49 protein-coding genes (1 of these 49 running past the window's edge) are annotated in these 57,671 nt (G+C 43.9%); 21 read left to right on the top strand and 28 right to left on the bottom strand.

Features of this window, described 5'->3' with window-relative positions; translation table 11 throughout:
- Positions 1 to 125 precede the first annotated feature (125 nt).
- Both CXF86_RS17780 and CXF86_RS17785 read right to left on the bottom strand, forming a co-directional pair.
- The gene (locus CXF86_RS17780) at positions 126 to 2,282 is read right to left on the bottom strand and encodes a prolyl oligopeptidase family serine peptidase (protein WP_102039664.1); all 2,157 of its coding nucleotides are present in this window, start codon (positions 2,280 to 2,282) and stop codon (positions 126 to 128) included.
- A gap of 619 nt (positions 2,283 to 2,901) precedes the next feature.
- Positions 2,902 to 3,771, bottom strand: coding sequence for a flagellar protein MotY (locus CXF86_RS17785; RefSeq protein ID WP_101089758.1), 870 nt, complete (start codon positions 3,769 to 3,771; stop codon positions 2,902 to 2,904).
- A gap of 140 nt (positions 3,772 to 3,911) precedes the next feature.
- Between CXF86_RS17785 and rnt the strand changes: the two genes are divergently transcribed.
- From rnt to yfcE, 3 genes are all read left to right on the top strand, one after another.
- Positions 3,912 to 4,628, top strand: coding sequence for a ribonuclease T (gene rnt / locus CXF86_RS17790; protein WP_102039665.1), 717 nt, complete (start codon positions 3,912 to 3,914; stop codon positions 4,626 to 4,628).
- A gap of 627 nt (positions 4,629 to 5,255) precedes the next feature.
- Positions 5,256 to 6,320, top strand: a complete 1,065-nt coding sequence (locus CXF86_RS17795; protein ID WP_101089691.1) for a Preprotein translocase subunit SecY — start codon at positions 5,256 to 5,258, stop codon at positions 6,318 to 6,320.
- Between the two features lie 372 nt (positions 6,321 to 6,692).
- Positions 6,693 to 7,244, top strand: a complete 552-nt coding sequence (yfcE, locus tag CXF86_RS17800) for a phosphodiesterase (protein WP_102039666.1) — start codon at positions 6,693 to 6,695, stop codon at positions 7,242 to 7,244.
- Between the two features lie 168 nt (positions 7,245 to 7,412).
- Here yfcE and CXF86_RS17805 read toward each other — a convergent pair whose 3' ends face one another.
- The 3 genes from CXF86_RS17805 to CXF86_RS17815 form a co-directional block, all read right to left on the bottom strand.
- Positions 7,413 to 8,714, bottom strand: a complete 1,302-nt coding sequence (locus CXF86_RS17805; RefSeq protein WP_102039667.1) for an anaerobic C4-dicarboxylate transporter — start codon at positions 8,712 to 8,714, stop codon at positions 7,413 to 7,415.
- Positions 8,715 to 8,911: 197 nt separating this feature from the next.
- The gene (locus tag CXF86_RS17810) at positions 8,912 to 9,118 is read right to left on the bottom strand and encodes a hypothetical protein (protein WP_102039668.1); all 207 of its coding nucleotides are present in this window, start codon (positions 9,116 to 9,118) and stop codon (positions 8,912 to 8,914) included.
- Positions 9,119 to 9,311: 193 nt separating this feature from the next.
- Complete coding sequence (locus CXF86_RS17815; RefSeq protein WP_102039669.1) at positions 9,312 to 9,917, bottom strand: peroxiredoxin; 606 nt, start codon at positions 9,915 to 9,917, stop codon at positions 9,312 to 9,314.
- Between the two features lie 317 nt (positions 9,918 to 10,234).
- Between CXF86_RS17815 and CXF86_RS17820 the strand changes: the two genes are divergently transcribed.
- Positions 10,235 to 11,554: a Na+/H+ antiporter family protein gene (locus tag CXF86_RS17820; protein WP_101089686.1), complete on the top strand. Its 1,320-nt coding sequence runs from the start codon at positions 10,235 to 10,237 to the stop codon at positions 11,552 to 11,554.
- 100 nt (positions 11,555 to 11,654) lie between these two features.
- Here the strand turns inward: CXF86_RS17820 and upp are convergent, their stop codons facing one another.
- Positions 11,655 to 12,281 carry a uracil phosphoribosyltransferase gene (gene upp / locus CXF86_RS17825; protein ID WP_101089685.1) on the bottom strand — a complete coding sequence of 209 codons (627 nt, stop codon included), beginning with the start codon at positions 12,279 to 12,281 and terminating at the stop codon, positions 11,655 to 11,657.
- A gap of 218 nt (positions 12,282 to 12,499) precedes the next feature.
- Between upp and purM the strand changes: the two genes are divergently transcribed.
- The 3 genes from purM (at position 12,500) to CXF86_RS17840 (ending at position 16,010) form a co-directional block, all read left to right on the top strand.
- On the top strand, positions 12,500 to 13,540 hold the full coding sequence (purM, locus tag CXF86_RS17830; RefSeq protein ID WP_101089684.1) for a phosphoribosylformylglycinamidine cyclo-ligase: 1,041 nt from the start codon (positions 12,500 to 12,502) through the stop codon (positions 13,538 to 13,540).
- Positions 13,540 to 14,184, top strand: a complete 645-nt coding sequence (gene purN, locus CXF86_RS17835; RefSeq protein ID WP_102039670.1) for a phosphoribosylglycinamide formyltransferase — start codon at positions 13,540 to 13,542, stop codon at positions 14,182 to 14,184. Before purM ends, purN begins: the two co-directional genes overlap by 1 nt.
- A gap of 755 nt (positions 14,185 to 14,939) precedes the next feature.
- Positions 14,940 to 16,010 carry a DcaP family trimeric outer membrane transporter gene (locus CXF86_RS17840; protein ID WP_101089682.1) on the top strand — a complete coding sequence of 357 codons (1,071 nt, stop codon included), beginning with the start codon at positions 14,940 to 14,942 and terminating at the stop codon, positions 16,008 to 16,010.
- A 633-nt stretch (positions 16,011 to 16,643) separates the two neighbouring features.
- Here CXF86_RS17840 and CXF86_RS17845 read toward each other — a convergent pair.
- Positions 16,644 to 17,264, bottom strand: coding sequence for a response regulator (locus CXF86_RS17845; RefSeq protein ID WP_101089681.1), 621 nt, complete (start codon positions 17,262 to 17,264; stop codon positions 16,644 to 16,646).
- Complete coding sequence (locus CXF86_RS17850; RefSeq protein WP_101089680.1) at positions 17,261 to 18,661, bottom strand: cache domain-containing protein; 1,401 nt, start codon at positions 18,659 to 18,661, stop codon at positions 17,261 to 17,263. The genes CXF86_RS17845 and CXF86_RS17850 overlap by 4 nt, the downstream gene beginning before the upstream one ends.
- 713 nt (positions 18,662 to 19,374) lie before the next feature.
- Here CXF86_RS17850 and CXF86_RS17855 point away from each other — a divergent pair.
- Both CXF86_RS17855 and CXF86_RS17860 read left to right on the top strand, forming a co-directional pair.
- The gene (locus CXF86_RS17855) at positions 19,375 to 21,018 is read left to right on the top strand and encodes an L-lactate permease (RefSeq protein ID WP_101089679.1); all 1,644 of its coding nucleotides are present in this window, start codon (positions 19,375 to 19,377) and stop codon (positions 21,016 to 21,018) included.
- A gap of 76 nt (positions 21,019 to 21,094) precedes the next feature.
- A complete protein-coding gene (locus CXF86_RS17860) occupies positions 21,095 to 23,914 on the top strand; it encodes an FAD-binding and (Fe-S)-binding domain-containing protein (RefSeq protein ID WP_102039671.1) in 2,820 nt (939 codons plus the stop codon).
- A gap of 262 nt (positions 23,915 to 24,176) precedes the next feature.
- On the opposite strand, the gene CXF86_RS17870 is transcribed toward CXF86_RS17860, so the two are convergent.
- The gene (locus tag CXF86_RS17870) at positions 24,177 to 26,318 is read right to left on the bottom strand and encodes a TonB-dependent receptor (protein WP_180961102.1); all 2,142 of its coding nucleotides are present in this window, start codon (positions 26,316 to 26,318) and stop codon (positions 24,177 to 24,179) included.
- A gap of 333 nt (positions 26,319 to 26,651) precedes the next feature.
- On the opposite strand from CXF86_RS17870, the gene CXF86_RS17875 reads away from it, so the two are divergent.
- The 3 genes from CXF86_RS17875 to asnB all read left to right on the top strand — a co-directional run bounded on the left by CXF86_RS17875 (position 26,652) and on the right by asnB (position 31,672).
- On the top strand, positions 26,652 to 27,398 hold the full coding sequence (locus CXF86_RS17875) for an HAD-IIA family hydrolase (RefSeq protein ID WP_101089676.1): 747 nt from the start codon (positions 26,652 to 26,654) through the stop codon (positions 27,396 to 27,398).
- Positions 27,399 to 27,648: 250 nt separating this feature from the next.
- Positions 27,649 to 29,289, top strand: a complete 1,641-nt coding sequence (locus tag CXF86_RS17880; protein WP_101089675.1) for a M28 family metallopeptidase — start codon at positions 27,649 to 27,651, stop codon at positions 29,287 to 29,289.
- 718 nt (positions 29,290 to 30,007) lie between these two features.
- A complete protein-coding gene (gene asnB, locus CXF86_RS17885; protein WP_101089674.1) occupies positions 30,008 to 31,672 on the top strand; it encodes an asparagine synthase B in 1,665 nt (554 codons plus the stop codon).
- Between the two features lie 78 nt (positions 31,673 to 31,750).
- Here the strand turns inward: asnB and CXF86_RS17890 are convergent, their stop codons facing one another.
- From CXF86_RS17890 to CXF86_RS17900, 3 genes are all read right to left on the bottom strand, one after another.
- Positions 31,751 to 32,095 (bottom strand): 5-carboxymethyl-2-hydroxymuconate Delta-isomerase, encoded by a 345-nt coding sequence (locus tag CXF86_RS17890; protein ID WP_101089673.1) that lies wholly within the window; start codon positions 32,093 to 32,095, stop codon positions 31,751 to 31,753.
- 31 nt (positions 32,096 to 32,126) lie between these two features.
- The gene (locus CXF86_RS17895) at positions 32,127 to 32,477 is read right to left on the bottom strand and encodes a VOC family protein (protein WP_101089672.1); all 351 of its coding nucleotides are present in this window, start codon (positions 32,475 to 32,477) and stop codon (positions 32,127 to 32,129) included.
- Positions 32,478 to 32,805: 328 nt separating this feature from the next.
- Positions 32,806 to 33,513: a DUF445 family protein gene (locus CXF86_RS17900; protein WP_101089671.1), complete on the bottom strand. Its 708-nt coding sequence runs from the start codon at positions 33,511 to 33,513 to the stop codon at positions 32,806 to 32,808.
- A 333-nt stretch (positions 33,514 to 33,846) separates the two neighbouring features.
- Between CXF86_RS17900 and CXF86_RS17905 the strand changes: the two genes are divergently transcribed.
- Positions 33,847 to 34,233: a VOC family protein gene (locus CXF86_RS17905; protein ID WP_102039673.1), complete on the top strand. Its 387-nt coding sequence runs from the start codon at positions 33,847 to 33,849 to the stop codon at positions 34,231 to 34,233.
- A 17-nt stretch (positions 34,234 to 34,250) separates the two neighbouring features.
- Here CXF86_RS17905 and CXF86_RS17910 read toward each other — a convergent pair whose 3' ends face one another.
- The gene (locus CXF86_RS17910) at positions 34,251 to 35,249 is read right to left on the bottom strand and encodes a 2Fe-2S iron-sulfur cluster-binding protein (protein WP_102039674.1); all 999 of its coding nucleotides are present in this window, start codon (positions 35,247 to 35,249) and stop codon (positions 34,251 to 34,253) included.
- 92 nt (positions 35,250 to 35,341) lie between these two features.
- Between CXF86_RS17910 and CXF86_RS17915 the strand changes: the two genes are divergently transcribed.
- The 3 genes from CXF86_RS17915 (at position 35,342) to CXF86_RS17925 (ending at position 39,849) form a co-directional block, all read left to right on the top strand.
- A complete protein-coding gene (locus CXF86_RS17915; protein ID WP_308303197.1) occupies positions 35,342 to 38,542 on the top strand; it encodes a DUF748 domain-containing protein in 3,201 nt (1,066 codons plus the stop codon).
- Between the two features lie 165 nt (positions 38,543 to 38,707).
- Positions 38,708 to 39,403, top strand: coding sequence for a Type 1 glutamine amidotransferase-like domain-containing protein (locus CXF86_RS17920; RefSeq protein WP_257985413.1), 696 nt, complete (start codon positions 38,708 to 38,710; stop codon positions 39,401 to 39,403).
- Between the two features lie 89 nt (positions 39,404 to 39,492).
- Positions 39,493 to 39,849 carry a glutathione S-transferase N-terminal domain-containing protein gene (locus CXF86_RS17925; RefSeq protein ID WP_101089668.1) on the top strand — a complete coding sequence of 119 codons (357 nt, stop codon included), beginning with the start codon at positions 39,493 to 39,495 and terminating at the stop codon, positions 39,847 to 39,849.
- A gap of 185 nt (positions 39,850 to 40,034) precedes the next feature.
- Here CXF86_RS17925 and CXF86_RS17930 read toward each other — a convergent pair whose 3' ends face one another.
- The 8 genes from CXF86_RS17930 to CXF86_RS17965 all read right to left on the bottom strand — a co-directional run bounded on the left by CXF86_RS17930 (position 40,035) and on the right by CXF86_RS17965 (position 45,888).
- Positions 40,035 to 40,550 (bottom strand): porin family protein, encoded by a 516-nt coding sequence (locus CXF86_RS17930; protein ID WP_157822884.1) that lies wholly within the window; start codon positions 40,548 to 40,550, stop codon positions 40,035 to 40,037.
- A gap of 425 nt (positions 40,551 to 40,975) precedes the next feature.
- Positions 40,976 to 41,362, bottom strand: coding sequence for a hypothetical protein (locus CXF86_RS17935; RefSeq protein WP_101089666.1), 387 nt, complete (start codon positions 41,360 to 41,362; stop codon positions 40,976 to 40,978).
- A gap of 116 nt (positions 41,363 to 41,478) precedes the next feature.
- On the bottom strand, positions 41,479 to 41,991 hold the full coding sequence (locus CXF86_RS17940; protein ID WP_101089665.1) for a thioredoxin family protein: 513 nt from the start codon (positions 41,989 to 41,991) through the stop codon (positions 41,479 to 41,481).
- Positions 41,992 to 42,083: 92 nt separating this feature from the next.
- Positions 42,084 to 43,097, bottom strand: a complete 1,014-nt coding sequence (locus CXF86_RS17945) for a DUF1214 domain-containing protein (RefSeq protein ID WP_102039675.1) — start codon at positions 43,095 to 43,097, stop codon at positions 42,084 to 42,086.
- A 530-nt stretch (positions 43,098 to 43,627) separates the two neighbouring features.
- Positions 43,628 to 44,032, bottom strand: a complete 405-nt coding sequence (locus tag CXF86_RS17950; RefSeq protein WP_101089663.1) for a CBS domain-containing protein — start codon at positions 44,030 to 44,032, stop codon at positions 43,628 to 43,630.
- Positions 44,029 to 44,379, bottom strand: a complete 351-nt coding sequence (locus CXF86_RS17955; RefSeq protein ID WP_101089662.1) for a P-II family nitrogen regulator — start codon at positions 44,377 to 44,379, stop codon at positions 44,029 to 44,031. The genes CXF86_RS17950 and CXF86_RS17955 overlap by 4 nt, the downstream gene beginning before the upstream one ends.
- The gene (locus CXF86_RS17960; protein WP_101089661.1) at positions 44,369 to 45,154 is read right to left on the bottom strand and encodes a DUF1538 domain-containing protein; all 786 of its coding nucleotides are present in this window, start codon (positions 45,152 to 45,154) and stop codon (positions 44,369 to 44,371) included. Before CXF86_RS17960 ends, CXF86_RS17955 begins: the two co-directional genes overlap by 11 nt.
- Positions 45,154 to 45,888: a DUF1538 domain-containing protein gene (locus CXF86_RS17965; RefSeq protein ID WP_101089660.1), complete on the bottom strand. Its 735-nt coding sequence runs from the start codon at positions 45,886 to 45,888 to the stop codon at positions 45,154 to 45,156. The genes CXF86_RS17960 and CXF86_RS17965 overlap by 1 nt, the downstream gene beginning before the upstream one ends.
- A gap of 312 nt (positions 45,889 to 46,200) precedes the next feature.
- Between CXF86_RS17965 and CXF86_RS17970 the strand changes: the two genes are divergently transcribed.
- The gene (locus CXF86_RS17970; protein WP_101089659.1) at positions 46,201 to 46,608 is read left to right on the top strand and encodes a GFA family protein; all 408 of its coding nucleotides are present in this window, start codon (positions 46,201 to 46,203) and stop codon (positions 46,606 to 46,608) included.
- A 388-nt stretch (positions 46,609 to 46,996) separates the two neighbouring features.
- On the top strand, positions 46,997 to 47,422 hold the full coding sequence (locus tag CXF86_RS17975; RefSeq protein WP_101089658.1) for a hypothetical protein: 426 nt from the start codon (positions 46,997 to 46,999) through the stop codon (positions 47,420 to 47,422).
- A gap of 44 nt (positions 47,423 to 47,466) precedes the next feature.
- Here the strand turns inward: CXF86_RS17975 and CXF86_RS17980 are convergent, their stop codons facing one another.
- The 4 genes from CXF86_RS17980 to yqfB all read right to left on the bottom strand — a co-directional run bounded on the left by CXF86_RS17980 (position 47,467) and on the right by yqfB (position 52,987).
- The gene (locus CXF86_RS17980) at positions 47,467 to 50,577 is read right to left on the bottom strand and encodes an efflux RND transporter permease subunit (protein ID WP_101089657.1); all 3,111 of its coding nucleotides are present in this window, start codon (positions 50,575 to 50,577) and stop codon (positions 47,467 to 47,469) included.
- Positions 50,574 to 51,914 carry an efflux RND transporter periplasmic adaptor subunit gene (locus CXF86_RS17985; protein ID WP_102039676.1) on the bottom strand — a complete coding sequence of 447 codons (1,341 nt, stop codon included), beginning with the start codon at positions 51,912 to 51,914 and terminating at the stop codon, positions 50,574 to 50,576. The genes CXF86_RS17980 and CXF86_RS17985 overlap by 4 nt, the downstream gene beginning before the upstream one ends.
- A complete protein-coding gene (locus tag CXF86_RS17990; protein ID WP_101089655.1) occupies positions 51,914 to 52,525 on the bottom strand; it encodes a TetR/AcrR family transcriptional regulator in 612 nt (203 codons plus the stop codon). Before CXF86_RS17990 ends, CXF86_RS17985 begins: the two co-directional genes overlap by 1 nt.
- A gap of 156 nt (positions 52,526 to 52,681) precedes the next feature.
- Positions 52,682 to 52,987, bottom strand: coding sequence for a N(4)-acetylcytidine aminohydrolase (gene yqfB, locus CXF86_RS17995; protein ID WP_101089654.1), 306 nt, complete (start codon positions 52,985 to 52,987; stop codon positions 52,682 to 52,684).
- A gap of 519 nt (positions 52,988 to 53,506) precedes the next feature.
- On the opposite strand from yqfB, the gene CXF86_RS18000 reads away from it, so the two are divergent.
- The gene (locus CXF86_RS18000) at positions 53,507 to 53,722 is read left to right on the top strand and encodes a DUF2986 domain-containing protein (RefSeq protein WP_101089653.1); all 216 of its coding nucleotides are present in this window, start codon (positions 53,507 to 53,509) and stop codon (positions 53,720 to 53,722) included.
- Between the two features lie 20 nt (positions 53,723 to 53,742).
- Here CXF86_RS18000 and CXF86_RS18005 read toward each other — a convergent pair whose 3' ends face one another.
- A complete protein-coding gene (locus CXF86_RS18005; protein WP_102039677.1) occupies positions 53,743 to 55,272 on the bottom strand; it encodes an MATE family efflux transporter in 1,530 nt (509 codons plus the stop codon).
- 96 nt (positions 55,273 to 55,368) lie between these two features.
- On the bottom strand, positions 55,369 to 56,202 hold the full coding sequence (locus CXF86_RS18010) for an ion transporter (protein WP_102039678.1): 834 nt from the start codon (positions 56,200 to 56,202) through the stop codon (positions 55,369 to 55,371).
- Between the two features lie 230 nt (positions 56,203 to 56,432).
- On the opposite strand from CXF86_RS18010, the gene CXF86_RS18015 reads away from it, so the two are divergent.
- A complete protein-coding gene (locus CXF86_RS18015; RefSeq protein WP_232775184.1) occupies positions 56,433 to 56,915 on the top strand; it encodes a L,D-transpeptidase family protein in 483 nt (160 codons plus the stop codon).
- Positions 56,916 to 56,993: 78 nt separating this feature from the next.
- Positions 56,994 to 57,551: a VOC family protein gene (locus CXF86_RS18020; protein WP_102039679.1), complete on the top strand. Its 558-nt coding sequence runs from the start codon at positions 56,994 to 56,996 to the stop codon at positions 57,549 to 57,551.
- A gap of 48 nt (positions 57,552 to 57,599) precedes the next feature.
- On the opposite strand, the gene CXF86_RS18025 is transcribed toward CXF86_RS18020, so the two are convergent.
- A protein-coding gene (locus tag CXF86_RS18025) for a hypothetical protein (RefSeq protein ID WP_232775089.1) crosses the window boundary here: on the bottom strand, positions 57,600 to 57,671 show its final stretch. The gene runs 312 nt beyond the window's last position; 72 of the gene's 384 nt are visible here — the last part of the coding sequence; its start codon lies off the right edge, out of view; its stop codon occupies positions 57,600 to 57,602.

Below are 57,671 nucleotides of genomic sequence, written 5' to 3' on the forward strand. Positions count from 1 at the left end.
TTCACGGCACATTGCCCGTTATTCCCTAATTAAGCGAATGCGACAACGAAGTGGGCTTGGGTATCATTTTCAGGCAAAAGAAAGGGAAGCCTGAGCTTCCCTTTTTAATAAACCGAAATCAAAACTTATTGTGCGATTTTCGCTGGCACATTTAACCCAAAGTTATGCCATAAGAAACTATAAATATCAGCAAACTCATCAATCTTCATTGCCGTTGGTTTACCCGCACCGTGACCCGCTTTTGACTCTATGCGCATGATAACTGGCGCATCGCCTTGTTGTTTCTCTTGCATCATGGCACCGAACTTAAAGCTATGCAGTGGTACAACCCGATCATCATGATCTGCTGTCATCACCATAGTGGCAGGATAAGACTGTGCTGTTACATTGTGATATGGCGAATAAGCATAAAGTGCAGGGAATTGTTCTGCGTTATCTGCACTGCCATATTCACTGGTCCAAGCCCAGCCAATGGTGAACTTTTGAAAACGTAGCATATCCAACACACCTACCGCTGGCAGCACTGCCGCAAAAAGCTCAGGACGCTGAGTTAATGCCGCGCCCATCAATAAACCACCATTGCTACGACCATAAGCACCAAGCTTAGTACTATTGGTATACTTCTCACTGATCAGATACTCGGCCGCAGCGTAATAATCGTCAAATACATTCTGCTTTTTGTCGAACATGCCAGCTTGGTGCCAGCTTTCACCGTATTCAGCGCCACCACGAAGGTTAGGCACCGCATAAACACCGCCCATATCCATCCAAGCAATATTGGCAGGACTAAAGCGCGGGGTGAGTGAAATAGCAAACCCACCATAGGCATAAAGCAAGGTTGGATTGTTGCCGTCTTTCTTAATCCCCTTCTTGTATGAGATCATCATTGGCACTTTTGTACCGTCTTTACTGGTATAAAAAACTTGCTCTGATGTGTAATTTTCAGGGTCAAATGAGACAGTAGGCTTTGAATAAAGTGTCGACTTACCTGTTTTGAAATCAAACTTATAGGTGGTTTGCGGTTGAATGTAACTATTAAAGACATAGTAGAAGTAATCTTTACTACGTTTACCATAAGGCCCAGCTATCTTTCCTTTCCCCGGTAAAGCAACATCTTGGCGCTTGTCGCCATTCATGCTGTAAATCGTTAATTTACCCAGAACGTCATGCAGGTAGCTCACAACAATGTGATCATTAACGATAGCAATATTACTTATTGGATCTTTAAGCTCAGGAATAATCGTTTTCCAATTATCCTTGCTGCTTTTATTCACATCAATAGCAATCACTTTACCATTTGGCGCGTGATAATCGGTCTTAAAGTAGAACGTCGATTTATCATTACCAATAAAGCTGTATTCCGCTTCCAAGTCAGGGATAAGTTCAACCATCTCGGCTTGTGGCTCTTTTAATGACTTATAAAAAAATCGATTACGACTGTCTGTCCCCTGAGAGATATAAAGCAGCAGGTAATCGCCTTTATCTGTCACTTCAATCCCAAAACCCCAATCTTTATTTTGTGGTCTTTCATATACCAAGGTGTCTTCTGCCTGACTGCTGCCTATTTTATGAAAATACACTTTCTGGTTAAAGTTAACATCGGCGAGCGCATTTCCCCCTTTGGGAGCATCATAGCGAGCGTAATAGACGCCAGTGTTTTCACTATTCCATACCGCGCTGGAAAACTTTATCCAATCTAGCTGATCAGTTAACTTTTTTCCGCTCGCAATATCGACAAAGTGCCAGGTTTGCCAATCCGAACCTGATTTAGAAACACCGTATGCTAATGTATTACCATCATCACTTACCGACGTACCCGACAGTGCAATTGTACCGTCAGATGAAAACGTATTTGGGTCCAATAACACTTTCTCGTTACCCTTTGCATCTTTCACAAATAAAACAGACTGTGCTTGCAGGCCATTATTGCGATAGTAAAAGGTGTTAGTGCCCTTTTCATTTGGTGCTGAAATTTTTTCAAAGTTCCACAGTTCAGTAATACGATCAACAATCGCTTGTTTGTTTTCAATCGCCCCTAAGTAAGCTTTACCGTCTTGCTGTTGCTGCTTCACCCATTGATGGGTTTTATCTGACTCAACTTCTAAAAAGCGGTAAGGATCGGCAACCTGAACACCATGAATGGTTTCAATGACACTATCTTGGTCCGCTATAACAGCTTTTTCCTGTGACTCTTCAACAGATTGAGATTGGCATCCGACGATGGCAAACCCTAATCCGATAGCCAATAACTGTCTTTTGGCAAAAAAAGAATTAATTCGCATTATTTGTATCCCTGATTCACTTATCCGTAGCACAACAGAACAGCCTGACTAGGTAAGCTTTTTTATTAAGTTGGCATAAATAGCCATTTTCAAGATGCACTATACAAACTAATAAAAAACAGCGCAAAAGTTTGTTATCGCCTAAGCTGACCTTATGCCACTCATTATTCATTATCAATCTTGCAACATAGATTAATTATATATTATGTTAAGTTATGCATAAAACGTGATTAAGCACTCAAAAAACAGTGTTTAAGCCTATATAGTTACCATCTAAACAATTTTAATTCATTAGTAAAACTAATGTTTAAGTTCAATTATTCTAGTTTGTCAGTTTACTAATCTCGCTCTATAATTCACCTCGTTTTCAGGAAGTGTCTGCCTAGCAGATTTGAAAACAAAGAACTCTAAACTTTGGTGGTTATCCACGGAAGTTACATCCCTGGTTCTTAGCTTGACTTCCTTCCTTCAATTTGTTGATTGCAAATCAAATATTTTTGCAGCCCGCTTGCTAATGTAAGCGGGCTTTTTTTTATCTTATTTTTACCAAAGCCTAAATCACAAAAAAGCCCTGCAATATATACAGGGCCTATCATTGTAGCTTGGATGAGCGAAGCGCTTAGAGCGGCTTACTTATTCTAATCACTACTCTGCGGTTTCTTGCGCGCTCATTAATAGTCAGGTTTGATGCCACATGTCTGCGCTCACCATGACCTACTGTGTGAATACGACTTTGTGGTATACCACTAGCAACAAACAAATCTTTAACGGAGTCAGCACGCTGCACCGACACCTTTTCATTTACACTGCGTCCACCATAGCTGTCGGTGTAAGCATCGATTAAGACTAGATCAACATTTTGATCATAGGCTAAATACTCTTGTACCTTACTAATTTGTGATTTAGCGTAACGCGTTAACTCGGTGCCGCCTGACTCATAAGTTAATACCGTAAAAGCAATATCTTCAAAAGAGTATGGTAATAGTGTCGATAAGCACGATTTAAATTGCGCGTATTGCCGTCTAAAGTTTACCGCCGACAAACCCACTGCAATTTTATTGGTCTCGTTGTACCAATCAGCATAATAAAACGTGGGCTGCATACCGCTTTCAAGTTCAGCCAACATTGACCATGCAGCATTGCGCGGTACTTCGCCACTAAAGTACTTTTGATAGGTGAGCTCAGTGATCTCTTTTGATACAACTCCAGGTCGCCATGCCGGCGCCATACTCATTAATGTTGCCTGCGTAACTTGATCAGGTTTAACCCACATATCCAGCGTAAAGTTCAGATTATGATCTTTACCGGCAATGCTGGTAAATACCGCTTTACCGTAGGCAGGAATATCGTGCTCAAGACGGCACATTACCGGATTATTGCCGCTCACACGCCACTGCGACTCTTCTAATGAAGCTACATATTGCTTTAAATCAGCACTGGCAAAAAATGGTAAGCATATTAATGTTGCAAAAAGAACGCTAAGCCGCATAAAACTACCCTCTATAATTGAGTCACTACACTCTATCGGCACAATATTATCTTTCTTTAGCGTATAAAATGACCAAACGCACATGACAGTCATTATCAGTTGCCCCATAATAGGCACCTGCTAACTTTTTGGAAAATTTAATGACTGACACTTTCGACCCCAACAAATTGAAAAACCGCTTTAGAGGATATTTCCCAGTGGTTATCGATGTTGAAACAGCCGGGTTCAATTCAAAGACCGACGCGCTATTAGAAATTGCAGTCACTATGTTAAAGATGGATGACGACGGCGTAATCGGATTAGATAAGACGCTGCATTATCACATTGAGCCGTTTGAAGGGTCTAACCTAGAACCCGAAGCGTTAGCATTCAACGGTATTGACCCCACTAACCCGCTTCGCGGCGCCGTGAGTGAGAAAGAAGCTTTTTTAGAAATTTTCAAAGAAGTCAAAAAAGCACAGAAAGCATCTGGATGTCATCGCAGTATTATTGTTGCCCATAATGCCGCTTTCGATCATGGTTTTGTCAGCCAAGCCATCGAGCGTAATGGTCTAAAACGTACGCCTTTCCATCCTTTTGCCACGTTTGACACAGCCGCACTCGCAGGCCTTGCCATCGGCCAAACTGTGCTGGCAAAAGCCTGCGCCATGGCGGGTATTCCGTTTGATAATAGAGAAGCACACTCAGCGTTATATGACACAGAACGCACAGCAGAACTATTCTGTTTAATCGTCAACCGTTGGAAGTCTCTAGGCGGCTGGCCATATATTGCCGATGAAACAGCCTCAGATTCAGAAGCTGAAGTTGAAGTTGAAGTGGAATCAGAAGCTGAGTCCAACTCTAAGCCAGAGTCATAGAGTCTGCTTTCATTGCTACATTAAAAGGCCGCAAATAATGCGGCTTTTTTTATGACTTGGATTTGATGGTGTCGGGGACGCTGTTCACTCATAGCAGCCGATAACCTAGCCTATAGTCACAATATAGTTTGGTCATAAGTGCGGCATAGCCAAATGCTTGTCAAAGAAACAAATTGTAGTTCCCCAGTGCAATTGAGGGCTGAGGATGACACAGTAGGTTTGAAAGCTAAACCTCCCTATTCACATTACGATAAATAGGGTAAAGCTAGAAAATGCTATAGAGACTGTTGAGTCAGTCTCTCTAATTAGGTCAAATTAACAATGCCACTGCAAATAGTTATTTTGCCCATTCAATATAAATGGGCAGTTTAATCAATCGACCTGTTTAACCTGCAAATCATCAATGTAAGACCTCAGGTTTACTTATGAGTGAATGCTTAATAAGCAGCGGCTGAACACCTTTTGAACACTTACACAATTGGCGTGTGAAATTTCAGCAGGAACACTTGGTAGGCTATGTTTTATAAGGGCATAACCGTTTTTATGATATATCCTTACGCACCATTTTTGCCTGACGATCCCGTTGACAGGTTTTGAGCTCACCGCTCACCGATAAAGAAGTCCGTTATGTTTTACACCGAAAATCCAGCCGTTAGATACCCGAAAGGGAATTTTGCCATGTGGAGCGTTTATAGCTTTACAGGGGCATCCATCATCGCCTCAATCGTGTTCTCTATGTTGTTATTTTTATCCATCGATGATGATCCATTTATGCAGGTTATGTTTGGCTCGCTTGCAGTGATTTTTGAGTTGGGTAAATTCTTTGCTTGGTATGAAGTGGGCGAACGTCAAGCTCGACGAAACTATAGTGGGATGATATTGGCCTTGGTCTTCTATGCTGTACTGGCCGTCATCTCGATCGGTGGTTCAGTGGGGGGAATAAACAGTGCCACTAACAAGGCTCAGGAGCATGCTAATGTTCATCAAAGTAAAGTAAACGCTTACAACATGCAGATTGACTCAATAGAGAAGCAGATCGAGCTTAATAACGTAGCGGCTAAAAAATACATTCAGATGGAACTTATTGCAACTGGGGTTATGCGTATTCAAAAAGAGAACGATAAACTTCGGAGCGAGCAGCAGCACTTAGCGATGGAGCGAGACAGCCTGCCGCTGATAAGCCAAGGCTCGGTCATTGGCTTGATCGATAGTCTGGCCAACGCCTTGAATGTATCGACTCAGACAGCTCAATTAAGCTTAGTAATTTTTCTCTCAGTACTCCTCGATTTTTTTGCTGCATTCTTTGTCGGATTAATAGGGGAAGAAAATCGATTCAAATACCAGTTCCGCCACACCAAGCCTATCACCATCGATGCATTCTCTATTCAGGAACTGAAGGCTCCGGACCTTCTCAGTAATTTCGAACCACATCAAGTCAGTTCGATACACTATTCCAGTGAGGTTGAAGATGTCAGTACTTCGCCCATGATGTCAAAAAGCGCTTATGAAATGGCTATTGATGCCTTAACGGCAAATCAGGTCAATTGCAGTAAGCGCGCGGTCAGTAAATACCTCAATATCTCTACAGATGAAGTGGATCAGATATTTAGCCGGTTGTTTAATGAGGGTATTGTGAGTAAAAAACCCAATAACCACTTTCAATGGCATGGTGTGCAGCAGCTAGGTATATAGGCCCTGACGGCTATCAGCACTTCATAGGCGTCGTGAGCGAGTGACCATTACATTTGTTATGACTTGTTCAGTCAAGGGCAATAGAGGTCCCTAATACACCCTATATAGGCTATTAGTGTTCGGATGTCGTTAAGCATTCTTTGCCTCTGGACATGTCTAGCTGAAAAATCGATTAAATTAAGCGAGAACAAATACTCTGAGGCCTTAACCTGTCTAACAGTAATAAGGCGAAGCAACCAAGGGATTAGGGATAAGTGGTTTTACAGGAGAGGCTTATATTCTCGAGGTTGAGGATTGTAGCGGGTTAGCTCATAGCAAAAGGGGAGGAATAGGCGTAATATTTCATTCCTGTTTTTTTATGGTGCATCTCTTATGGAACTCTTTTTTGCCTCCGATCTTCATGGCTGCTTCGATAGCACTCAGAAAATGATCGCCGCATTCGAACAAAGCGACGCCAAACACCTGATATTATTAGGGGATATATTGAACCCCGGCCCCAGAAATACGCTGCCTGCTGGCTATGCGCCGATCGAGGTGGCAAATTTACTGAATGGTTACGGTGATAGAATCATCGCCGTAAGAGGAAACTGCGACAGTGAAGTCGATCAGGTTCTGCTCGATTTCCCCATAATGTCTGACTATAATCTGGTGCTGCTTCCTAATGGGCGTCGTCTGTTTTTGACTCATGGTCATCTTTATAACATTGCTCACCATCCACGCTTGTGTCGTGGTGATATCATCGCTTCTGGTCATACTCATGTTCCCGTTGCTGCACAACATGATGACCTTATCGAGTTTAACCCCGGTTCTGTCACCATGCCTCGCGGCGGTCACGCTGCCAGTTATGGCGTACTGCACAACAACACCCTGTCGGTAATGAGCTTTGACGGTTCGCAGCTTTGTTCTTTAACTTATGATGAATAACGTCTTCAATAGATTGGAAACTGACTGTAAGCCAGATTATCGCTTGGGGCATTCGCATTGATTAATTTTATATGATGAGTAAGTGTATCCATAAAGAATGATTTTTCCAACATCAGCGGCCAGTTTTGAACTGACCCCTTAGCCATACTTTCTCACGCTATTCCCTCATTAAAGAATCATCCCGCCGATGATAAACCCCAAGCCCACAGAGGTTGATATGGTGACTAATCCTGGAATAAGGAATGGATGGTTAAAAACCATATTTCCGATACGCGTTGAACCGGTATCATCCATCTGCACCGCGGCTAACAGTGTCGGATACGTAGGTAATACAAACAAGGCACTCACGGCAGCAAATGAGGCGATAGCCGTTATGGGAGCCACGCCAATGGCTAAGGCTGCTGGCATCAGTGCCATTGTCGTCGCCCCTTGTGAATAGAGCAGCATCGAGGCAAAAAACAGGGTAACAGCAAGCATCCACGGATACTGATTAAGCACATCTGCTGAGAGTGCTTTAATGTCGTCAATATGACTAGACACGAAGGTGTCTCCCAGCCAAGCAACACCTAACACACAGATACAGGCGCTCATCCCCGATTTAAAGGTCGCAGCATTAGCAATCTCAGAGGCGTCTATTTTGGTGAATGTCACAATCGCGGTTGCCGCCGAAAGCATAAACACCATGATCGCTTCATTGCGACCCAGAGATGGGTTTGGAATAAGATTGACCGTGTCTGAGATAATGGTGGCATAAACAATGACACCGACAATGGCCGTGATAAAGATATAGGTGGCGGGTTTGGCCGTCGGGAGAATATCCCTTTGAGTTTGACCCTTTAGTTTAACTAACCCTTTTTGAAGACGTGCCTGATAAACCGGATCATCTTTCAACTCACAGCCTAAAAAATTTGAGACGAAAGCCCCGGCCATACAGGCCATAAAAGTCGTGGGGATACAGATTGCTAGCAGAGTCAGATAACCCACGCCAAGAGGTTCTAAAATCCCGGAAAAAAAGACCACCGCAGCCGATATCGGCGAAGCGGTAATAGCTATCTGTGAGGCAACAACCGAGATCCCAAGTGGCCTCGATGGTCTTATACCTTGCTCTTTAGCCACCTCGGCGATAACTGGTAGTGTTGAAAATGCCGTATGGCCGGTGCCTGCCAACAGAGTCATAAAATAAGTTACGATAGGCGCGTAGAAAGTGATACGTTTAGGGTTCTTGCGCAGGAAGGTCTCTGATAGATCAACTAGCCACTCTAGGCCGCCGGCGACTTGCATCGCGGCAATGGCCGCAATTACCGACATAATGATGAGAATCACATCTACCGGAATGTGTCCCGTGTCGACACCCAAAAATAACGACAGAACCAAGACACCTGCTCCGCCTGCCAAACCAATACCGATGCCACCAATCCGAGCACCAAGATAGATAAACGCGAGGACCACGAACAATTCAACAAAAACCATAAATAACCTTTATATGAAGCGATGGAGCAAACCATCCCAAACTGGATAAGGATGCTTTGAGACGTTCAGGTGAAGCTTATTAGGAGTTTTGGTACTGCTTTTCCCTGCGGAAGAAGATTTTACTATCGTTATTGCTTATGTAGTGATGTTTAATTCACTAATTGTTGAAGCTGTGAGTCCGCTCACGTGAGCGCTGTCTATGGTCGGGGGAAACGCACACTTATGGCACTCATGACGATAGGTATTAAGAAAAGTGATTGCTTATCAGCGTCGAGGAAGCAGTAAGACAGATAATTAGCTATAAACACCAAAAAGCTCGCAGCGCATGCTCTTCCCGCAATCGGAATCATTGATGTAGGGAACATCATTAACCATGCCATCGCGGCATTCGTGAATCCATTCATATCAGAAAAGCAGTCCTTTTTACCCGACTCTTTACTACAGAATGAGCAAAGCGCCACGACCTTTCTTTTGATCAAAGTAAAAGCACTGCTTGATAGGTTAACGTGCCTAATGCACGAATGTATTAGCAACAAACCGCAGACACAAAAAAGCCGCGTTTAAACGCGGCTTTCATTCAACAACTAAACGCAAATATTATAGCTTATCTGCGTTGTCACTTAGGTAAGAAGCAACACCTTCTGTCGTTGCGTCCATGCCTTTATCGCCTTTTTCCCAACCAGCTGGACAAACATCACCATGCTCTTCGTGGAATTGAAGTGCATCGATCATACGCAGCATTTCATCAACGTTACGACCTAATGGAAGATCGTTAACCACTTGGTGACGAACTTGACCTTCTTTGTCGATTAGGAAAGAACCACGGAATGCAACACCGGCTTCTGGATGCTCAACATCGTATGCTTTACAGATTTCGTGCTTAACATCTGCAACCAAAGTGTACTGAACTTGGCCAATACCACCTTTGTCGATAGGAGTGTTGCGCCATGCGTTATGAGTAAACTGAGAATCGATAGAGACACCGATAACTTCAACGCCACGTTTTTTGAACTCGTCCATACGGTGATCGAAAGCGATCAACTCTGAAGGACATACAAATGTAAAGTCTAGTGGGTAGAAGAATAAGACGGTTGGCTTACCCTTGATTGCTTCAGACAAGTTAAAGGTATCTACAATTTCACCATTACCAAGTACCGCAGCTGCAGTAAAATCAGGAGCCGGACGGCCTACTAATACACTCATTTTATTTCTCCATCTATGGATTGCTAAAAACGCTGGTTCGTTTTAAATCTAAAGGCATTATAGGCAGTGTTTTACGACACACAAGCTATTTGAGATCAATATCACCTTTTTAAATCATTATCGTGTTAACTGCGCAATATGCCGTCAGCATACCCTTATTCACGGTGATGATATTTACACTTTGTGCGCAATTAAGGCTACAGTGATCTAACAACTCACATTGAAATCAATATATAGCACGCTGGTACTGGACATCAGCGCTGTTAACAGGCAAAAATAGCCACAACTTTAAATATAAGAAAAAGATTAACCATATTATGAACGCTGTCGTCATTGCCGTTTGCTTAATGCTGGGCTTAAGCCTTGCACGAGTAAATGTAGTTATCGCTCTTACCATTAGCGCACTCGTTGCAGGCTTAGTGGGCGGGATGGGGTTACAACAAACCGTTGATGCCTTTAATACCGGTCTAGGCGGAGGCGCTCAAATTGCTCTGAGTTATGCACTGCTTGGCGCTTTCGCGGTAGCCTTATCTCATTCTGGGTTAACCACGCTTATCTCTCGAAAAATGATTGGCGCTCTAGGTAAGGAACAATCTAGCCAGAACATCAAAAAAGTCCGTTGGGCGCTGCTATTCGCCATTTTGACGATGGCAATATCATCACAGAATATTTTGCCTATTCATATTGCCTTCATTCCTATTTTGATCCCGCCTTTATTACACTTAATGTCAAAGCTGTCGCTCGATAGACGTTTGGTTGCTTGTGTGCTGACATTTGGCCTAGTAACCACCTATATGATATTACCTGTGGGTTTTGGTGGCATTTTCCTCAACGATATATTACTAGCCAACCTTAACAATAATGGATTAGAAGCGGTTCGTTCTCAGATCCCACAGGCAATGTTACTCCCGGCGTTAGGCATGATTACCGGTCTATTGATTGCTGTATTTATCACTTACAGAAAACCAAGAGAATATAAAGAGGAGCTCATCCTCATTGCAGAGCCGGAGGAAGGGGTTAATAAGCGTAATATCGCCATCGCGATGATTGCTATTGTCGCCACGCTTGTCACTCAGCTCTATACCGGTTCAATGATTTTTGGTGCACTCATCGGCTTTATTATCTTTAGCTTCTCAGGGGCACTTAAACATGTTGCCGACCAAGATGTATTTAACCAAGGCGTGCGCATGATGGCCAATATCGGCTTTATCATGATCTCTGCCGCAGGTTTTGCTGCAGTGGTTAAAGAAACGGGTGATGTCAGTACTTTAGTAACCTCTCTTAGTGACATTATCGGTGATAATAAAGCACTGGCCGCCTTCTTAATGTTACTGGTGGGACTGTTTATTACCATGGGGATCGGCTCATCTTTCTCAACTATTCCGATTATTGCTACTATCTACGTGCCGTTAGCAATGACTTTTGGTTTCTCTGTTGCCGCAACGATTGCCCTCGTCGGCACAGCGGCAGCGCTTGGTGATGCCGGTTCACCCGCGTCTGATTCAACCTTAGGCCCGACAGCAGGTCTCAATGCTGATGGACAGCACGACCATATTAGAGACAGTGTTATTCCAACATTCATTCACTACAATATTCCGCTGTTAGTGTTTGGTTGGATTGCAGCTATGGTGCTTTAGTCAAAAAACGCCCAACAAAAAGGGAGCCTATTGGCTCCCTTTCTTATTGCTAGTGACTTTTTATCAACAGCCTAATCAATGCGTTCTTTAAATATAGAGTTTACTTAGTACCAAAAATCTTATCACCCGCATCACCAAGACCAGGCAAAATATAGCCCTGCTCGTTTAAGCAGTCATCAATAGAGGCTGTATACAGTTCAATATCTGGATGGGCTTTTTCAAGTGCTGCAACGCCTTCAGGCGCTGCCACAAGCACAAGGGCTTTGATAGCAGTGCAACCACGGGCTTTAAGCAGATCAATGGTTGAGATCATTGAACCGCCAGTGGCTAGCATTGGGTCAACGACCAACGCGATACGTGAAGGCATATCACTGGCTAGCTTTTCAAAATAAGGCACTGGCTCAAGTGTTGTCTCATCGCGGTACATACCAACAACTGAAATACGTGCACTAGGTACATGCTCTAGTACACCGTCCATCATGCCAAGGCCGGCACGCAAGATTGGCACGACAGTGACCTTCTTGCCTTTTATCTGTTCAACTTCAACAGGACCATTCCAACCTTCGATAGTGACTTTCTCAGTTTCGAAGTCAGCCGTTGCCTCATACGTCAGTAGGCTCCCGACTTCCGCCGCTAGCTCACGAAAGCGCTTAGTGCTCACGTCACCTTTACGCATTAATCCAATTTTATGACGAACCAAAGGATGCTTAACTTCAACGACTTTCATCTTGTTCTCCTAATTTTCTAACGTATTTTTTACGGTAAATTTCAACGATTCTAGTAGATTTGTTCGCATAGGAAAACTTAAAGTTTTAAAAAGACGTTAAATCGTGACCTCTGTCGCGAACTTTATTGAAAAACTAAGCTTTCGAGGCTACTCACAAACTGTTAGAATAGCGCCGCATAAAATCCTATAATGATCTACCCGTACCCGAGAGGATCACCGTGAGCACTCCTACTACCCCACTAAGCTATAAAGATGCAGGCGTTGATATTGATGCCGGAAATGCACTAGTTAACAACATCAAGTCAGCCGTTAAACGTACTCGTCGTCCAGAAGTTATGGGCAACCTAGGTGGTTTTGGTGCACTTTGTGAGTTACCAACTAAGTATAAGCATCCAGTACTGGTTTCTGGTACTGATGGTGTTGGCACTAAGCTGCGCCTTGCTATTGACTATAAAAAGCATGATAACGTCGGCATTGACCTCGTTGCCATGTGCTCAAACGACTTAATCGTTTCAGGTGCTGAGCCGTTATTCTTCCTCGATTATTACGCCACAGGCAAACTCGATGTTGAAGTTGCTACCGCAGTAGTGAAAGGTATTGCTGAAGGCTGCGTACAATCTGGTTGTGCACTCATTGGCGGTGAAACTGCTGAAATGCCAGGTATGTATGAAGGCGACGATTACGACCTAGCTGGTTTCTGCGTCGGTGTTGTTGAAAAAGCTGACATCATTGACGGCACTAAGGTGCAAGATGGTGATGCACTTATCGCTCTCGCTTCAAGCGGTCCTCACTCAAATGGTTTCTCTCTAATCCGCAAGGTATTAGAAGTCAGCAAAGCAGATCCAGAGCAAGAACTTGCTGGAAAGCCGCTAATTGACCATTTGCTAGAACCAACAAAAATTTATGTAAAATCACTGCTAAAGTTGATTGAACAGTCAGACGTTCATGCAATGTCGCACATCACTGGCGGCGGATTCTGGGAAAATATCCCACGCGTTTTACCAGAAGATTGCAAAGCTGTGGTTAAAAGTGACTCTTGGCAGTGGCCTGCTATTTTTGACTGGTTGATGGAAAAAGGCAACATTGCAGAATTTGAAATGTACCGTACATTCAACTGTGGCGTAGGCATGGTTATCGCACTTCCAGCCGATAAAGTAGACTCAGCACTTGAGCTACTGAATGCCGAAGGCGAAAACGCATGGCTGCTCGGTAACATTGCTAAGCGTAACGGTGACGAAGAGCAAGTGGAGATCTTGTAATGTCTGAGAGCTGTCGCGTTTTAGTATTAATTTCTGGGAATGGCAGTAATCTACAGGCCATTATTGATGGTTGTGATGATAACGTACAAGCAGAAGTTGTTGGCGTCATTAGTAATAAACCTGACGCTTTTGGATTGATACGTGCTCACCAGAATGAAATTGATACCAGCTGCGTCATCGCTCATGAAGGCGAAACCAGACCTGAATATGACGAAAGACTTTTTAGTGCGATAGCAAAGTATCAACCAGACTTAGTTGTCTTGGCTGGCTTTATGCGCATATTGAGTGATGATTTTGTCATGCGCTTTGAAGGGAAGATGATTAATATCCACCCTTCTCTCTTGCCCAAATATACCGGCTTGAATACGCATCAACGCGCCATTGACGCAAAAGATACTGAACATGGCGCGAGTGTGCATTTTGTGACACCAGAGCTAGATTCAGGTCCGGTTATTTTGCAAGCCAATGTCCCTGTTTATGAAGATGATTCTGTTGAGGTCCTGGCAGGTCGTGTCCACGAACAAGAACATGCTATCTATCCACTCGTTGTAAAATGGTTTAGCCAGAACCGATTGCAGATGGTTAATGGTATAGCACAGCTTGATGGTCAAGCACTTGCTGCAAACGGTTACGCTGTTGACTAAGCGGCATTAAAACCAGTATTGCATTACAAAGGGCACCTTTCTGTGCCCTTTTTTATTTTCAGCCCTAACGCAGCCTCATGCGCTTACTCTATGTAGAGACCTCTTCAAGAGTTTCCCCTAGTATCCTTTGCCATCAAGTAAATTAGACCGAATACAAACACAGATATTTTCACCTAAACCATTTGCTAAATAGCGATATTAGAAAAACAATGTCGATGATGACACCGCTGTACAGCTACAGAGATTTTCGTGACACACCCCAAGCACAATTCCAGTAGGCTCAGTCATGGTGCCCTTTTCATTGATAGTCACGGCCGCATCTACAATAATATTTGACCTTATTCGCTTCGCTCTCTTAATCCGATCTTGTGACCTCTCCTTCACCCACAGGTAACACATCTCACGACTAATCGTTACAAAGTTGATCTACATCATATCCCCAGCTGCCTAGAATTACCCCTGAAGATCAGTTAACTCACACACGAGAAACAAGCCTGTAACTGACTGTATTTATTTGTTAAAAATATTAACCATCCGTTACCCACCTCAAAAAAAGGCAAGCTTGAACATAGGAAAACCGGCATTTCTACGGGTAAACCCTTAGTCGTCTTAGGTGCAAACACGGATAAAAAAAGCCTCTATAAAGCCATATGGTAGCCCCAGATAAACCATAAGTTTGCCGGGCATCTGATCCTAGATCACCGCTCAAGACAAACAACAACCAACTGATCAACAAATCCAAATAAGGCACCTTGATGAATAGAATAACTAAAACGGCGTTAGTGGTAGCTGCATTTTTCTCAGCATCTTCTTTCGCTGGCTATGAAATTCAAATCGACGATAGCTCGAAGTTAACCTTCGGCGGCTACTTCAAAGCAGACTTGCGTAATGTCAGTGGCGACCAGGCTTATCGTGACTACTGGATTGGTACCAGTACCAGCGCGCCAGATACCAATCAAACCAGCCTCCAGGCCAAAGAATCGCGTTTCAACGTAAAGTTCACTCATGGCGAAGTGACTGGATTCCTCGAGTATGATTTCTACGGTGGTGGCGGTAACGCACTCGTTTCTAACTCATACACACCACGTATGCGTCATGCCTTTATTGCTTACAAGAACTGGAAAGTCGGCCAGACATGGTCAACCTTTATGCCACTGGCTTCTATCGCTGATGCACTGGACTTTGGTGGAGCGCACGTTGGTCAGGTATTCATTCGTCAAACCCAGATCCGTTATACCAACGGTGGTCTAGAACTGGCATTAGAAAACCCAGCCAATGCTACCGATTCCAACCAAAGTATCCCCGATGCCGTGGCGCGTTATACGTACAAAGGTGATTTTGGCCAAGTAGCGGTTGCAGCGCTGGCTCGCACCTTCGATGACAATGGTGTAGCTGGTAATGCCGACGGCACTCAGTTTGCTTACAGCATAAGCGGTAAAATTAATACCTTCGGTAAAGATGACTTCCGCTTCGCCTACAACGCGGGCGCTGCAGGTCGTTATATTTCACCTGGCCACAACCCTGGTGACAAGGTCAATGCTGATGGCAGTGGTGACTTACTAGCAACGCAAGCCTATACCGTCGCTTATCGCCACTTCTGGACTGACGACTTGCGCTCTAGTGTTTACTACGGTCACGCTGAAGTTGAAGATTTCAATGGTGTGAATGCTGATTCAGATCGCAATCACTATGGCGTCAACCTGATCCAGCAGCTTAACAAGCAGTTAAGCGTGGGCGTTGAATTCGGCAACTATGATGCGGATATCTCTGCCACTGACAGTGCCAACTCTGATTACATCCAACTTTCGGCTAAGTATGTACTCTAGGGGCTGTTGATTTTTCGAGCTTAGTTTTTGTTCGAATTCAATGATTTTAGTACAAGGCTTGAGCGATGCTGCTTAGCTGGCTAAGCGAAAAGCTCGTAACGCAGTAATAAAAGCATTGAAACGAACCCGAAGGGCCGCGCTTCTTGGTTATTTTGACTGTGTTGTAGGTTATTTGTGGAGAATGACTAAACGACATAGCCTCCGCCTTGTCAAAATAGCCTATAAACGGCGGCAAAAACAACCGTGAAAGATCAACCGCTCCTAATAACAGACGTTACGTATAAAATATTTATTCACTGTGCTTTCGACCAAGCACGTACTCTGAAACGACGCGGCATAAGCTGATTTATGTCGCCGGTTTTCTGAGTATTGTGAAAGTTCCCCTACTTACCCTAATATCAAGCAAGCATGGCGGCAAAGAAAGAACTCAAACTGGCAGTCATCTATCTGCCCCTAGAGAATAAGCTCCAAAAGGTCAACCAGTGGGATGGTTGACCTTGTCCCTCTGACCATAAACATGAGGGCAAAAAACCCCTAACTTAACGCCCACAACATGGCTAGTTTGCCATGGTTTTACCCGAAGCATAACACCGCTTCGGGTATTTTTTTCATGAAAATACGGCGTGAATAGTGTTACCGATCTAAGCCATGATCGATGGCATAACGCACTAGCCCCGCCGTACTGTCTATCGCCAGTTTCTGTTTGATATTACGTTTGTGAGTCTCGACTGTGCGTACGCTGACATTCATCTCCAGCGCAATGCGTTTATTGTTCATCCCCAGCGATATCAACCGTAATACCAACTGCTCACGTTGGGTGACCAGGACTTGCTTACCACTGGCGAGTTCTTGCGACAAGGTGTCTACGACTTCGGCACTGAAATAGCGCTTGCCAGCGGCCACTTTTTTGATGGCTTCAATCAGTTCTTTACCGGGTACATCCTTGAGAATATAGCCATCAGCACCGTAGCGCATTGCCGCCATAATATATTCTCTGTTGTCATGCATGCTCAGCATCACCACTTTGCATGACATCTCCTGCTCTTTAATCAGCTCAAGCAGATACATGCCGTCCATTTGTGGCATATTAATATCGGTCAACACCAGATCGATTGGCATTTCCTTGAGGATCTCTAGTGCCTTGACACCATTGTCGGCTTCAGCCTGCACCTCAATGTCATTGTCTAAGCTCAGACGATATCGTAATCCTTCACGAAACAGCGGATGATCGTCTACCAGAAGCACACGGATCATGACAGTCCCCCAGTGGCAGCATCGGCTCGATAACGCAACTCACTCTGGGGAATACGTGCCACCAGCGTCACTCCTTTACCAAGGGTTGACTCTACCTTGAGCTCACCATTATAAAAACTCACTCTTTCCTTCATATTTCTCAAGCCTATTCCTTCAAACGGGGTCGATTTTCTCTCAAAACATTCATAGTTAAATCCCTTACCATCATCATGAACCTCCAAGGTCAACCATCCCGGAGTCAGTCCCAGCGAAATCAGCACTTTTTTTGCTCCCGAGTGACGCTCAATATTAGTCAATGACTCCTGCACAATGCGGTAAAGCGCGCAACTAAGCTCGGTTGACAAGATCTTGCGCACTGATAATCGCTGCACCTTGACCTCGATACCTGTGCGCAACGAAAACTCCCTGCCCAACTCTTTTAACGCAGCGCCCAGCCCATAATCCTCAAGGATGGCAGGATGTAGCTGATGCGAGATATTACGGATATCGAGCATAATCTGTCGCGTCAGTGTAATCGACTTATCCAGTTCCGGACTGGAATCGCCACCATATTCCTGTTTCAATTGGGCGGTTTCCATAGCAAACAGGGCCGCGGCAATCGTTTGGCTAACCCCATCGTGCAACTCTCTGGAAACTCGCTTACATTCCTCTTCCTGAGTCTGATAAATTCGCTCATTGAGGGTTCTGAGCTTAGCATTTGCGAGTCGTTTTTCACCCACACGCATAAAGATCCCCCCTATAAACACGGCGCTGACCGCTAAGATACCTATCGTCAGAGTCATGAGGGAGGTGTTGCGGATATGACTACTAATAGCGGTGCTCAATAATGCCGCCTCCTCATCGATATCATCAATATAAACGCCAGTACCAAACATCCACTCCCACTGTCCCAACACCTCGGCATAGGCGAGTTTTTGTCCCAGTTGGCCATCATTAGAGGGCTGATTGAATAGGTAGGTCAGATAACCGCCGCCTTTCCTCGCCCCTGAGATTAACTCTTGGATAAAGTGGACTCCGTTGTCGTCTTCCAAGTCTAGCCAGTTTTTACCGACACGCCACTCCTGCTCGGGTAAGACCAGGCTATTGCCATTGAGATCGTAGGCGAAGAAATACCCGTTTTTACCGAAGCGCATATTGGCCAGCATAGACTTAACTTCTTGCTGGGTTTGTTGCTTGTCATCACTCTTATTTTGATAAAGATGCTTAATAGCCACGTTGGCGATCGCCAGATAATTTTTCAACTCTTCTTTGCGGTGATCGATAATACTCTGCCTATAAACGTCGACCACATGCTGGGAGAGGTCTCTATACTGCATTTGAGTCACAAACAGCACCAGCATCAGAGATATAATGAGTGGAAGTACGGTGATTAGCTGTAACTTATGATTAATATTCATCGCTGATTAATACTCCGCTATATCAGGGATAGCCCCTCAGAAAACGGGGTTATACTAACAGTTAATCAACCACAAAGTTGCAACAAATACCCATTTATATGGGGGTTAAATCAAAGGAAGGGCAAATAATTCATCTTAACTACAGCACCTAAACCAGACTCTCACAGTCATTAATATTAAAAATATGTAGCGGAGCCATCAAAAAACTATATATAAAATGCAGGTTTACAATCGGAATAAATGATCATGTTCGTTTTCCGTTCCTGCTTCAGTGCCATTGACCGATCTTACTACCGTATCTCGACACTCATCGATAACACATTTCACGGTTAATCGTTACAAAGTTGATCTACATCATATCACCAGCCGCCTACACTCCGCCCTGCAACACGTTAACTCATAACCAAACATAAACCTCATAACCACCTGTATTTAATAACAAAAATAACACACATTCAATTACCACCTCAAAAAAACGCAAACCTGAACACGGATAAACCGACCTATCTACGTGTAAACCCTTAGTGGCATTAGGTGCAAACACGGATAAAAAAAGCCCATATAAAGCCATATGATTAGCTGCAGATAATACATTTCCCGGGCATCTGACCTCAGGTCAGCGCTCAGGGCAAATGACAGTAACCAACGAGTCAACAAAACCGCTATTAACTAGAAATAACTCTAAATAAAAAATACGATAATAAGAGGCAAGCATGACCTTTATTCAACTACTCGCAAGTTTAACGCCGGTGATCAGCGTAATGCTATTTTTAGTATTACTGAAGATGCCCGCATCACGGGCAATGCCCATTTCTGCAATCTTAACCGGCCTAGCCGCTGTGTTTGTCTGGCAGATGGATACGACCTTTTTGGCAGCATCTGTCGTCGAAGGATTGCTTGCTGCATTGACACCATTGAGTATCATCTTTGGTGCCGTGTTCTTACTTAATACCCTGAAATATTCAGGCGCGATGGATACCATTCGCGCAGGTTTCACCAATATTAGTGCCGATGCCCGCGTCCAGGTCATCATTATCTGTTGGTTGTTTGGCTCATTCATCGAAGGCAGTGCGGGCTTTGGTACACCGGCGGCTATCGGCGCGCCTTTACTGGTGTTATTGGGTATTCCCCCTATTGCCGCTGCGGTTGTTGCCCTGATTGCTGACTCTGCGTCCGTATCCTTCGGCGCAATTGGTCTACCAGTACTGTTTGGTATGGAACAGGGTCTGACTTCTGGTGGCGTTAACATGGCGGCCGAACAGATTGCTCAGCATGGTGGCAGCTTTGCCGATTATGCTCAGTTTATTGCCATGCACATGATCACCATAGATCTAGTTACCGGTACCCTAATTCCTCTGGTCATGGTGTCTTTACTGACCGGCTTCTTCGGTCGTAACAAATCATTCGCCGAAGGCTTTGCCATCTGGAAGTTTGCGCTGTTTGCCGGACTGGCATTCACGGTTCCGGCTTGGATCATTAACTTCGTCGCCGGTCCCGAGTTCCCATCGGTTATCGGTGCCCTTGTGGGTATGGCTATTGTTATCCCAGTTGCTAAAAAAGGCATTATGCTGCCTAAAACTCCCTGGAATGATTTTGCCGAAAACGACGGCCAGAAAGAATCTAAAGTGGCTTCTACGGCTAAGTTCTCACAAATTGCTGCCTGGACTCCCTATATCATCATGGCGGCCTTGTTGGTGCTGTCTCGTGTTATTGGCCCGCTAAAATCATGGTTGCTGAGTTTTAACGTCAAGTGGACCGGCTTGCTAGGTACCGAACTGGGTGCTGGGTTCAAGACACTGTATGCACCAGGCGCCTTCTTCATCGCCGTGTGTATCCTAGGTTTCTTCCTGTTCAAAATGAACAAGAAAGCCATCAAAGAGTCTATTACGGTATCGTGCCGCTCTATGATTCCAACCATCATTTCGCTAGGCGCTTCTGTGCCTATGGTGAAGATTTTCCTTAACTCCGGTGAAAATGCTGCGGGTCTGACATCTATGCCTGTTGCCCTAGCTGATACTTTGGCTGGCAGCATGGGAGCGGTATGGTCTTGGGTTGCCCCTATCGTCGGTATTTTCGGTGCCTTCTTATCAGGTAGCGCCACCTTCTCCAACATGATGTTCTCCGGCCTACAGTACAGCGTCGCCGACAGCATTGGCATGAACCACGCGATGGTACTCGCACTGCAGGGCATTGGCGCCAACGCCGGTAACATGATGTGTGTGATGAACGTCGTTGCCGCCGCTACGGTAGTCGGTATGGCGGGTCGTGAATCAGAAATTATTCGTAAGACAATGCCGGTAGCGCTAGGTTACGCCATGATCGCAGGCAGCATAGCCTTCGTGTGGGGCGGATTCTAAACATAATACTCAAATAATCAGAGCGCAAATTCCGGCTCTGATTGCTCTTAATAATAGCAAGTAAAGAGATATGTCCATGTCGATAAATTATAAAGCTGTAATAAGTGATTTACGTAAGCAACTAGGTGAAAAACCTGTGACGGATGAGTATGTTCGTCGATTCGCTTGGTCAACCGATGCCAGCTACTTCAGAATTGTTCCAGAAGTCGTTGTTCACGCCGAAAACATGGAACAAGTTAAGCACACTCTAGCCGTTGCCCGTGAGCATAATGCGCCGGTAACTTTCCGTGCAGCGGGTACCAGCTTGGCTGGTCAAGCTCTTGGTGAAGGGATTTTGCTTATTCTGGGCCATGATGGCTTCAGAAAGATTGAAGTCAGCGATGATGCTAAACAGATCACCCTTGGCTCCGCTGTCATAGGTTCCGATGCCAACGCAGCGTTAGCCCCGCTTAACCGTAAAATAGGCCCAGATCCAGCGACAATTGCCTCGGCCATGGTGGGTGGCATTGTCGCTAACAATGCCTCAGGCATGTGCTGCGGCACTGCACAAAATAGTTACCAGACTATAGCGTCAGCCAAGTTGCTGTTCGCCGACGGTACCGAGCTCGACACGGGTTGTAAAAAATCTAAAGTCGCCTTTGCCAAGTCTCATGGGAAAATGCTTGAAGATGTGTTTGAACTGGCACATAAGACGCGCCATAACATTGTACTTGCAGACAAAATTCGTAAAAAATATTCTATCAAAAATACTACAGGTTATGGCATTAATGCCTTAGTCGATTTCAGCGACCCATTTGACATTATCAACCACCTAATGGTCGGCATGGAAGGCACATTGGCCTTCATCAACGAAGTCACCTACCACACGGTCAATGAAGCCAAATTTAAAGCATCGGCGCTAGCCGTTTTTCATAATATGGAAGATGCAGCTCGCTCAATCCCATTGATCAATGGCGAAAGTGTCGCAGCTGCCGAGCTACTCGACTGGCCATCCATCAAGGCCGTTACGGGCAAACCTGGCATGCCAGATTGGTTATCCGACTTGCCACCGCTGTCAGCTATCCTGCTGATCGAATCCCGAGCCGATGATGCCGATACCTTAGATACCCACACCAAGGATGTGATCGCCAAGCTCGAAGGATTTGAGTTTTTACGTCCGATCAGCTTTACCAGCGATGCTGCGATATATGGCGAGTACTGGGCTATGCGTAAAGGCCTATTCCCTATCGTTGCCGGTGAACGTCCCAAAGGCACGTCGGTTATTATCGAAGACGTGGCGTTCGAGCTTGAACACTTAGCCACGGCCGCAAGTGATATTACCGCACTAATGCACAAATTCGGCTATCCCGAAGGCTGCATCTATGGCCATGCATTGGCCGGTAACTTCCACTTCATCATTACGCCAACGTTCTCTACTCAGGATGATATTGACAATTTCCATGCCTTTATGGATGAAATTGCCGACATGGTGATCAACAAGTACGACGGTTCGATGAAAGCCGAACATGGCACCGGTCGCGCTGTCGCGCCTTATGTTGAGATGGAGTGGGGACAAGATGCCTATGCGCTGATGAAGAACATCAAGCAGCTATTCGATCCCCAAGGGATCCTGAACCCTGGAGTCATCTTAAACGATGATCCCAAAGTCCACGTCAAGAACATCAAGCCTTGCCCGGTAGTCGATGACTTTGTCGACAAATGTCTTGAGTGTGGTTTCTGTGAGAAAACCTGCCCAACATCGGCACTGAACCTTACTCCGCGTCAGCGTATTGCAACCTTACGCGAGATTGCTCGTCTGGAGCAAAGCGGTGATCAGCAGGCCGCCGATACCATGCGTGCAGCCGCTAAGTACGATGTTATCGATACTTGCGCCGCTTGTCAGATGTGTACTATCGCCTGCCCAGTAGATAATAAAATGGGGCAACTGGTACGTAAATTGAGAACCCCATCCATCAGCAGTGGCCAACAAAAGTTCCTCGATTTTCAAGCTAAGCACTTTGGCTTGGTAAACGGCGTGATCAGTACTGGTTTCGATATGTTGGGCGTTATCCACAAGATCACTGGCGACGGCATCACCGGCACTATGATGAAGGCCGGACGATTGCTCAGCAGTGAGGTTCCCTACTGGAATCCTTCTTTCGCTAAAGGCGGCAAACTCCCCAAGGTTTCTGCCCCTAAGCCTGGACAGGAAACGGTAGTTTACTTCCCTGCTTGTGGTGGTCGCACCTTCGGCCCTACACCCGTCGATACCGATAAGCGACCGCTGCCTGAAGTTGTGGTCACGTTACTGGAGCGAGCAGGTTATAACGTTATCACTCCAGAGAAGACGCGAGATCTGTGCTGTGGCCAGATGTGGGAATCTAAGGGAGACTTTAAAAATGCCGATGCAAAACGTCTCGAGTTGATCCAAGCTGTTTCAGCTATGACACAAGACGGAAAGCTGCCAGTGATCGTCGATGCGCTATCATGTACTAAGCGAACTTTAGGTGGCGATGCGGCTTTAATAGAGAAAGTAGAGATAGTTGATCTGGTTGAGTTTATGCATGACCAATTGTTGCCTAAACTGACCATTAAGAAGAAATCGCACGCTGCATTGCATCTTGGTTGTAGCGCTAAAACGATGAAGGTTGAACCTAAAATGACCGCAATAGCGGATGCCTGTTGTCATCAGGTTATTCGTCCAGCGGGGATCGAATGCTGTGGTTATTCAGGTGAAAAAGGCCTCTATAAGCCTGAGATAAATGCCAGTGCTCTGCGTAATATTAAGAAGCTGATCCCGGTTGATGTGAAAGAGGGGTATTACGCTAACCGTATGTGTGAAGTCGGTCTTACTCAGCACAGCGGCATCTCTTATCGTCATCTGGCCTATCTGCTAGAAGAGTGTACTCGTGGCTAAACGTCACTAAACTGCACTTATCAATAAGGGGCTGAAATCAGCCCCTTTTTTTATCTATTTTAGCTAGAGATATAACACATTGATGCGTTACTTTTTCAATAAGCTTGCACACCGTTTAACGAAGTCTGATGAGGTAACAATCCCTTCAACCTCACCTTGAGCCCCAACCACTAGACAAAAGGATTGGAGCCCATTAAGTATGGTTGAACAGCTCAAGATATTTTTTCTTATGCTCAAAAATTATCTTAGCTATAGTCACCCATTAATAGTTGATAGTGTACTCAAGCGCTAAACGGCGGCCGTAACCAGAGAACTGATTACGATATTGCTCCCAAACAACCTCTTTGTTCATTTGTGACACTAACGGCTGGTAATCTTCATTTAACAGATTATCAATACCCAAGGTTAAACGCCCGTAGTCAGTATCAAATGTAGTGACCAAATCGACCAAGGTGTAGCCATCATAAGGCGATTCGTAATAGCTGTAACCCGCATCACTCTCAGGGCTGTTCTTATCCCTATCGCCGACGTAATTAGCCTGTAAACGCAGAGACGCCATATCGTTAAAGCGATAGTCGCCATAAATAGATGCTTTAATCGGAGTGATTCTGGTGCCATTCATCCAATAATCAACGCCTGTTTCACTATTAGTACGTTTCCCTTCAGACATAGACACACTAGTGCCTAACTTAACGGCTTGGCTAATCTTATAGTCCAATGTCGCTTCAAATCCCCAAACCTTTTCATCAGCCACAATAACGGCTGCTACTTTCTTCAACAATTCAGCATTAACATTATAGTCGTATGCGTAACCATCTGTAACATCTGAGTAGAAGAAAGACAGGCTCGCTTGCAGTGAATCAGCACCGTAGCGCAAACCGGTTTCATAGTAATTGGTTTGAGTTGCCGGAATATCATCTGCAAACTCACTAACACTATCAACCGGCATATCTCTGAGCATACGCATATCAGCGTGAGAATAACCCTGCGAGAAACTCGCAAAGAGATCTGTGTTATCGGCGACCCGATATACTAAGCCTAGATTGACCAGTGGTTTATCATATTTTAACGTATCACCCTGTTTCTCTGACAATACCCCTTTTTTATAACGCTGGTAATCTGGTACCTCTATTTCAAAATTTTCATACCGCAAACCAATTTGTAAGGTGAGGTCATCAGTGAGTTGATTCCAGTATTGCGCAAATGGGCTTAACTTGGTTTCAGTTAAATCGCAAACAGAGCAGATATACTGCGACTGTTTTTCAAGATTATCACCTACATCTTGACCCACGATCACATCTCGCATTCTGCCTTGTTCTGTATTATCTCGCCCATATTCAACACCATAAGCCAAACGGCTAGTGTCATTGATGGTCCACTGCAGTGCGGCTTTAAATCCACTGCGCTTAGACACAATTTCAGAGTCCGACTCATAGCCAACATTCACTTTGCTGTAGTAAGTAGACAGACTTAATTGCTGGTTAAGGACATCGTCATTGTCATAGGTAAGCTGAATCGTGCTGAGCTTGGTTTTAGGATTAGAGCCGGTATATGGCGCGCTTTTGTCAATTTCAACTAAGCCATTTTCATCATTAACAGTGCGCTTATAGTGCAGTTTATTCTCAATATTGTAGTGATGTGCGAGCAGTGCAAAACGACCGTTATCCATCTCTTGCTCTAATTTGAATAGCACATCATATTCATCAGCATCGCCCATGCCACCTTGGCTATTAGGTGCTCCTGGCAGTTGGTTACCATTCGAATCATACAAATTGCCGCGGTCTTTACCAGACAAATTCAGCAAATAGCCTAAATCAAAGTCAGTGGTACCCGAAAAGCTCTGTGACACACTGTAGCCTGCATCAGACAATTCATCCGAAAAAGCTTCAACGCCAACTCGCGTCTGCATTTCAAAATTAACAGTAGGCTTCTTAGTAATCACATTGATAATGGCTCCGGCTTCACCGTTGCCATACATGGCGCTTGCCCCCTTGATCACCTCAATGCTCTGAATGACATCGACTGAGATTGACTGTAGATCACGCCCACCGGCGCGCAATGTCGTTGAAATCAACACACCATCAATCATCACTATCGCTTTACCGCCACGAAAGTTTTGGCCAAAGGTCGACATCGTTTCAGTACTCGGGGAAAAACCAGGAACCAGATTAGAGATCATTTCAGAAAGGTTACGCGCGACAACACGTTGAAGATCGAGATCCTCCTCTGAGACAATAAAAACTGAATTGGGAGTATCACTTAACTTTTGCGCAAATGGGGAAGCGGTTATCAGAATATGCTCTACGCCATCATCTTCCACTGTCGGCAGTGTATTTTCCTTTGCTTGAGTCGATGTCACTGCCAAAGCACTTAATACCGCCAATCCTAAAATACTTAATTTCACTTGTCTTTCCATATGCGAATGAGAGCGACTATTATTTACATTTAAATAGAAAAAGCAACTTACTTACACAACCTTTACACACCTACCCTGCACTTGCATCCCCCAGCCTTGGCTAAAATAAATACATTACAACGAACTTAATCCTTCAATTGGATTACGCTTCCTTAGTGTTAGTCGCTAAATTTAGTCGATTTGCTTCAAGTAACCATGAAGCACCGCATAACCCGCGTTACAAAATGCAGTCTCTAAGATAAAAATCATTGTTTTCTCAGCTGATTTGGCATTATATAAACAACACTCCAAATGCATGTCCTTAGACTCAAAGAGAGACCGATGAAGAATATTATTTGCGATATCGATGGTGTGTTACTGCATGACAATAAATTAATCCCCGGCAGTGATACCTTTATTCATCGAGTATTAGAACAAGGTAATCCTCTGGTTGTGTTGACAAACTACCCCGTCCAAACTGGCAAGGACTTACAAAACAGATTAGGGGCAGCAGGCATTAACATTCCCGAAGAGTGCTTTTACACCTCGGCGATGGCGACAGCTGATTTTCTCAAACATCAAACAGGCACTAAAGCCTTTGTGATTGGCGAAGGTGCGCTGACTCATGAACTATATAAAGCCGGCTTTACCATCACCGATATAAATCCTGATTTTGTCATCGTGGGCGAGACGCGCTCATATAATTGGGAGATGATCCATAAAGCAGCCAAATTTATCAGCGCTGGGGCGCGATTTATTGCCACCAATCCAGACACTCATGGCCCCGCTTTTAGCCCTGCATGTGGTGCTCTTTGCGCACCGATAGAGCGTATTACCGGCAAGATGCCCTTTTATGTAGGTAAGCCAAGCTCATGGATTATCCGCTCAGCACTCAACCATATTGATGGCCATTCTGAAGATACCATTATCATTGGCGATAACATGCGCACCGATATACTCGCGGGTTTTCAAGCTGGACTCGAAACCATATTAGTCACCAGTGGCGTGAGCTCTTTGGAAGATATAGAGAAAGAGCCCTTTAGGCCAAATCATGTCTTTAGCTGCGCTGGTGATATTGACGTGGTTTAAACTAAAACTCCGGATAACGTTAGCGGAAAAAACTGAGTTAACCCTATATCGCCAAGTTCAATGCTATCAAACATGACGATGGTTATTTACTTGGCGATATTAATAACCAAAATGCAATATTAAGTAACACTTTCAAGCCCTCGCCCTCTTGTCATCATGGGCTACTTTCCGCCATTATTGTCACCTAAAGTTCTCAACAAACAACCAAATACAACAAAAAAGTCTAAAACAACAATAATAGGACCTATTAATGCGCACTATACTCCCAGTCTGTGCACTCGCCTTACTCAGCGCGTGCAGCCAACATACGACAGACGTAGTCACCCCAGAAAAAGTCTCTTTTGATGAATCTCGTTTCCGCCAAGATATAAAAGTGCTCGCTTCAGATAAATTTGAAGGACGTGCGCCAACCACCAAGGGCGAACAGCTAACACTGGACTACCTTAGCAAGGCGTTTGCTGAAATGGGCTTAGCTAAACCCAATGGCAAAGATTACCTTCAAGCAGTGCCAATGGTGACCTATACCGCATCTGAGCAGCAGTCAATTCGTTTCGGGGATATGCAATTGCAGCATCGTCAAGATGTGGTTGTAGGCAGCCGTCATGATATCAGTAAGGTTGATATCGCCAATGCGCCGCTAGTCTTTGTTGGTTATGGGATCAACGCTCCGGAGTATCAATGGAACGATTACCAAGATCTTGACATGACGGGCAAAATTGCAGTGATTTTAGTCAATGATCCAGGATTTGCTCTACCAACATCTGGAAAGTTCAACGGTAAAGCAATGACCTACTACGGTCGCTGGACCTATAAGTACGAAGAAGCCAGCCGCCAAGGTGCTCTAGGTGCCATTATCATTCATGATACCGAGCCAGCCTCTTACCCTTGGTCAGTGGTTGAAAACAGTTGGACTGGTGCACAGCAAGATCTTGTTCGTACTCAAGAAGAGCAAGATAAGTGGATTGAAGTTGAAGGTTGGATGACGCTTGATGTCGCCACTCAGTTATTCGAAAAAGCCGGTCTTTCTCTTAGCACTGTGTCGGATCGCGCCGCGAGCAGTGCCATTAACATACCGCTTAACCAAACGGCCTCTATCGCGTTCGAGAATAAAGCAGAATACGCCAACAGCTATAATGTGGTTGCTACCCTTGCAGGAAAAAGCCGTCCAGATGAGCAGATCCTATTCACCGCTCACTGGGATCATCTCGGCCTTGACCCAACAAAAGACGGCGATCAGATCTACAACGGTGCACTCGACAATGCCTCTGGCACAGCCGGTATATTAGAAATTGCACGTCAATTTGCCAAGCAAGCTAAGAATGGTAACCCACTTGCCCGTTCAGTCACCTTTGTGGCAACAACAGGGGAAGAGCAAGGCTTACTCGGTTCTCGTTATTATGCATCAAATCCGGTATACCCATTGGATAAAACCGTTGCCGTGTTTAACTTAGACAGCACCAACATTTATGGTCGCACTGCAGATTACACCATCGTCGGTAAAGGTAAGTCGGAGTTAGAGAATTATCTGATTACGGCGGTTACAGCACAAAATCGTACTGCAACCAGTGAAAAGCACCCTGAATCGGGTGGATTCTTCCGTTCTGATCATTTCAGTTTTGCAAAGCAAGGCGTACCCGCCGTCTTCGCTGGTGGCGGCAGTGAACCCATTGATGAGGCCACAGCACAGTACAAAACAATGATGAAGCAAAAGATGAAAGGCTGTTATCACAATCTCTGTGACGAGTACCGCGAAGACTGGGACTTAAGTGGCGCGTTAGAAGATTTAGCCATCTACTACGATGCAGCAACAGTATTGGGTAATAATAGCGACTGGCCGGGCTATTTTAACGGCACAGAGTTTCATTCACTCAGACCGGCAAAAGCTGAATAGAATTAATCACAGCCTGAGTCACGACTAATTATGGTAATTAACGCTCGATAGCTATCCGCTTTCGAGCGTTTTTTATACATTTCCTTGTACTTATTGATCAGGGGCTGTTGATCTTTCGAGCTTGTTTTTTGTTCGTCTCTCTCCCGTAAAGAATGATGATTTTAGTACAAGGCTTGAGCGATGATGCTTAGCAGTCTAAGCGAAAAGCGCGTAACCCATTCTAGTCATAAAAGAATAAAAGCATTGAAACGAACCCTAAGGGCCACGCTTCTTGGCTATTTTTACGCTGTTGTAAGCTATTTGTGGAGAATGACTAAACGACATAGCCTCCGCCTTGTTAAAATAGCCAATAAACGGCGGCAAAAACAACCGTGAAAGATCTACAGCCCCTAGTTCGCGACGGTCATTAAACCAAGTTAGTCGAGATTTTGCGCCAGACGTCACTTAATTAACCGAAGCACGCTAATTATTGTCATTATCTGCTGTGCATTATCATATATTGAGTAGAAGCCAGACCACGCACAGCAAAATGAGCATTAGTCAACAAATAACGCTAATTTTTAAACTTTCTTCATTTTATTAATTAAAAAGCTACACATAATAATGCCTAATAGCGTGTTTTATAGATAAAACATCAAAAACTAATTTGTACTTATTCATTTTCAATGGCAGAGTAATACTCAATTGAGATTAAGACTGACATTTTTTGGAGTGACCTATGTGTTCAATTTTCGCTATTTTAGATATTCAATCTGACGCAGTGCCACTGCGTCAAGTTGCACTTGAAATGTCAAAACTGTTACGCCATCGTGGACCGGACTGGTCTGGAATTTACAGCAGTGATAAGGCTATTCTGGCCCATGAACGTTTAGCCATTGTCGATATTGAACATGGCGCGCAGCCATTACTAAGCCAAGATGAAAGTATTGTTCTGGCAGTAAATGGTGAGATCTATAACCACAAAGAGCTTAAAGCAGAACTTGGCGATAAGTATAGCTACCAAACAAACTCTGACTGTGAAGTCATTCTGGCTTTATACCAGGAATACGGCACTGAGTTTTTAGATAAACTCAACGGTATATTTGCCTTCGTTTTATACGACAAAGCTAAAGATACTTATTTAATCGGTCGCGACCATATGGGCATTATTCCGCTGTATACCGGTCGAGATAGCGAAGGCAACTTTTATGTGGCTTCAGAAATGAAAGCGCTGATGCCTGTATGTAAAACAGTTGAAACCTTTACACCGGGTCACTATCTATCAAGTGAAATAGGCGAGCAGACTCAATACTACCAGCGTGATTGGCGTGATTTTGCCGCGGTTCAAAGCAACCCAGCCAGCAGTGAAGAGGTGCGAGATGCACTCGAAGCTGCCGTTAAACGTCAATTGATGTCTGACGTGCCTTACGGCGTATTACTTTCTGGTGGCTTAGACTCATCAGTCATTTCAGCGATTACCCAGACATTTGCTAAACGACGCATTGAAGATGATGGCGAAACCAGCGCATGGTGGCCACAGTTGCACTCTTTTGCCGTAGGCCTTGCGGGCGCTCCCGATCTGATTGCTGCAAAAAAAGTAGCGGATGCCATTGGTACTATTCACCATGAAATCACCTTTACTTTCCAAGACGGCATCGATGCGATTAAAGATGTGATTTATCATCTTGAAACCTATGATGTGACCACGATTCGTTCCGCAACACCTATGTACCTAATGGCTCGTAAGATTAAAGCCATGGGCATTAAAATGGTGTTATCTGGAGAAGGGGCTGATGAGTTATTTGGTGGCTACCTGTACTTCCATAAAGCCCCCAATGCACAAGCCTTCCATGAAGAATTAGTGCGTAAGCTCGATAAGTTGCACCTGTTTGATTGCTTACGCGCAAACAAAGCCATGGCGGCATGGGGATTAGAAGCGCGCGTCCCTTTCTTAGACAAAGAGTTTATGGACGTAGCAATGCGTATTAACCCAGAAGCTAAAATGTCAAAAGATGGCAAGATTGAAAAGCACATTTTACGTAAGGCGTTTGAGCATAAGTTACCAAAAGAGGTGACTTGGCGCCAAAAGGAACAGTTCAGTGATGGTGTTGGTTACTCTTGGATAGACGGCCTAAAAGAGCATGCGGCAGTTAAAGTTGATGATCTGCAGCTGGCAAATGCAAAATTTAGGTTCCCATACAACACACCTGAAACGAAAGAAGCCTACTTCTATCGCACCTTCTTTGAAGAGTTGTTCCCGCTTGCCAGCGCAGCTGAAACAGTACCCGGTGGAAAGTCGGTAGCATGCTCGACCCCAGAAGCATTAGCTTGGGATGAAAGTCTACAAGGGATCATCGACCCATCAGGACGAGCTGTGCAATCTGTCCACGACAGTGCTTACTAAGCCAAACTGATAATGGTCTCAGTAAAAAGCCACTCGATTGAGTGGCTTTTCTTTGCTTAAGAAAAAGCTAAAAGTGATTTAGTTAATCACTTTTAAATAATGCTGTTTGTTAATGTCGACGATTTCCATAGTAACGCTGCTAACCACATTGGTGATCAGCGAAATAGACTCAAATACCCGTTCAAGCAATAACGCTTTTTGCTCGTCGGTGCGCCCAGGCATAATGGCCATATGAATATGAACAAAGGTATTGGCTTCATCTTCGCCTATTCGAAAATGCTCAACGCCATGAGCGCGGGTTTTAATCGCCTGCGGTTCAAATAAACCGGTATCAATCAAAGCTTGATGTGTGGCTTCAACTAATGCTTCTACCGATATGATGTGCTTTAACGGTTTAGCGTATTCAATGACACAATGTGGCATGTTCAGCCCTTCTTATTTTAAGTTTGCTTTACTATTCAGACCATACAGCAAATTCATTACCATTAGGATCAAGAAAGTGAAACCGACGCCCGCCTGGAAATGAAAAAATGTCCTTACTCACTTGTCCACCAGCCGCGGTCACATTTTGCATTGATAGGCCTAGATCATTTGAATAGAGCACCACTAATGGTGAGCCTTTGCTTAAAGTGAAATTTTGCTTCGAAAGGTAAAATCCACCGGTGATCCCTGCGTTCAAAAAACAGCTATATTCAGGTCCGTAATCAACAAACTCCCAAGCAAACACTTGGCTAAAAAAGTCTTTGGTTGCCTGAATATTACTCACGGGCATTTCCAAATAGTTAATCGTATTATGCTGGCTCATCAGTTGCTCCCTGTAACGAAAAAACTTATATGGCTAAAACCATATCACGTTCAGCCTTAAGGCTATATAGCCAAACGACCTCAAAATGCAGGATTCAGTATGCCGAAAAGTAACTGGGTTCTAGGTCGTTTATTGCCACCTACATTGACCACATTCTCTCCCGATGTGGTGGTCTTCATGTCATAGCAGTACTCGTTATTGCGATTCAATATCTATTCTTATCAATAAATAATGCAGAAAAATATGGCTTGGTATAGAACACAGGCCACAAAAAATGGAGCCTAAGCTCCCTTTCATAATCTATGACTTGCCATCAACCCAAGTTAAATTAACTTTGAAGCAACGCTGCAGCTAAGCCGATTAAACCACCGAAAATACCGCCCCAAACAACGAGCCAACCTAGGTGCTTCTTAATCATATCTTGCACTATCTCTTTTACGAGTTGAGGTGTTAACTCATTTAAACGCTGCGTGACAATCTCTTCGACTTTAACGCGCATGTCATCAATCATGTTGCTCTGCTCTAGCTCAGCTTTTAATAATTCATAAAACTGGTCTGATTGTGATATATCACTCAGCGACGCTTTCATTTTTTCAATAAATGGCTCACGCAGTGGTTGTATTGCCTCCGTCCCGCCAAACATCGCTAACATTCCCCCGAATGAAGACTGTGAAATAGTGCTAACCAGTGCGTCAAATGCAGGCGAAAGATCGAGTTTTTCAATGACGGGTGCCAAATTTATGTGCTTCTCAGCATCGCCTTGCTGTGACAAAAATCGTTCAATATTTTCTTCGGTAAAAAACTGCTTCATCATTAGATGAGAGATACCCTCTTTAAACTCTTCAAAACGCGAAGGCACCACGCCAGAACCATAAAGGCCAGGCACTTTCTCAAAAAGCATATAAACAGCAAGCCAGTTAGTCACCGCACCAGACAATGCAAACAGCCCTACCGTCAATAAAATAGGCGAAGCTAGAAGGTAGCCGGCGAGCACTGCTATCGCAGCGATTAAATTGGTAACAACACTTTTATTCAAGCTAATTCCCCATGAGCATGATTGAAAACGGGCTATGTTACCTCCCGTTAAAGACACTAAGCAACACAATAATGTGTTCGTTACTCCAATTCGCGGCAGACAACGCAGAGTAAGCCATTGTTGGATAGCATGGTCTTGGATTGACTTGCTTCATTCATCAGTCTCTTTAGAAGGTAAGATTACCGATATCGCTCAATGACAGTGAGCTGCCACCTTTTAGGAGGCTAATAGGGACTATAAACCGCAGTGAAATAGCCGCCACCTCGGTTTATTTCCCCCTTACGGCAATGTTGAGGCTACACTTATTTCAGCAATACCTATCAAGGAACACTGATGATCCCCACATCAAACAGTTCAGGCTCATTGAGTTGGCATGAATTAACCGCCAGCAGCAGTAAAGAAGCAATGGTATTTTATAGTCAAATCTTTGGTTGGCAATTTAAGACCATTGTTGTTGCCGATGCGCCTTACCATATCATTATCAATAATGGCGTCGATATCGGCGGCATAGCGCAAAGCCCTGCACCGGCAATGCCAAGTAATTGGACTGGTTATATCACAGTGAAAAATGTCGATGAGGTCGCTGACAAAGCCCATGAACTCGGCGCAAATATTTTATTTGGCCCAGAAGATATTATTGGTATTGGGCGTTTTTGTTGGTTAAAAGACCCACAAGGGGCCATTATCGCCGCTATTAGCTACATTGATGCCGATAAATGATCAACACCAGATTCAAATCAAGCTCGTTTAACCGTGCGTAAATCTTTATATTCAAATGGTAATACGTGAATTTTTGCGTATTCAAATCCATCTAAAAATGCTTGCTGCTGCGCTTTAACCACGGCTTCAGGTTCCCCGCAAAGAAACACTCTGTTATGACGATTAATGGGGTGCTCCTTGGCAGCAAGCTCAAAGGGTTGTATTTGCAGGCAACGTTTATCAACCAAATCAACCGGGGCCGTAGCGGTAATACATGCACGATAGTGGACATTCTTGTGCGCCAACATCAAAGATAAGCATTTTTTATGCAGGTAAAGTTCCTCTACTGTGCGAGCACCATGATAGAGATAGATATCAGCTTGATGCGACATGTCTAGTGCCTGCTCAACAATGCCCATCACGGCTCCGATACCTGCGCCATGGCCGATTAAGATAAGCTTATCCTGCTGATATGTTGCTTTATAGATACATTGACCTAAAGGCCCTTGAATAAGGAGTTGCTCACCGATACTGGCGGTACTAAATAGCCAGCCGCTAAATTGACCGTTATATTTTCGGGTAATATGCAGCTCGATAACATTGTCGTCAAACACCTTAGCAATGGCGTAACTGCGTGTCAGTCCATCAAATCGTCTGAGATTGATATATTGCCCAGCATAACAATCAAGGTTTTCAGACAATTTAATCACCACTTTCATCACACTTTCGGTCATGAAAATGCGCTCAACCAATTGCGCAGACACAAACAAATCTTGCTCAATCACAGTTTTGAGTTTGAGTCCTTCTGTGGGTTGGCACTGACAAGTACAAAGGTAATGATTGGCTTTGAGCCGAGCACTTAAGCCACGTTGCGAACCAGGGGACAGTTCTCCCCCCACATGCTGCACCAAGCACGTTTTACAAGCGCCTTTTTTACAGGAATAGTTTATTGAGTTACCACTACGTATTAGGGTCTCTAGTACTGATTCATCTTTCGCGGAATCAAAAGCTTGGCCATCTAAAAAGAAAGTTGTCATTGGCGAACGTTTATTCTCAATTAATAATGAAAAATATTATGATCTCTGGCGCACTTCCTTAATAATGTAGCTAAAATTATGGAAGCCCACTTTTGCTTTGTAACGGTCTTGTGGCTAATCAGCATAAACCGAGTACCAACCATCAGCAGCAGAAACCAGTGCTCATTCATCTAAACGAAGTTAAGGTCAGTATGTCTATTGCCTCAAAAACACTCATTGGATTTAGAGATAAATACCGCCAACGACCACGCTACCAGCGCCTGCTCGCGATCGCGGTTACCCTTTATCTTCTTTTTACCGCTATTTTAGGGTTATTAATACCCTATATTGCCGTTAAACAAGTGCCGAAGCAATTATCAAATATGCTACAGCGCACCGTTACATTAAGCGATGTCAGCATAAACCCTTTCACTTTGAAAGTGGCTATCGATCAATTTCAAATACAAGAGGCTAAGACTAACCTAAACAGCAATGAATTTGTTGGATTTGAACAGCTTACTTTTGAATTTCGTTTTTGGCATTCTATTTTCAATGCCGCTTTTAGCATTGCCGATGTCACACTATTAAAACCTTCTATTCGTGTTGAACGACTCAAAGCTGATAACGATCTAACATTCAACTTCAGTGATATTATCGATACTCTGGCACAAAATAGCGCATCAACCCCAGAGCCGACGTCAGCACCATCGACCGGCCTGCCACACTTTATGGTCAAGAACTTGGCTATCGTTAATGCTAACTTGCGCTTTATCGACAACATCACACAAGGGCAGCTACTCTACCCGCAAGTAAATCTAAATATTAAGTCCTTTGATTCTCAAAATGCCCTTTCCGCGGTAATGCAAAATAAAGAGGGTGAGAAGAGCAATCACTATGCAATCCATCTTGTAGGCAATAACGGCGGAGAAATTGCGACGCAGGGTATTGTTCAATTAGAACCGCTATCCATTGTCGGTGATATTCAATTAACGAATATCCAACTGCCGCAGTTTTGGTCATTTGTTGATAAACTATTTATAGCCAACCTAGCCACCGGTAAACTCAGTGTCGATAGCCAATATCGCCTTGAGGAAAAGAGTGACTACTTTCAAGTTACGGCTAACAATGGCGTGGTGAAGCTCGAAGATATTACCGTCAAAAATAGCAATGACATCGTTGCAAGCTTGCCCATTTTTGCAGTTGAAGGTATTAACTTTGATTTACATGAGCAAAAAGTAACCGTCGATAAGATACGCTCTCAAGGCTTGCTTGTTAACACCACGCTCGACAAAAAAGGCAGCAACCTACAAAGACTATTACAGCCAAAACTCGCAGAAATATCAACGGCGACGAAGCAGCAAATAACACCAACTAATATCGATAACACCACAGAGAGCTTGCCTTGGAAAGCTGTTTTAAATGGCGTTGAGCTAAAGAATTACCAGGTTAATCTTACCGAGAAAATAGTCACCCAAGGAACGCTTTGGCAGATCACTGACATCAAGTTACTCACCGAAAAGATTAATGCCGATCTATCAACGCCTATCGACTACCAACTCTCGCTTAATATTAATCAACAAGGTTCACTTTCATCAACGGGTAGTATTGATATTCGACAGCAAAAATCGATTAATCAATTAACACTGTCAAAGCTAAGCTTAAATCAGTTCCAGAACTATCTTAGCCCTTACCTCAATATTGATTTAAAACAGGGCAAACTCTCTACCCAAGGGACGCTAGCGTTAAACAATGAAGCAGAGCAACTTAGTTATAATGGTGCGATCAACATTAACGATCTGCTCGTTAAAGATACCGTGCAAAAAAAGACACTGCTAAAATGGAAAAGTGTCGATATAAATCAATTTGGCTTCGATAAAGCCGCCAATAGCATTGAAATTGATCATATAGCACTAAAGCAGCCCTATGGCCGTATCATTATCGCTGAAGATAAAAGCACCAACTTTGGCGAATTAATGGTGAGCAACAATAACCAAGTGGCTGCGAGTGATGAGTCAAAAGAGGCGCAAGCAGAACAAAAAACATCAGCACCGATAACGAGCACAAATAGCGATGAAACGCCCACTGCTATGGCGATTAGCATTAACAAAATTAGTATTGAAGACGGCTCTACTTTCTTCGCTGATAGCTCACTAACGCCTAATTTTGCCGCCAGCATCGAACAACTTAATGGGGAGATCACTAAGTTATCATCATCGAGTGAACAGGCTGCATCAGTTGACATAAAGGGTAAAATTGATCGCTATGCCCCCGTCACCTTAAAAGGCGATATCAACCCATTACTTGAACAACCTTTTTTAGATTTAGCACTCGGTTTCAAACATGTAGAGCTCACCTCCGTAAACCCATATTCGGGCACTTACGCAGGTTACTATATTGATAAAGGCCAATTATCGTTAGATCTTAATTACCGCCTCGAGAACAATCAATTAGTAGGTGACAACCACTTAGTGGTCGATCAACTTCAACTGGGTAAACCAAGTGACAGTAGTCTCGCGACAACGCTGCCTGTCACACTGGCAATTGCCCTATTGCAAGATAGGCATGGCGTTATTGATTTAGGCTTGCAAGTATCCGGTGATTTAGACGAGCCAAGTTTCAGTATCGGCAGTATTGTGATGACCGCATTTACTAACATCATCACTAAAGCCGTTACCGCGCCCTTTTCGCTTCTAGCTGGCTTATTAGGTGGCGAGGACGATGAACTCGATAAAGTGAACTTCGCTGCTGGTACCGCTGATCTCGACGAACAGGCCAAAAAGACCTTAGCCATGCTCGCCAAAGGCTTAGCCGATAGACCCATGCTAAAACTGAATGTTGAAGGCGCCGTTAATGTTGCTGAAGACAACCGTGCATTGGCCGAAGCACAATTGCGACAAAAACTAGCCCAGCTAGCTCAATTAGAAATCGAACAGATGCCAGCGGATTTAACCGCCAGTACCTACCCAACATCAGGCGCTTTATCTGATGCACTTAAATTACTTTATGAGACTGAAATTGCCAGTCCAGCCATTGATGTAAAAAAAGCTATAGAAGCCGATCATCAAGGCGATAATGCACTTACGGCTGAAGACTTGGCTATCCGTTGGCATATTGCGTTATACAATTTCAGCCTCGGTGACCAGCGGATCTCCAATGATGCATTAGGTGACTTGGCACAGCAACGAGCCAGCGCAGTGAAGAACTTCTTAGCAGACAATAAAACCGTGGCACCAGAAAGAGTCTTTTTGCTCGATAGCAAAGTCAATTTAAATACGGGCGCCAGCCAAGCGTTACTGACATTAACGGCGAACTAAAACGGCTGTAGATTTAAGCACATCCCACACGATATAAGGCACCTTAACTTAGGTGCCTTTTTATTACGTTTATTTAGTTAACACACCGCTAAACCTCGGCTTAATCGACTCACTCCCATAGATAACCCTTTCTTAATTTATTTCGCTAAGGTAATGTTTTAAGCTGTGTTTAATGCAGTGATTTTTAATAGCACTTTATTTGAATGTCGCTTTAATGGAATCGTTATCATCAATCTCGCCCTTATCAGCCAGCCCACAGCGGCCAATGCACAATTAGCCATCAGTAAGCTCCTCTCGATACTAAAGACTACTACGCCGAAAATTGGTTATATCGCTTCAGCGCCGGATCCACAACGGGAATATTTCAGACAAACCCAACAAATCTACTCAGCCCTTAACGCTGAGATGGATGTTTATTTGGAACTTGAATCCGAGTTTTCCCAGCAAGCGCTTGATGCACTATTAACTTGTGACCTGATCCATCTTTCAGGCGGCGATACCCAGCGATTTTTACTGGCGATAAAACAGCGGCAGCTCATTGCACCTCTCACAAAATTTGCAATGAATGGCGGCGCAATAGTGGGGGTAAGCGCAGGCGCTATGTTGTTAACGCCCTCAATCGACAGCGCAGTACTTTGTGGTGATCACATTACAGCGTCACCAGAAGCACTGAGTGCATTAAACCTCGTTCCTTTCCAATTCGTGCCGCATTTTGAAACCACTCAATTGAGTGATGACTCATTTAACCAACAGCTTAACTCACTCAACCAATCAGTTTACTTGTGTGGTGACAATGACGCACTATTACTGACTGGCAATAAATTAACACTCTATGGCTCACCTCAGCTGGTTAAAAAATAGTGTTATACCAACGATTTCTAATCAAGGCTGTTATCCCTGTATCGCATGGGGTAAAATCCCCGCGAATCAAAACACATTAAGGGCAGTAAATGTTTGTTATTCGTTGGGTGCTAGGCCGGATCATTTTGTTTTTTAACTTTATTTTTACTCCAAAAAAGCTCAAGCGTCCTATCGCTGAACAGCAAAAAGTGGATGATGCCACTAAAAGCATGACCATCTACGAGTACAAAGCTTGTCCTTTCTGTGTGAAAGTGCGTCGCTCATTGCGCCGTCAAGGTCTTAACATTGTGACCCTTGATGCGAAGCAAGAACCACATAAAAGCACTTTGCTTACCGAAGGTGGTAAGTTGCAGGTACCTTGCATGAAAGTTGAAGAAGCTGGCCAAGCCACTTGGATGTATGAGTCATCAGAGATCATCGGCTTTTTAGATAAGAAATTTGCTTAAGCAGCAAATTATTGAACACAGCAAAAGGCAGCATTAATATGCTGCCTTTTTTGTCTAAGTAATATGACTTTTTAGCTATAGCTGCTCATCTTTACTTCAAACTGTCTTTCTCATTTTCGCTTATGAAATAGGGCGGATAACCACACCCGGTGGGAGTAGTAGGCATGGCTACCCTAAATTAGTGATTAAAATTTATAATCAACACCCAGCATAACGGCATCAAGCTTATAGGCGTCATGTGATGAAATGCGTGTAGCTTCAAGGCTCACACCAAGGCTATCGGTAATAGAATATCTAACACCGGCACCAAAACTAGCGCTACTCTCAGAACTATTTTTATCATCCAATATCATTCCTGGTAAATTTGCAGAAGTCGCACCTGCTAAACCATATACTGTGAATGACTCACTTACAGGAAGTTGTGCTTTGGCATAAACAGACGTAAAGCTATTCAGTTCGATATCAGAAGAACTTGAATTGACACCACCGTAACGGACTTCAGCACCGAAATAATCATTAAAATCATAACCAGCCTTGATAGAACCTACGTTTGTAGTTGTTGCTTTATCCATGAGCTGGTTACTCTGTTGACCAGAACCTGCATTCGCCCCTAAATAAAAGCCTGTTGCATTCGCTGCCATTGGCGCTACAAGTGATACTGCTAAAGTCGTTGCTAAAGCGATAAGTTTCATGTTTTTCATCGTCATTTCCTAATTAGTAAAGTTATTTTCAATCCAAGGTTCTCCTTGGTTGAGGTAATAATCTCATCGTTTAGAAAATATCATGAGTTAGAATCTATAGAGTAATCGAATACGTTGTCGTTAATAGGAGCAGAGGCACCCACTAATACTATGGGTGATCTATTGAAGTTAAGCGTGGAGATTGGGCGGCTCTGCTCATTAGTCCCATAGGAAAGTGGGTCATTATGATGCTGGGAGCCTCATTGACCACGGCATTCCTGAACCCATTCACATGAGACGCACAGCTTTTTTGCTCGACTCTTTTTATTAGAAAATGGCCGAGGTGCCACGATGTTGGCCAAGCATAGCTTGATTAAAATGGCTGACTTAGGACAAACCGCTCCTAATGAGCCACCCATTTCAATAATCCGAACTTGTGCAACTTGTTATACACAGTCCCACTCCGCAAAGTCTCGACTTAATATTTGTGTCTCCGATAGCTTCGACTTATTACTAGGCATAAAGGTGTCTCTAGCCCCTGCACCTAAAGCAGCCTCACGAAATGCTCGAATTTCTACATTTGTATAGCCACCCTCTACAGACTCTAGGAGATGCACAACAGCAATAGGGGCTTGAAGCAAAAAGCGTCGCGGAGCTAGTTCTTTAGCAATACTTTTAAAGCAATCTTCAATTTCCATGAAGTTACCCATAAGGGTCCGAGGATGATTAAGGGCACTACAAGCCCTCGTTATGGATTTACCATCTTCAAGCGAAGTGACAGTAACTTCGCCTTTTTTGACTTGATAATACAAATGACGTTTAATCCAAAACACGAATAGTCCCTCTAAGTGTATAACGGCTGTTAACAGGCAGAATTTAGCGGGCAAAATAGCGACAAAGGAGCAAAACCCAACTGTATTTTGTCCTAATTAACAGCTTGCTAGTTATTTTATTTAATCAACCCTACTAGCTGACTCTTTGTTAATGAACCACTTTTTCTAATTGTCTCATCGCCATTTCTAAATACTATGACTGTTGGTAAGCCTCTTACTGCGTATAACTTGCTTAGGGTTGAGTTTAATGACACATCGACTTTAACAACGCACACTTTCCCTGCATATTCTTGTGCTAACTTACTAATAGTATTATCCATTAGTAGGCAAGGTCCGCACCACTCAGCCCAAAAATCTACTAACACCGTACCTTGTTGAGAGACTATTTTTTGAAGCTCATCGTCAGAAGTTATATTAATTGGATCTCCTAAAGCTAATTCTTTTTTATTGAGCTTTTTGGATATAGCAGAAATTGGCCATTTACCTATTGCTATAAAATTAGTAATAATCAAGGCTAAAAGAAGCACTATCCAGCCTAATACCTTAACCGGAAATAACAAGGTTGAAGAGTTCTCAATGAAATTCTCTATGCTATTTAGTTTACCTGTTATTTGATTGCCGAGACTCAACTGATATTCCTTATAGTGCTAACGCCGCGTTCACCGGCTAATCCGGTGCAACGCTTTGTAATGTGCTGCTTTGGCAGCCTTATATTTCAAGTCTATTTCACTGGTGTCGGATCAGGGAATTTCCAGCTGCCATCTATAACAGCTTCTTTGGGTTGATACATACGCACGATGTAGTTCCAGCCATCAGTCACTGGAATACAGTTAATGCGACCATCCTCACAACCGCCGAAGTGAACAGTGGCTCCACCATCTTTATTTAGTTTTGCAGTTAAGTTGTTAAGCGAGTTGATGCCCAGCTCGTTTTTTTCCATAAATCCCTTGGCATTGTAAACCGTGATGGAGGCAAACCCGTCAACGGGTACATCTTTAATAGTCAAAGCATAATTAGTTTTACCATCATTTTGTTCAGGAACCACATTGACATAAATGGCATCTTTTTTAGGGTTTCCCCCCCACCCCATTGCCGTTCCCATTAGATGGTGAATTGGGTTAAGTTTTGATTTATCGCCCAGCATTCCTGAAGTATCACTTAACGTAGCGGCTAATACATTAATAGCGTCTCTAACTTTAGTCAGAGACGCTTCATCCCATTCTGGAATATCAAGTGAACCAGCGTTTTCCTGCTTAACCGTTATCTGATCCTGAATCGCATTTGCCAGTTTGATGTCATTTTCATCATTGGCATTAACAAGGGTTCGAAATACGACCGTTAGATAACGTGTACCAATTTCTTTTTGTGTAAAAGTATACGAACCAGCTTTATAAATAGCAGCAGGGATAGAATGGTCCTGGTTAACTAGCATCAATGACTGCCAACGGTCAGTTTTTGGTTTAGTGATCGTGACCGGTGTTGTTAAATCAAAAATCCCAATAGAATAGAGGGTATCTTGATTCATCCGAATAACATCTTGTTTATCTAAGGGTGTCGGCTGACGTATATGGAACATTTTACCGAATCCGCCAGCAGCTTCGTAGCGCTTCATTGTCATGTCGGTCTCAGCTCGGACAAAATTATCGACAGTCACAGTTTCACTTGCACACACGTTTGTAACTGAGCTAAAAACACCCGCAGCTAATGTACCAAAAATCCAACTTTTAATTCTCATTGTAATACCTATATTAGTTGTTTTTTAATGTTAACAAACTAAATTACAATCCCCGTAAAAGCGCGGATAAATTCAGGATGTGGCACATAACATGTGCATAAACGCTTGCGCGTTTATCAGGTTCAGCCAGTCAAAACGTGTATCAATAACCATCTAATTTATAACTGTTTTTAACGTTCATTCCAAATACAGTTTCTGGTAAAACGAGAATAGAGGATTAACTTGCCTCGTATCTGCTGCAAAGCGCGCATGCACGCTTTTAGTGACTTGAATTTACGCTGCTTTTATTTGTACTCAATAGCAACTCGAGCACTGAACCCGCATAATTTTATGCGATATTCGAAAAAACCTAATAATACTGTATAGCACAACATGCCGGCGCCAGCTCGTTTTAGAGAGAAGTGAGTGACCTTTGGGCTTATGTGGTTCCAATGACCAGTGATCAGCGTATGTGCAGATACTCCTGAGGCTCGCTGTAAACTCACCGAAACGTCCCTTTTTCGACGGTTTCAGCCGCAACATAACCGTAACTACCCTCTGTTAATCATCCCTTTCAGCACGATATCGTGGTAACTCACGAGTCCGACAATTTTACCCTGTTCTACCACTGGTGCTTTAGTAATACCGAAGCGATCAAATAAGCGAGCGCAATAGCGAACGTCCATATTACCGTTAACAGCCAGTACCGGTTTTACCATGATTTCGTAGATATTAACCCGTTCAGGCGCCTTATCTTTCGCGAGTACCTTTTTGGCGATATCACTCATCAACACCATGCCATATTCGTCGTCATCGTAGCGCTTATTAACGAACAACACATTCACCTTATGTGATACGGCTTGCTCAATGGCCTCTGCAACGGTTTGTAACCCATCTACCATCGCATAATCTTGGCACATCACATCATGGTTTCTTACTGGGGTTGGTTTATTCATATCTGGTCCTCAATATCATGGCTCAATTGTTGTACTTGGTGCGCAACACCAACGGCATCTTCTACATCAATTTGAATAGCGATGCCTTTTCCGGAGTCGTTATCAAAACCTCCAACTTTATTGACTGTTTCTAGAATTGCTCGGCTAAGGTGCTCTTCCACCAGCAACAACACCACATCGCGCTGAATATCGAGTGACAAGCCCATAAAGGTTTTTTGCTTCTTGAGCCCTTCGCCACGAGCATGATTAATCACAGTAGCACCGGTGGCGCCTTTGCTTCTTGCTGCATCAAGTATGTCGTCGGTACAGGCATCGTCAATAAAGACAATAATGAGTTTAAAGCGCATTATTTCGCTCCTTTTGAGCTCTATTTTTGTATTCAACCAGTTGGGCATAAGCCATCACGCTGATTATCGGAAATAAGCTGGCAAAAGCAATTAAGCCAAAACCATCAATCAGCGGGTTACGACCATCGACGTTGGTCGCTAGCCCTAACCCCAGTGCAGCCACCAGAGGCACGGTAACGGTGGAGGTTGTTACGCCGCCAGAGTCATACGCCAGTGGCACAATCATTTTTGGAGCGTAAAAAGTCTGGATCACCACGATAATATAGCCTCCTAAGATATAGTAGTGAATGGGATCGCCAACCACAATTCGAAAGCAACCAAGGCTGATCCCAAAGGCGACACCAATGGCTACGGAGATCCGTAACCCCTGAATACTAATAGTGCCGCCAGAGACTTCATTGGCTTTAATGGCCACCGCAATGAGCGAGGGCTCAGCAATCGTGGTACTAAAACCAATGGCTGCAGCAAAGATATAAACCCAGTAGTAATCTTGCCATGCGTTGATGGTAATAGAGGGGTCGTCGGCATGGATGAACGCGGGTGAGGTCAGTTGTTCTGCCATTGCCTCGCCGATGGGAAATAGCGCCAGTTCTAAACCGACTAAGAAAAAGCTCAAGCCTAGAATAACGTAAACGAAACCCGCGGCGACTTTGCGCCAGTTGGCAATAGGACGTTTTAACACCCCCAGCTGGAAGCCAAATAGAATAATTGCGATGGGCACGACATCACGCGCGGTTAACATCAAGGTGTTAAGTACCTTTAACAGCATCTCCATTACAGCACCACCATTCCGTAAATAAGTACGAATATCATCGGCATTAAACTGGCGAAAGCGATTAAACCGAAGCCATCTAACATCGGGTTGCGCCCTTTAATGACACTGGCTAACCCAACGCCGAGCGCGGTAACTAAGGGCACAGTGATGGTTGAGGTGGTCACGCCGCCAGAATCATAGGCGATGCCAATAATGCTCTCTGGTGCAAATGAGGTCAGCAGCATCACCAAGATATAGCCAGCAATAATAATGTAATGAATTGGCCAGCCTTTTAAAATTCGCACCACGCCTAATAGGATTGCAAGCCCCACCGATAAAGCGACGGTGAGTCTAAGCCCCATAGCATAACTGTCCATTGAAGCTTCACTCTTAACAATGGCGCCTGCCTCTGCGGCAACCTCAGCTGCTTCATTAGCGACCGCGGTTAAGGCGGGTTCGGCCAGTGTGGTACCAAACCCTAGCGAAAATGAGAACACTACCAGCCAAAATACGCTGCCCTTTCTCGCCAATGCTTGCGCTAGAGACTCACCTATCGGAAACAGCCCCATTTCAAGGCCAAACACAAAAAAAGTTAATCCAACAACGATGAAAATAAGACCGATTAGAATAGAGAACAGATTATCTGGCGCTTGATGCAACACAAATATCTCAAAAAAACTGACCACCAAAATGATTGGGATAAGATCTTTAAAGCTATTTAGCATTGCTTTTAACAACTGAAGAATTGAAGCCATACTCACTCCTTTGGGGCTACAACTTCAGTCTGCCAAAACCGTCACAAAGCACAACAAATGATTAACATTATTGTCAGTATATGTGAGCCAAGTCATGGTGTTAACTACCACGGGGTGGGTTACATCACCACAAAAGTACGCTAGGGGGAGTTTAACGCCGCGCTAACAGATGAGAGTGACTATTATTAGCAATCTTTATTGCGTTCTAACGTACACTCTACTCGCTGAAGGCACCTGTATATGACAAAGATAATAAATCAGGATATGGTGAAATCACTCACACTTATAAAACTAATAGTCAGGGGGAGATTGATGACAATAGCAGGTTTACAACAAGGCGGTTGCCTTTGCGGCGCAATACGATATCAGTTAACGGCAACACCATTTTCCGCTGATTTTTGCCATTGTCGTCAATGCCAAAAGAGCACGGGTTCTGTATTAGGTGCGTGGATGGACTTTAATATCGATGAGGTGAGCTGGTTAGTGGGTTCGGTAACCGAATTTACATCATCAGAGTTTGTAAGGCGGGGTTTTTGTCATCATTGTGGTTCGCAATTAACCTTTAGAGATACTCGTCATCCCAGCTATCTAACATTGTCTATCGTATCACTGGATGAACCAAATGCTGTTCAGCCCAGCTACCATATTCACACTGACAGCCAGCTAAAGTGGTTAGCCTTAAATGACACTTGCGTTAGATACCCTCAATCGAGAAGCTAAACGAGCCCCCTCACTAAAGGCCGTTATTGCATGCCCAAATACATTTTTCCAGTCGTCAGTGATGATGCATCACACAGCCAATGGTGTTGGTATATAACAAATATAGTGTTGCCTATACACCAACCAAACATCTGTAGAAGTATCACCAACTCTATAAATTGTACCCAGATGTGGACACTGACGTTGATAAACCATCGCGTATTGATTGCAAACGTGACAATTAACACTGCTGACAAGTGTAGTAAGATACACCGTCATCAGTAAATACCGCCTCCAAGCCCTCTAATACAAAAGTAGCCTAATGTAAAAACAGCTAAAGCCCCTGCTAACTTGCTTAAATATACGTTATGCTGACCAATAGAAACCAATTATTAACATAAAAACAATAATGAAAAAATACCCTCTACTGTTAATTTTATTACTTTCAGCCTGCAGCTTTACTAGCGAAATAGTGCCGGAAGAGTTCGCAGGTCAACTCACTGATTCATTTAAAACAGATATCAAAAGTAATGGCTTAAAACTATTCACCTATCGCGCTAAGCTCGTTCAAGATAATAATGCTCAGCAAGCTCCTCTGCCTCATGAACAGCGAGCATCACAAAAGAAACGCGCTAAAAAACGTTATCAAGGACCGGATTTAACGGCCTGGACTCAGAAAATTGAACACGGTCTTGGCCAGACAATTGAGATGACCGGATATTGCAGAGAAGGTTATATCGAGATCAGCCGTTCCATTCAGTATGACCGTGGCAGTATTCGAGGCGAGTGCAAAGAAGGGGCCACAGAGAAGGATATCGCCAGATTTGATTCTTAACACAGCGATAACAAGGGCCTTAAAAGAGACCCTTGTTATCCGTACTATGCCCTTAGCTCATTATCTTTAGCGCTAAAACTCACTTTGCCAAAGTCCTCTAATATTGCGTAACAAGCAGGTACCATAAATAGCACCAGCGCGGTCGAGGCAAAAATACCAAACACCATTGAGATGACTAATGGCTGCAATACTTGCGCCTGAATACTCGTTTCAAGTAGCAGCGGTAACATACCCGCTGCAGTGGTCAGTGACGTAATAAACACGGCTCTAAAGCGCTCCTTACTGGCACTCACTACCGCCTCATGCACAGATTGCCCTTCATCCACATGAAAACGAATATATTGCACTAGTAATATCGAGTCATTAACCACCACTCCGGACAACGCAATAAATCCCATTATCGAAGGCATACTCATGGAAAACCCAAGCAGTAAATGTCCCCAGAAAACACCGATAAGGCCTAACGGTATAACCGCCATCACCACTAACGGCTCAAGGTAGCTCTTAAACTGTAAACTCAAGATAGCAAATACCCCCAATAGCCCCAGAATAAAGCCGGACACCATTGAGTTTCGAGTCGTGGAACTTTCTTTGACTTCACCTTCAAAACTGACCCGCACTCCTGGGTAACGCGTTAATAGCTTGGGTAATAGTTCCTCTTTAAATGCGGTGTTAATTTCTCCCCCATTGGCTAGATGAGTATCCACTTCACCAGTGATCGTCACAAAGCGCATACCGTCTAAACGTGAAATTTTGACGTAATTACGTTGCCAAGTGAAATCTGCCACGGCTGACAGCGGTACCTGTTCGCCAGACGTATTGAGAGTAATAGGAAAGTTAGCCAGGTTTTCAAGTTTTGCAGCGTCGCCTTTATCGAGTTGCACATCTATCTGAATACTCTCTGGACCCACTTGAATGTAATCTGCTGTTTGATGAAAATAAGCGCCCCTCAATTGGCTCGCTAACATCATGCCGTTGACACCAAATGCCTCTGCACCGGGCTTTAAGGTCATTAAAATTTCAGACTTACCAGGACGCATACTGTCCATGACACCCGATACACCGTTAAAACCACTAATGTATTGCTGCACATCAATTGACGCTGATTTAAGCTGCTGCAAATTATCACCTCGCAGACGTATGTCTATTGCGCGGCCCGCGGGTCCCATTTTCGGCTGTTTATACACAATGGCAATGGGATCAGCTAATTCGCCTACGCCTTGCTCCCATTCACGGATAAAGGTGTTTATCCGTGTTTGCCGCACCTCGGCGCTGAGCAGGTCGATCTTAACCGTCGCCACATGCGCGCCACTCTCGTTAGCATCACTATTGAAGTTAAACCGCTGCGTAATATGCTTAATTAACGGCTGACCATCTTCATTTTTGCTGTATTTCTCATTCAACACCTGTGCTGCGCTAACAATCTTGGCAACCACGAAGTCTGTTTGCGCTAATGTAGAACCCGGCGGCAAAATTATTCGCGCCTCCACCACATCACCATCAAGCTCAGGAAAGGCAATAAACTTAACCATTCCCCCCGCAGCTAACGATACTGATATCAGCAACAAACTAATAACTGCGCCCATAAAGGCATAGCGCCAAGCAATAACCCACTCCACAGCTGCAACTAAATTGACGGTTCTAAAATGCTCGAACCTGCGGTTAAACTCGGTTTTAAATCGACTGGTTTTACGCTCTTTCCCTTTCGCTGCATGGGCTAAGTGGTTCGGTAAAATCAAGAATGCTTCAACCAAACTCACCGTCAAAATAAGCAAAAGTGTTTGCGGGACCACTCTGAGCACTTTACCCATATCACCTTCCATAAAGGCGATGCTAGAAAAGATAAACACCGTGGTTAAAAATGATGAAACAACCCCCGGCAGTACTCGCTTAACGCCTTGGATCACCGCTTCCGTTTTATCTAACCCCCGTTCGATATGCGATGCCACCGATTCAGCAATAACAATGGCGTCATCCATCATAATGCCGATCGCCATTAAAAAAGCCACCAAGGTCATGATGTTAATCGTCAACCCCACTTGCGCCATAAAGAACAGACTCCCCATAAATGCCACAGGTAAGCCCATTGCGACCCAAAATGAATAGCGAAAGCTGAAAAACAACCACATACATAAAAAGACCAGTAACACCCCTTGCCAACCATTTTTGGTTAGCATGGTAAGACGGTCCCACAGTAAGGAGCTTAAGTCATTAGAGGTACTGATATTAACGCCACTGGGCGTGCGTAGTTTTTCGGCCTCTAAAAAGCCCATCACTTCCTCTTTCAAGCGCAGAGAGTCTTGTGATTTGTTCTTAAACACCGTAAGAATGGCCGCTGGTTCGCCATCAAAACGAACATGATCTTCATCTAACTCAAATCTGTCCGTCAGTTTGGCGACATCTCGTAAGCGCACCACGCCGCCCTCGGCATTAGAACGGATCACGATATTGGCCAGCTTATCCGCTTCAACTTCTCGTTGGTCGAACCTTATCAAGATGTTCTTACTTGCGGTCTCTAACGTCCCACTGGGTAGTTGCACATTTTGCTGTTCAATTTGAGCAGCGACATCGGCAACACTCATGCCTAAGCGCTTGAGTGCATCAAGCGAGATCTCGACTAATAGTTGATGTTGCGAAAAGCCAGCGATCTCAACTTGGCGAATGCTGGTATCAAGCTTTAAACGTCGCTTAAAATCCTCAGCATACGCTTTCAACTCTGGTTTGCTGGTTGATGCCGACAATGCAATATCGATGATCGGCTCATTAAAGTTAAGCTCTTCAACGATGGGGGGTTCTATCTCTGCGGGGAAGTCTTTGATTGATGCTATTTTTGTTTGAACATCAACCAGATTACGGCCTAAATCGGCATTATCATCGAGCTTGATGGTCATCTGCGCAACGCCTTCCAAAGCGTCACATTTAGTTTCAACAATGCTGCCTAGGCTGTCGATCGCATCTTCCATGCGTAAACAAAGGTTTTCTTCAACGTCTTGCGGTGATGCGCCTGGTAACACCACACGTGCACTGATGTAGTTCGGCGAAAATTCAGGGAACGTTTCACGCTTTAACTCAGGTAAGGCCTTTATACCCAAAATAATAAGCGCCAACATCAGTAGATGAGTTGCCGTAGGATGACGAACAAAAAAGGCAATCACAGCGCAGCTTCCTCGTTTGTGTTTGAAACCTCAGCATTGCTGTTATGACTGCGCAGCGCCATTCCGGTTACTGCGGGAATAATATCGGTCAATACCAGCTGCATATTGTCATTAAGATCGCCTTGCACCGCAGCATGTCCTTCTTGACGAAATAACACCTGCACGTCAATTATTTGCAAGCGGTTGTCGCTATCCATTAAATACAACTTGTCCCCATGCAAAGCCCGCTCAGACACCATCCAGTAGTCTTTTGCACTGCCTTTAATACGTGCGCTAACAAACATGCCGTGAACTAACGGCGGTGATTGGCCAATTTTGAGTTCGCGATATTGCTGCTTAACTTGTAAAACCACACTGACGGTGGCCAATGTTGGGTCAACAGTTTCGCCAATACGGCTTATTTTTGCTGGCCATTTAAAGACATAAGCAGCACTTTTAAGGGTGATTTCGGCGGTTAACCCGAGCGTTTCAGCATTGGGTAGCTGCTTATTCAAAGTTGTTGGCTTGTCGACGGTTTTCATTAATGTCATTAGATCGGCGAGCGATAACTGCGCCTCAACTTCCATGATCTCCGTTCCATTGATCCTTGCCAGTACTTGTTGTGGCGAAACAACTTGGTTGTTTTCCACATTAACCTCGGAAACTCGGCCTTCGAATGGCTGGCGAATTTCCGTTTTATCGAGCTGGCTTTGTGATTCATCTTCTCGCGCAACGGCTTGTAATAATTGTGCTTGTAGCACATCAGTTTCGTTTGGCATTAGATTAAGGTTGTTGTTTAAATCTTGGATTTTTTGCTTTTGAACCAGCACATTCTGGCGCTCACCATCGAGTTCAGATTGAGAGATCAAATTTTGCTTTCTTAAGGTCTCTTTACGTTGCAGATCGGATTTGACCAAATCATAGCGATTGGTTTCAATTTCGAGTGACAACTTAAGGTTCTCCAGCTGTAACCCTTTACCGATCAGTTGACCTTCTAATGCTTTTCTATCGGCTTGTGCTTGCGCTAAACGAATTTGATAATCGAGCGGATCTATCGATAATAGCAAAGTCCCTTCGGGGATCATTTTCCCGACGGCTAAATCTGGATGCTTGTAAATAATTTTACCGCCAACTTCAGGCAACAATTGCCATTGCACCTTTGGCGCTACACGGCCAAACGCATCGACTTGAGCGACAACAGAACTTTTGTGCAGGGCAATAACATCTACCAACTTACTTTGCTCTAACTGCTCCTCTAGAGGAGGATGGCCCTTAAACATAATCACTGAAAATAACGTTACAACACCTACGGCTACAGCTGGGAAAAAGTACCAACGTTTACCCTTAATTATATCCATCAGTCTTGATCTCCAAATAAACCTTTCTCGAGTAACTTAATATTGTGTTTTGCTAATCTTTGATAAAAATCGTCATCTAATTCAAATCCATGCAGCTCGGCCATTGATTGTGGGATCACAAAGGGGAAGATCATTAAGCTCATCATCGACATCTTCACCAACATGGGATCGGTATCACTGCACTTGTGTAACAGCGGCTTCGGCATTGGCGTTAGATTAGCTAATGGCGTGAACAGCTTAAAAATGACTCCTTTGGCTTCATGTGAATGTTCTGAACTCATTAGCCTGAACAGAAAACGGGGGAAATCGGGAGTCTCTGTCATCGTTTGATAAAAATTGTCTAAGATATCTGACATTTTTAGCGGATTATCACCCTGGTTAATCGTTTTGCTACGTTGTAACACTGGCGAGATAAATTCGGCAATCATAACTTCAAAGAGGCCAAGCTTATTACCGAAATAGTAGCGGATCATCGCCATATTAACCCCTGCTTCTTCAGCGATTTGGCGAATACTCACTTTGTCATAATCTGAAGCAATAAAGCAGATACGCGCAGCGCGGATAAGGCTGTCGCGTACTTGGGTAGCAGGTTCGCTTTTTTGATCTGTCATGAATGGTCTACTTAGTGTTATTCACTTGAATAATGCTAAGTCTACTTGCTCGATGTTGATATTGCATGATTTATCGTTATTCAAAAACCCTGCTTATGAATAGACATTGGACCCGCTGAGATGAGTCTAAGCAGATTGAAATGGTTTAAGTTATGGCTATAGCAATTTAAAGTTAATTTGATAAAGCGCTTGGATTTCTGGATAGATCTCTCTAATTAAGGTCTTTAACTCTACCAGAGTCATATTTTCCTGCTGGGCATGCAACAAGTTTAAGTCGTCAAACTTAACCCAAGCAACGCTTAGAATGTGTAGCTGACCGTAACAAGTTGCGGTTTCTAAATTGGCCACATTAACGGTTTGGCCAGCTTCAAAGTGAGACTCACTTTTATCTCTTAAAGTGATTGTCTTACGACCTGCCAGAATATCATTCTCAAAACGTTGGAAAAAAGTGATCGTTTGCATTTTATCTCTACTCAAATGTGTCAGTTAATTTAAGGCTAGTGATCTCGTCCCACTCTGGAGATTAAATGCGGAAGCAAGAGCGGAACCGTATGCCAAAGCCGAGAATAACAATTACTGCGACTTGATGCCTTGAACTCTGTCACTTCTAGGCATGCAAAATTGTGCATTTAAAGTTTGTTTGGCGATTACGCTAATAACACTAGGCCCGCAACTGCTGCATAGTGCCGAAATACGTCGTGATATCAAGGCAAAGCTCATATGTAATCGTCGCTAATAAAGAGTGAGTTCTAGACCAATATAACGGCCTTTTATCCGCTACAAAATGTCCCTAACTGTATTAGCGAGCCATTTTAAGCACATATTTGTCTGTTTGAATATCTACAAATTAACGACATACTTAAGGAATTGAGGTTGGTACTGTGGCGTAGCGGTCAGCTTTAGGGTAAAATCCGCTTCCGATTTCAAGCTTGGCGCACAATGCGCTAAAATTGTCTTAGATTGACGTATCGTAGAGAACACATGAACAAAAAACAGAAAATGATCAAAATGACGGCGAAGCGTGCCAAGGCTCGTTTAAATAAGCACACTCCTCCTACGATCAAAAAATACGTATCTAAGGCTGAACGTGCTGAGAATTTAGCTAAGCTTGAAGCTGAAGAATTAGCAGCACAGAGCGCTACCGCGACTGAAGTATCTATCGATACTAGTGAAACGGATGCCACACCAACCAGCTAATTAGGTTTGTGTTATTGAGCTTACTTGGTTGATGGGCCCTTGCCTTTCACACCAATAAGCTCAGCGATTTCATTACTTGCTTCACAATCCTGCTCTTCTGTCACCATTGCCATATTTGCACATGAAGAAGACAACGGACTTTGGCTACTTAAACTTAATTCCTCATCAAACTCACTTATCACTTCAGCAGTCTGCGGCACGTCACTCGTTTTAGTCTGTCCTTCGGTAAGACCTCTTACTTTATCCACTAAACGATAAGCCATTAACACACCAAGCACACCAAAGATAATCGAGCCTATAGCTTGGCCCACAAGTACTCCGTAAACTCCACCCCACTTAGCCCCGAAATACACAAATGGGATAGTCCCAATCGTTGCTTTACCAACATTAAATAACGTCGAATACTTAGCTTTACCTAAGTTATTAAATGAAGCGTTTGCGACAAACAATACCCCCGAAAAAATGAAAAATATCGCAATATAACTACAAAAGAATAAAATCAATTCTGCGGCATCACCTTTCATGTCGAACACGTTGACGATTTGATTACGGCTTAAAAATAGCAATACTGAGACCACCACGACATAGGCGCTACAGAACTGAATCGCACGGGTCAATGACTCCTTCACCCGTCCAAACTCCTGAGCACCATAATTTTGTCCTACAATCGGTCCCACAGCACCCGATAAGGCAAAAATCATCCCGAATGAAACCGGTATTAACCTGCCTAATACCGCCCAACCCGCAACATAACTGTCACCAAAATCAGCAATCGCACGTGTCACAACAGCATTACCAATCGGTGTTGCAACGTTGGTGAGCATTGCGGGTCCCGCTATCGCAAAAATAGGCTTTAAGTCGGCAATAAAATGCTCCTTATTAAAGCGACCAAATAAATTATGCTTAACCATTACCCCTCTTGCTGCCACCAGGAGTACCGCCAAGCGGGCTAAAACAGAAGCCACTGCGGCACCTTCTATTCCCATAGCAAACATAAAGATAAAAATAGGGTCAAAGATCGCGTTAACGCCACCGCCGACTAACGTTGATATCATCGATAATTTTGCATCACCAACGGCTCTTAAGGCGCTACCTAGCGCCATTGCCAAGCAAATTAGCGGTAATGAAGGCACTAATATATAGAGGTAATCAGCAGCTAGTTCCGCGGTTTTACCGGTTGCGCCCACAAGGCTCAGCAGCTCGGGAATAAAAAGAAAGACACTGATAGCCACGACGATGCTGATCAACAAAGTGACCACTGCGCTATTAAGTAACAAACGCTTGGCCTTTTTCATCTCTTTAGCGCCAATAGAGCGTGACACTAGAGCGCCCAGAGCAATGGATAACCCGATACCAATAGAGGTCGTAAAAAATGAAATGGTGCCTGCATAGCCCACGGCGGCGGCAAGCTCTTGTTCACCCAATAAACTCAAGAAAAACATATCCAGCAAATCGACCACAAACAGCGCAGATATGCCAACGGCAGCCGTTGAACTCATCGTCAAAATATGCCGCAGAATCGATCCTTGTACAAACTTGGCTACTGCCATAAAACCTCTTAGCCTGTGGCTAATTTAGATGCATCTTTAATCTCGGGGGCAGCTTTATTTATGTGTATTGGCTGAACTCGCTTCACTCAAACAACGCTAAATATCCGTTTCAAGTTCGCTACCACACTTATCACAATACAATGCACTGTTGTCGTGCCCCACTTTCAAACAATTACTGCAACGGCGTAAATCTTTACTTCTCCCTATCTCTTGAGAGATCTCCGCGGTGAGAATACCCGTAGGAATAGCAATAATGGAGTAACCCAACAGCATCGTAAATGCGGCAATTGCCTGCCCTAAGTTAGTACCTGGGGTAATGTCGCCATAGCCAACCGTGGTAATGGTGACGATGGTCCAGTAGATAGATTTTGGAATTGAAGTAAAGCCATTATTGGGGCCTTCAACAACATACATGATTGAACTTAACACCACGACGATTAAACTGACTGAGAAGAAAAACAGAAAGACTTTACGGCTCGATTGTATCATTGCTCGTAACAGTATATTACCTTCACTTAAATAGCGTAAAAGCTTGAATACTCTAAATATTCTAAATAACCTTAAGACTCTGATCACCATGGTAAAATTGGCACCAGGAAATACTAACGCTAAATAAGTCGGTAGTATAGATAACAGGTCCACTACCCCATAAAAGCTTTTAGCGTAACTTAGCGGACTGGCTGAACAATATAAACGCAGTAAATATTCCACTGTAAAAATGAGGGTAAAGCCCCACTCTAAGACAACAATTATCTCGCCATATTTTTGATGGATATGTCCAACGGTATCAAGAAAAACCAACATCACGCTAAGGATAATACAGACGATTAAACTGATATCGAAAAAGCGGCCTGCGGGGGTATCAGTTCCAAAAATTATTCGACGAAGTTTAAGCTTAAATAAGCTTTCTGAATCCGTTTCATTTACCATTTTGACCGCTGTTCCTTGCTATACATTGCTCTAAACTCATTCGACTTAAACCGAATTATCAAGGCATTAAAATAGATGATACGAATAGTGTGACACGCAAACCGCAAGAGCTCAAAAATAATCTTATCCGTATACATCAACAATCAAGGTTTTTGAGGTAACATAAGTCATATATTCACAAGCTAAGGGCGTTATGCTCAGGGTTGTACATGCGTTTTATCTGTTTTTCCATGCTTAAAGTAACACTGCTGTTGTGTAGCCTAATCCCAAGCCTCTCATTCGCTAGCGACAAAGCCGATTTAGTCGTCGTCACCAAATCAACAGCAAGCTTATCATTATTAAGCCAAGGCAAGATTTTCAAATCCTATCGAATAGCAATGGGCGATAACCCCGTAGGACATAAACTGACCGAAGGCGATCAACGCACCCCTGAAGGCCGTTATTTACTCGATTACAAAAAGTCAGACAGCGCCTACTATCGTTCAATTCATATCTCCTACCCTAATGATGAAGACAAATTACGCGCTGATGCTTTAGGAATTCAGCCAGGAGGACAGATAATGATCCATGGTGAGAACCCCCATTCAAACCTGAGTCCAAAAGAGGCACAAAATTACAATTGGACCGATGGCTGCATCGCGGTGACCAACGCTGAAATGGATGAGTTATGGCGTGCGATTGACGCGGGTACTCCAATCGAAATCTGGCCTTAGCCGTTATTTGTTAAGCCTACAAGGCTGAATAATTATCTTTCATCGACTCAGTCAGGCGTTTATCAGGAAACCTTTGTTATGACATACGAGCAATTAAGCCAAAGTTGGCCGAGCTTCAGCCAATCAATTACCGCCTTTATCGGTGAACTGGGACTAGACACACTTAATCTAGAGTGCGACCACAGCGCTTTACGCGTCAATACCACAGGCGTAGCGAATGAGCTACGAAATCAATTTTCAAAACACGGTAATATCATCTCTGACAACATGATCAATGGCAGGCCCATTTTGATTATTGAGCTTGATGTACCACTCATGCTAAATGATATAGAGATCCATTGTGTTGAACTGCCTTACCCTGGTGAAAAAACATACCCACAACAGGGTTGGGAACATGTCGAGCTGGTATTTAAGTGCGATGCCATTGATTGTGAGTCGTTAAGCCAACAGCTCATTAGTGCCGTGCCAACACTTGCGCCTATCATTGCCGGTACAACCGATATTAAGGTGAAGCAGAGTTCGCCAAAGGGCGATAAAGAGCGACTCGCTAACCCGACTATCGCCTTTAAGAAGAATGGTCTGTGCGTAAAGGTTCACCCCCACGGAATAAAAGCGGTGATAGCGTCTGAAGCCTAGTATTATAAAAACAGCAACCTTTTAGGTTGCTGTTTTTACATTACTTTATTAGTGTGGCTTTTGTTTCGCCAGCTGTAAATAACTCAAAATAGCCATCAATGTAAAGAACACTGGGTCGCT

The organism is Shewanella sp. GutCb (assembly GCF_002836135.1).
In the GTDB taxonomy this organism is placed as follows: Bacteria; Pseudomonadota; Gammaproteobacteria; order Enterobacterales; family Shewanellaceae; genus Shewanella.

Excerpts from the sequence above, each read along its gene's own strand:
- CXF86_RS17780 (WP_102039664.1), bottom strand. The coding sequence starts at position 2,282 with ATGCGAATTAATTCTTTTTTTGCCAAAAGACAGTTATTGGCTATCGGA.
- CXF86_RS17785 (WP_101089758.1), bottom strand. The coding sequence starts at position 3,771 with ATGCGGCTTAGCGTTCTTTTTGCAACATTAATATGCTTACCATTTTTT.
- rnt (WP_102039665.1), top strand. The coding sequence starts at position 3,912 with ATGACTGACACTTTCGACCCCAACAAATTGAAAAACCGCTTTAGAGGA.
- CXF86_RS17795 (WP_101089691.1), top strand. The coding sequence starts at position 5,256 with ATGTTTTACACCGAAAATCCAGCCGTTAGATACCCGAAAGGGAATTTT.
- yfcE (WP_102039666.1), top strand. The coding sequence starts at position 6,693 with ATGGAACTCTTTTTTGCCTCCGATCTTCATGGCTGCTTCGATAGCACT.
- CXF86_RS17805 (WP_102039667.1), bottom strand. The coding sequence starts at position 8,714 with ATGGTTTTTGTTGAATTGTTCGTGGTCCTCGCGTTTATCTATCTTGGT.
- CXF86_RS17810 (WP_102039668.1), bottom strand. The coding sequence starts at position 9,118 with ATGAATGGATTCACGAATGCCGCGATGGCATGGTTAATGATGTTCCCT.
- CXF86_RS17815 (WP_102039669.1), bottom strand. The coding sequence starts at position 9,917 with ATGAGTGTATTAGTAGGCCGTCCGGCTCCTGATTTTACTGCAGCTGCG.
- CXF86_RS17820 (WP_101089686.1), top strand. The coding sequence starts at position 10,235 with ATGAACGCTGTCGTCATTGCCGTTTGCTTAATGCTGGGCTTAAGCCTT.
- upp (WP_101089685.1), bottom strand. The coding sequence starts at position 12,281 with ATGAAAGTCGTTGAAGTTAAGCATCCTTTGGTTCGTCATAAAATTGGA.
- purN (WP_102039670.1), top strand. The coding sequence starts at position 13,540 with ATGTCTGAGAGCTGTCGCGTTTTAGTATTAATTTCTGGGAATGGCAGT.
- CXF86_RS17840 (WP_101089682.1), top strand. The coding sequence starts at position 14,940 with ATGAATAGAATAACTAAAACGGCGTTAGTGGTAGCTGCATTTTTCTCA.
- CXF86_RS17845 (WP_101089681.1), bottom strand. The coding sequence starts at position 17,264 with ATGATCCGTGTGCTTCTGGTAGACGATCATCCGCTGTTTCGTGAAGGA.
- CXF86_RS17850 (WP_101089680.1), bottom strand. The coding sequence starts at position 18,661 with ATGAATATTAATCATAAGTTACAGCTAATCACCGTACTTCCACTCATT.
- CXF86_RS17855 (WP_101089679.1), top strand. The coding sequence starts at position 19,375 with ATGACCTTTATTCAACTACTCGCAAGTTTAACGCCGGTGATCAGCGTA.
- CXF86_RS17860 (WP_102039671.1), top strand. The coding sequence starts at position 21,095 with ATGTCGATAAATTATAAAGCTGTAATAAGTGATTTACGTAAGCAACTA.
- CXF86_RS17875 (WP_101089676.1), top strand. The coding sequence starts at position 26,652 with ATGAAGAATATTATTTGCGATATCGATGGTGTGTTACTGCATGACAAT.
- CXF86_RS17880 (WP_101089675.1), top strand. The coding sequence starts at position 27,649 with ATGCGCACTATACTCCCAGTCTGTGCACTCGCCTTACTCAGCGCGTGC.
- asnB (WP_101089674.1), top strand. The coding sequence starts at position 30,008 with ATGTGTTCAATTTTCGCTATTTTAGATATTCAATCTGACGCAGTGCCA.
- CXF86_RS17890 (WP_101089673.1), bottom strand. The coding sequence starts at position 32,095 with ATGCCACATTGTGTCATTGAATACGCTAAACCGTTAAAGCACATCATA.
- CXF86_RS17895 (WP_101089672.1), bottom strand. The coding sequence starts at position 32,477 with ATGAGCCAGCATAATACGATTAACTATTTGGAAATGCCCGTGAGTAAT.
- CXF86_RS17905 (WP_102039673.1), top strand. The coding sequence starts at position 33,847 with ATGATCCCCACATCAAACAGTTCAGGCTCATTGAGTTGGCATGAATTA.
- CXF86_RS17910 (WP_102039674.1), bottom strand. The coding sequence starts at position 35,249 with ATGACAACTTTCTTTTTAGATGGCCAAGCTTTTGATTCCGCGAAAGAT.
- CXF86_RS17925 (WP_101089668.1), top strand. The coding sequence starts at position 39,493 with ATGTTTGTTATTCGTTGGGTGCTAGGCCGGATCATTTTGTTTTTTAAC.
- CXF86_RS17930 (WP_157822884.1), bottom strand. The coding sequence starts at position 40,550 with ATGAAAAACATGAAACTTATCGCTTTAGCAACGACTTTAGCAGTATCA.
- CXF86_RS17945 (WP_102039675.1), bottom strand. The coding sequence starts at position 43,097 with ATGAGAATTAAAAGTTGGATTTTTGGTACATTAGCTGCGGGTGTTTTT.
- CXF86_RS17950 (WP_101089663.1), bottom strand. The coding sequence starts at position 44,032 with ATGAATAAACCAACCCCAGTAAGAAACCATGATGTGATGTGCCAAGAT.
- CXF86_RS17955 (WP_101089662.1), bottom strand. The coding sequence starts at position 44,379 with ATGCGCTTTAAACTCATTATTGTCTTTATTGACGATGCCTGTACCGAC.
- CXF86_RS17960 (WP_101089661.1), bottom strand. The coding sequence starts at position 45,154 with ATGGAGATGCTGTTAAAGGTACTTAACACCTTGATGTTAACCGCGCGT.
- CXF86_RS17965 (WP_101089660.1), bottom strand. The coding sequence starts at position 45,888 with ATGGCTTCAATTCTTCAGTTGTTAAAAGCAATGCTAAATAGCTTTAAA.
- CXF86_RS17970 (WP_101089659.1), top strand. The coding sequence starts at position 46,201 with ATGACAATAGCAGGTTTACAACAAGGCGGTTGCCTTTGCGGCGCAATA.
- CXF86_RS17975 (WP_101089658.1), top strand. The coding sequence starts at position 46,997 with ATGAAAAAATACCCTCTACTGTTAATTTTATTACTTTCAGCCTGCAGC.
- CXF86_RS17985 (WP_102039676.1), bottom strand. The coding sequence starts at position 51,914 with ATGGATATAATTAAGGGTAAACGTTGGTACTTTTTCCCAGCTGTAGCC.
- CXF86_RS17990 (WP_101089655.1), bottom strand. The coding sequence starts at position 52,525 with ATGACAGATCAAAAAAGCGAACCTGCTACCCAAGTACGCGACAGCCTT.
- yqfB (WP_101089654.1), bottom strand. The coding sequence starts at position 52,987 with ATGCAAACGATCACTTTTTTCCAACGTTTTGAGAATGATATTCTGGCA.
- CXF86_RS18000 (WP_101089653.1), top strand. The coding sequence starts at position 53,507 with ATGAACAAAAAACAGAAAATGATCAAAATGACGGCGAAGCGTGCCAAG.
- CXF86_RS18005 (WP_102039677.1), bottom strand. The coding sequence starts at position 55,272 with ATGGCAGTAGCCAAGTTTGTACAAGGATCGATTCTGCGGCATATTTTG.
- CXF86_RS18010 (WP_102039678.1), bottom strand. The coding sequence starts at position 56,202 with ATGGTAAATGAAACGGATTCAGAAAGCTTATTTAAGCTTAAACTTCGT.
- CXF86_RS18015 (WP_232775184.1), top strand. The coding sequence starts at position 56,433 with ATGCTTAAAGTAACACTGCTGTTGTGTAGCCTAATCCCAAGCCTCTCA.
- CXF86_RS18020 (WP_102039679.1), top strand. The coding sequence starts at position 56,994 with ATGACATACGAGCAATTAAGCCAAAGTTGGCCGAGCTTCAGCCAATCA.